The sequence below is a fragment of the Kitasatospora sp. NPDC101447 genome (assembly GCF_044767225.1).
GTDB lineage: Bacteria > Actinomycetota > Actinomycetes > Streptomycetales > Streptomycetaceae > Kitasatospora.
In genome coordinates, this window is sequence record NZ_JBIWNL010000007.1 from 286,038 (window position 1) to 334,062 (window position 48,025).

Consider the following 48,025-nt stretch of genomic DNA (forward strand, 5'->3'; position numbering starts at 1 on the left):
GGCCCAGCTGGCCGCGACGGGGGTCAACGAGGTGGTGCGGTCATCCGTCTGCACCCTCGAATCCGCCGATCACTACTCCTATCGTCGTGAGCAGCGCACGGGCCGGCTCGCGAGCTACGTCTGGTTGGGCTCTGATCACTGATGACGAACGACATCTACGGACCGTTCCCGGGCGGGCCCGGCCCGTTCTTCCCCGATGAGAGGTGGCTGGCCGCACTGACCGGGGGCCGGCGGGCCCGGTACGAGGAGCTCGGGACCAACCTTGAGGTGGTCGAGCGCCGGATCGCGGCCGCCTGTGCGGCCGCCGGGCGCGCCCGGGACGAGGTCACGCTGATCGTCGTCACCAAGACCTACCCCGCCGAGGACAGCGCGCTGCTGGCCGGACTGGGTGTGACGGACGTCGCGGAGAACCGCGACCAGGACGCCGCACCCAAGGCGGAACAGTGCAGAAACCTTCCTCTTGACTGGCACTTCGTCGGTCAGCTGCAGACCAACAAGGTCCGCTCGGTCGTCGGGTACGCGAACCACGTGCACTCGGTGGACCGGCTGCGACTGGTGGAGTCGCTCTCCGCGGCCGTGCTGAAGTCGGAGCGTCCGGAGCTGGGCTGCCTGGTGCAGGTGGCGCTGGACAAGGAGCACGGCGAGGGGGTGCACCGGGCCGGGGTCGCGCCGGAGGACGTCGCGCGGCTGGCCGACGCGATCGCCGACACGCCCGGGCTGCGGCTGGACGGTGTGATGACCGTCGCTCCGCTGGCCGGTCCGCTGGCCGGGGACCCGGCCGCCGCCTTCGATCGGCTGGCGGAAATCGCAACCGCCGTACGGACGGACCATCCTGCTGCCACCATGGTCTCCGCAGGGATGAGCGGTGACCTTGAGCAGGCGATTGCCGCCGGAGCGACACATGTGCGCGTCGGAACGGCGGTACTCGGAGTGAGGTCACCCCTCAGGTAACGTCACCGAGTAAGTAGATCAGACTGCAGGACAAAATAGGACAGAATCTAGCAGCTCTCCGGAGCGCTAGCGAACCGTGGATCGCAGCTCCGCGGGTCCCACTCCACGAATCCTGACGGGCCGTCGGCCTGACGTGCCGTCGTGGATGGACCGCGGAGTCCGCAGGCAGGGCCGTACGGCCCGGGCCGCCGGGACGGAGCCGGTCCGCACGGAGCGAGCGAAGCGAGCGACCACCGGAAGGGACGCGGCTTCGCGGAGCAGCCACCGAGCGCCAGCGAGGTGGCCATGAGCGGAGGAGACAGGAGCATGGCCGGCGCAATGCGCAAGATGGCGGTCTACCTCGGCCTCGTGGAGGACGAGACGTACGACGGCCAGGGGTACGACCCCGACGACGACTACGACGCGGACCCCGAGCCGATCCGGACGGGACAGCGGACCGAGGACATTCCCCGGCCGGCCGCCGCGGCCGCCGCCACGCCCGCACCGGTCTCCTCGATCACCCCGCAGCCGGTGCCGGCGGCGGTGCCGATCCGGCAGGAGACCCCGAGGATGGCCCCCGTGTCGTCCATCACACCCGAACGCCGCCACAACCTGGAGAAGAGCGCCCCGGTGATCATGCCCAAGGTAGTGAACGAACGAGAGCCCTACCGCATCACCACGCTGCACCCGCGGACCTACAACGAGGCCCGTACCATCGGGGAACAGTTCCGTGGCGGCACTCCTGTGATCATGAATCTGACCGAGATGGACGACACGGACGCGAAGCGGCTCGTAGACTTCGCCGCTGGACTCGTCTTCGGTCTGCACGGCAGTATCGAGCGCGTGACGCAGAAGGTGTTCCTGCTGTCGCCTGCTAACGTCGATGTCACGGCGGAGGACAAGGCTCGGATCGCCGAGGGTGGGTTCTTCAACCAGAGCTGACCCGGCCACGACTTTACGTGTGGATCTGATCAACAGTGGTTGGCGACAGGTGACGAGCGGCGGGCCCCAGGGCTCGGGACCGGGGAGAGGGAAACGCGATGGACATCGTGTGGGCGGTGCTCTACTACGCCCTGACCGTCTTCCTGGTGTTCCTGCTCGTGCGGCTGGTCATGGACTGGGTCTTCCAGTTCGCGCGTTCGTGGCGGCCCGGCAAGGCCATGGTCCTGGTCCTGGAGGCCACGTACACTGTCACGGATCCGCCGCTCAAGCTTCTTCGGCGGCTCATTCCGCCGTTGCGTTTCGGGGGCGTGGCGCTCGACCTGTCCTTCTTCGTACTGATGATCATTGTGTATGTCCTGATCTCGCTTGTGCACCCCTAGTCGTAGGTGAGCGATGCGACAGGATGCCGGTGTGCCGACGATCACGTTGAGGTGAAGAGATGCCATTGACCCCCGAGGACGTTCGGAACAAGCAGTTCACGACCGTCCGCCTGCGTGAAGGCTATGACGAGGACGAGGTCGATGCCTTCCTCGACGAGGTCGAGGCGGAGCTGACCCGCCTCCTCCGGGAGAACGAGGACCTGCGCGCCAAGCTGGCCGCCGCGACTCGTGCCGCCGCGCAGAACCAGGCCAACCTGCGCAAGGAGCCGCCGCAGGAGGCCCCCCGCCAGGGTGGCGCCCCGGTGCCGGCCGCCATATCCGGCCCGCCGGTCCCCGGCCAGCAGGGCCCGGGCGGCCCGCAGCAGATGGGCCCCGGCGGCCCGCAGCAGATGGGTCCGGGTGGTCCGCAGCAGATGGGCCCCGGTGGCCCGCAGCAGCAGATGGGCAACCAGCCCCTCGGCCTGCCCGCCGGCTCCGCGCCGCAGCTCCCGCCGGCCGGCGGCCCGCAGCAGCAGATGAACCAGACCATGGGCGGCCAGCAGCAGCTGGTCCAGCCGATGGGCGGTCAGATGCTGCAGCCCATGGGCGGCCCCGGTGGCCCGCAGCAGATGGGCAACCCGATGGGCCAGGGCATGGGCCAGGGTATGGGCCAGGGCATGGGTCAGCAGCAGATGCAGCAGATGGGCGGCCCCATGGGCGGCCCGCAGCAGATGGGCGGCCCCATGGGCGCCCCGATGCAGCAGCAGGGTCCCGGTGGCGACAGCGCCGCCCGCGTCCTGGCGCTCGCCCAGCAGACCGCCGACCAGGCGATCTCCGAGGCCCGTTCCGAGGCCAACAAGATCGTCGGCGAGGCGCGCAGCCGCGCCGAGGGCCTGGAGCGCGACGCCCGTGCCAAGGCCGACGCCCTGGAGCGGGACGCGCAGGAGAAGCACCGCGTCGCGATGGGCTCCCTGGAGTCCGCGCGGGCCACGCTGGAGCGCAAGGTCGAGGACCTGCGGGCCTTCGAGCGTGAGTACCGCACGCGCCTGAAGTCGTACCTGGAGACCCAGCTGCGCCAGCTGGAGTCGCAGGCCGACGACTCGCTCGCTCCGCCGCGGATCCCCGCCACCGCGTCGCTGCCGCCGGCGGCCTCGTCGATGACGCCGGCCGGTGCGGGCTCGATGGGCAGCGGTGCGCCGAGCTTCGGTGGCAACCAGCCGTCCTTCGGTGGCAGCTCGCCGTCCTTCGGCGGGAACACCTCCTTCGGTGGCAACGCCCCGGCGCCCAGCTTCGGGCAGTCCAACGGCGGCAACAGCGGTGCTCCGCAGATGCAGCCGGCCGGGATGACCCAGCCGATGGCGGCCGTCCGGCCGCAGCCGCCGCAGCCGATGCAGCAGGCTCCGGCGCCGATGCGGGGCTTCCTGATCGACGAGGACGGCGACAACTGAGGTTGTAGCAGGACCTTCCGAGGGCGCCCCCTCTCCGACTTCCGGGTCGGGGAGGGGGCGCCTTTCGTATGCCCGGGGGAGGGGGTGGGGAGGGGGCGCACCGGGGTCGCCCCCGCGCCCCCGGCGGGGTGGCGAGGGGGAGCGGGGGCGTCGCGGCGGGGCGGGTACGGCGAAGCCGCCGTCCCCCGGGCGGGGACGGCGGCTTCGTCGGGGGTCAGGCCTTGCGGAGCTGGAAGGCGAGGCCCAGGGACTCGTCGGTGAAGGTCTCGGAGTCCCAGTCGGCCGTACCGGCGGCGAAGTCGGTGGCGAGGACCTCCTCGGCGACCAGGGGACCGTGTTCGGCGATGGCCTCGGCGGTCTCCTCCGTGGTGGCGCGCCAGCGCAGAACGATGCGGTCGGCGACGTCCAGGCCGGAGTTCTTGCGGGCCTCCTGGATCTGGCGAATGGCGTCGCGGGCGACGCCGAGGCGCTTGAGCTCCGGGGTGATGGCCAGGTCGAGGGCGACGGTGGCGCCGGACTCGTTGGCGACGGCCCAGCCCTCGCGCGGGGTCTCGGTGATGATCACCTCGTCCGGGGAGAGGGTGACCGTCTCGCCGTTCAGCTCGACCGAGGTCCGGCCGTCGGCGCGCAGTTCGGCGGCCAGGCGGGCGGCGTCGGTGGCGGCGACCGCCTTGGCGACGTCCTGCACGCCCTTGCCGAAGCGCTTGCCCAGCGCGCGGAAGTTGGCCTTGGCGCTGGTGTCGACCAGCGAGCCCCCGACCTCCGCCAGGGACTCCAGGGTGGAGACGTTGAGCTCCTCGGCGATCTGCGCGCGCAGGTCGGCGGGCAGCTCCTCCCAGCCCTGGGCCGCGATCAGCGCGCGGGAGAGCGGCTGACGGGTCTTCACGCCGGACTCGGCGCGGGTGGCCCGGCCGAGTTCCACCAGGCGGCGGACCAGCGCCATGTGGCGGGAGAGGTCGGCGTCGATCAGCGACTCGTCCGCCTGCGGCCAGGTGGCCAGGTGGACCGAGGCCGGGGCGTCGGCGACGACCGGGACGACCAGGTCCTGCCAGACCTGCTCGGTGATGAACGGGGTGAGCGGGGCCATCAGGCGGGTGACGGTCTCCAGCGCCTCGTGCAGGGTGGCCAGCGCGGCGGCGTCGCCCTGCCAGAAGCGGCGGCGGCCGCGGCGGACGTACCAGTTGGACAGGTCGTCGACGAAGCCGGAGAGCAGCTTGCCGGCGCGCTGGGTGTCGTACGCCTCGAAGGCCGCGTCGACCTCGCGGACCAGGGTGTTCAGCTCGGAGAGCACCCAGCGGTCCAGCTGCGGGCGGTCGGCCGGGGCCGGGTCGCTCGCGGACGGCGCCCAGTTCGAGGTGCGGGCGTACAGGGCCTGGAAGGCGACGGTGTTCCAGTAGGTGAGGAGGGTCTTGCGGACCACCTCCTGGATGGTGCCGTGGCCGACCCGGCGGGCGGACCAGGGCGAGCCGCCGGCCGCCATGAACCAGCGGACGGCGTCCGCGCCGTGCTGGTCCATCAGCGGGATCGGCTGCAGGATGTTGCCCAGGTGCTTGGACATCTTGCGGCCGTCCTCGGCCAGGATGTGGCCCAGGCAGACGACGTTCTCGTAGCTGTTCCTGTCGAACACCAGGGTGCCGACCGCCATCAGCGTGTAGAACCAGCCGCGGGTCTGGTCGATCGCCTCGGAGATGAACTGCGCCGGGTAGCGCTTCTCGAACAGCTCCTTGTTCTGGTACGGGTAGCCGTACTGGGCGAAGGGCATCGAGCCCGAGTCGTACCAGGCGTCGATGACCTCGGGCACGCGGGTGGCGGTGCCGCCGCAGTCGCGGCAGGCGAAGGTCACCGCGTCGATGTACGGGCGGTGCGGGTCGAGGCCGCTCTGGTCGGTGCCGGTGAGCTCGGTCAGCTCGGCCAGCGAGCCGACGCAGGTGAGGTGGCCCTCCTCGCAGCGCCAGATCGGCAGCGGGGTGCCCCAGTAGCGGTTGCGGCTGAGCGCCCAGTCGATGTTGTTGTTCAGCCAGTCGCCGAAGCGGCCGTGCTTGACCGTCTCCGGGAACCAGTTGGTGGCCTCGTTCTCGCGGATCAGCGCGTCCTTGACGGCGGTGGTCCGGATGTACCAGGACGGCTGCGCGTAGTAGAGCAGGGCGGTGTGGCAGCGCCAGCAGTGCGGGTAGCTGTGCTCGTACGGCAGGTGGCGGAAGAGCAGGCCGCGCTCCTTGAGGTCCGCGACCAGGGCCTCGTCGGCCTTCTTGAAGAACTGGCCGCCGACCAGCGGGACCTCGGGGGCGAAGGTGCCGTCGGCCAGCACCGGGTTGACCACCGGCAGGCCGTACTTGCGGCAGGTCGCGAGGTCGTCCGCGCCGAAGGCGGGGGACTGGTGGACGATGCCGGTGCCGTCCTCGGTGGTGACGTAGTCGGCGTTGAGGACGTAGTGCGCGTTCTCGATCTCGACCAGGTCGAAGGGGCGGCGGTAGGACCAGCGCTCCATCTCGGCACCGGTGAAGGACTCGCCGGTGGCCTCCCAGCCCTCGCCGAGGGCCTTGGCGAGCAGCGGCTCGGCCACGACCAGCTGCTCGTCGCCGTCGGTGGCCACCACGTAGGTGACCTCGGGGTGGACGGCGGCGGCGGTGTTGGAGACCAGGGTCCACGGGGTGGTCGTCCAGACCAGCAGCGCGGCCCGGCCGGCCAGCGGGCCGCCGGTCAGCGGGAAGCGGACGAAGACCGAGGGGTCGACCACGGTCTCGTAGCCCTGGGCCAGCTCGTGGTCGGACAGGCCGGTGCCGCAGCGCGGGCACCAGGGGGCGACCCGGTGGTCCTGGACCAGCAGGCCCTTGTCGAAGATCTGCTTGAGCGACCACCAGACGGACTGGACGTACGACGGGTCCATCGTCCGGTAGGCCTCGTCGAGGTCGACCCAGTACCCCATGCGGGTGGTCAGCTCGGCGAAGGCGTCGGTGTGGCGGGTCACCGAGTCGCGGCACTTGGCGTTGAACTCGGCGATGCCGTACGCCTCGATGTCCTGCTTGCCGGAGAAGCCCAGCTCCTTCTCGACGGCGAGCTCGACCGGGAGGCCGTGGCAGTCCCAGCCGGCCTTGCGGGCGACGTGGTAGCCCTTCATCGTCCGGTAGCGCGGGAAGACGTCCTTGAAGACGCGGGCCTCGATGTGGTGGGCGCCGGGCATGCCGTTGGCGGTCGGCGGGCCCTCGTAGAACACCCACTCGGGGCGGCCCTCGGACTGCTCCAGACTGCGCTGGAAGACCTTGTTGTCCTGCCAGAACGACAGGATCCGGTGCTCCAGGGCAGGCAGGTCCACCTGCGCCGGGACGGGGTGGTACAGAGGTGCCGCGCGCAGCGCGTCGTTGGAAGGGCGGTGGTGGGTGACGGGTTGGGAGCTCATCGCGGGCGTCTACCTCCGGCGGATGCTGTGACTGGATCCTCCGGAGGGACGAGACGGCCGGGCCGCCCCGCGGTACCACCCTCCTTGGCCGCGGTGGTGCGTTCGCGGCCCTCTTGTTTGGGCTTGCTGCCGGGTCTAGTGGACCGCTGCGGGCTCCGCGGCGGCCGTTCTTCCGGCGGCTCCGGGGTGATCTTCCCGCCGTGCACACCCCCGGGCTCGCACCGTCCCCGGGTCGCTGGTGGCTGCGTACGTCGGTACTCGTCCCATCTGCGCCTTGCAGGGCCAGTGTATCGGCCGGGCGAGTCGGTTTGTCCAAACCGTTTCGGGCGGGCGGCTGTCCGGGCGGACGGCGGGGCTGGTCAGGGCGGTCGTCGGGGTCGTGGTTAGGCGGGGGTGATCTGGGCACAACCCTGTCAGCGCGGGGCGTGGCGGCCGTGGCGGCTGCCTGGGTGGGATCGTTGCGAGGCGTCGGTATGTCATGTTGTGACCGGTTTTGATCGGGATTATCGTTCCGGCACTGGAAGCCGCCGGGAACCGGCGGCTCGATTCGTTCGTAGATGGGGTCGAAGCCATGGCTGAGAAGGGAACCGGCGCGGGTACCGCCACCAAGCGGGCACGCAAGGCCGTGGCGGTCGATCCAGGGGAGGGGACCGTGACCACTACCGCACCGAAGTCCAGCACCGACACCGTCACCGTGCCGCGCGGGGCCGAGTCCGTGGACCCGGCCACGCTGCCGGTCCTGCCCGGCGAGGACCCGTGGACCACCGAGGAGGTCCACGAGCTGCACGACGAGCTGATCAGCGAGCTGGAGCGGCTGCAGAACGAGATCGGAGCCGCCGAGGCGGCCATCTCCGGCCTGATGCGCGACTCCAACGACGGGGCCGGCGACGACCAGGTGGACGCCGGGACGAAGAACATCTCGCGGGAGAGCGAGCTGGCGCTGGCCAACAACGCGCGCGACAGCCTCGCCCAGACCGAGCGCGCGCTGGGTCGGCTGGAGGGCGTCGGCTTCGGCACCTGCGAGTCCTGCGGCAAGGCCATCGGCAAGGCCCGGATGCAGGCCTTCCCGCGGGCGACGCTGTGCGTGCCGTGCAAGACCAAGCAGGAACGCCGCTGAACCGGCCGCCGAACCGGGCGGCCGGAGCGACGCGCGGGGTCGGGCTTGCCGTACGCTCGACCCCGTAGTGTCGCCTGACGCGTCCGCACCGGCTGCGGACGGGCCCAGGCCGTCACCGGCCCACCACCCTCCCCCACCTACGGCCGGGGGAGCTCCATCGGCAGCGGAGCGGATCATCAGTACGCAAGGTTCCCCCCAGACCCGGGACGAAGCCGTCCCGTCCCCCGCCGATGCCGTGGAGGTGCCCGTGGCCGAGCCGACCGAGGCGGCGTCCGTGGACGAACCGGCGGCGGCGGAGAAGCCCAAGGGGCCGCGGCGGATCGGTGTGCTGCTGGTCGTCGCGGTGCTCGCCTTCCTGATCGACCTCGGCAGCAAGCTGCTGGTCGTCGCCCGACTGGAGAACCACTCGGCGATCAAGGTGATCGGGGACGTCGTCACCTTCCAGGTGATCCGCAACTCCGGCGCGGCCTTCGGGATGGGGCAGGCGCTGACCGTCGTCTTCACGATGATCGCCTCCGCCGTCATCGTGGTGATCTGGCGGATCGCCCGACGGCTGTACAGCCTGCCGTGGGCGATCGCGCTCGGGCTGCTGCTGGGCGGGGCGCTCGGCAACCTCACCGACCGGCTGTTCCGCTCGCCGGGCGTCTTCCGCGGGCACGTCGTGGACTTCATCTCCGTCCAGCACTTCGCCGTCTTCAACCTCGCGGACTCGGCGATCGTCTGCGGCGGGATCCTGGTCGTGCTGCTCTCCTTCCGGGGCAGCAACCCGGACGGGACCGTCCACCAGCAGGGCGGCAAGGGCGAGTAGCCCCCCGGCGGGCGGGGAGCACGGCGCGCGGGGGCGGGCCGTGTTTCCGGCATACTCGTACGGGTGAGTACCGCAGCGCAGATCCGAAGCCTCCCCGTTCCCGACGGCCTGGAGGGCGAGCGCCTCGACGCCGCCCTGTCCCGGATGTTCGGCTTCTCCCGGACCAAGGCCGCCGAACTGGCCGCCGAAGGCAAGGTGACGCTCGACGGCGCCACGGCCGGCAAGTCGGACCGGGTGACCGCCGGTTCCTGGCTGGAGGTCGAGATCCCCGCCCCCGCCGCCCCGGTGCAGGTCGTCGCCGAGCACGTCGAGGGCATGCGGATCGTCCACGACGACGAGGACATCGTGCTGGTCGACAAGCCGGTCGGCGTCGCCGCGCACCCCAGCCCCGGCTGGACCGGCCCCACCGTGATCGGCGGGCTCGCCGCGGCCGGGTACCGGATCTCCACCTCGGGGGCGGCCGAGCGGCAGGGCATCGTGCACCGGCTGGACGTCGGCACCTCGGGCCTGATGGTCGTCGCCAAGTCCGAGCGCGCGTACACCGACCTCAAGCGGCAGTTCCACGACCGGATCACCGACAAGCGGTACCACACGCTGGTCCAGGGGCACCCGGACCCGATGAGCGGGACCGTGGACGCGCCGATCGGGCGGCACCCCAGCTCGGACTGGAAGTGGGCGGTGACCCGGGAAGGCAAGCCGTCCGTCACGCACTACGACCTGATCGAGGCGTACCGGGCCGCGTCGCTGCTGGCGATCAAGCTGGAGACCGGGCGCACCCACCAGATCCGCGTCCACATGTCCGCGCTGCGCCACCCCTGCGTGGGCGACCTGACGTACGGCGCCGACCCGACGCTGGCCAAGCGGCTCGGGCTGGGCCGGCAGTGGCTGCACGCGGTGTCGCTCGGCTTCGAGCACCCGGCGGACGGGCAGTGGGTCGAGTTCTCCAGCGAGTACCCGGCCGACCTGCAGAACGCCCTGGACGTCATCGCGGCGGAGAGCTGACATGGGCGCCGAGTCGGGCGTCGCCATTCGGGTGGCCGAGGGCGAGGCGGACCTGGCGCTGGTGCGGGAGGTCCGGCGGGAGGTGTTCATCGTCGAGCAGAACGTGCCGGAGGAGCTGGAGTACGACCGGTACGACGGCACCTCGGTGCACCTGCTCGCGGTCGGGCCCGGCGGGGCCGGGCTGGGGACCGGGCGGCTGATCTTCGGCGAGCAGGCGCGCGAGCTGACCGGCGGCGTCGAGGGGCGGGTGCTGCTCGGGCGGCTCGCCGTACTGCCCGTGGCCCGGGGGACCGGGCTGGGCGCGGAGCTCGTGCGGGCGATCGAGGCCGCGGGCGCGGAGCGCGGGGCCTCGGAGGTGGAGCTGCACGCGCAGGTGCAGGCGCTCGGGTTCTACGAGCGGCTGGGATACGTGGCGGAGGGCTCGGTGTACGACGACGCCGGGATCCCGCACCGGACGATGACGCGGCAGCTGTAGGCACGCGGGGCGGCGGCGCCGGACCTTCGGGGCCCGGCCCGGCAGGCCCCGTCCGCTGTGCGCTGATCCCCGCGCCCCTCTTCGGAGCGCGGGGATCCCTGCGTTCGGGGCCGGCGGTTCGGGGGTCGGCGGTTCGGGGGTGACGCTTCGGGGCGGCGGAACGGGGGCCGCGTTCGCGGGGTGTTCGTCGCCCGGCCCGGCGAGCGCTGCCCGCCCTTATTCGGCGCCTACCCGGGCGGCGGATACGATCAGCGCCCATGGAGTTCGGTGGGGCATGGCGTCGGTGGCGCGGCCGGGGCACGACCGTCAGGCGCAGGGTGCTGGCCGGTGCGGTGGCCCTGGTGGCGGTGGCCGCGGTCGGTACGGCGACGGTGGCGTCCGGCGGTGAGCAGACGGTCCGTGAGGAGGACCGTTTCCTCAGCATGCCGGAGACGCCCGGCAGCGCGCAGCAGGTCCAGCTGGACACCTCGTTCTTCACCGCCGGCAGCGGTCCGCGCCCGGCGGTGCTGCTCGCGCACGGCTTCGGCGGCTCCAAGGAGGGCGAGCGCGATCGCGCCCGGCAGCTCGCCCGGCAGGGCTACGCGGTACTGACCTGGTCGGCGCGAGGGTTCGGACGCTCGGGCGGCAAGATCGGCCTCAACGCGCCCGACCGCGAGGTCGAGGACGTCCGGCACCTGGTGGACTGGCTGGCCCAGCGGCCCGAGGTGAAGCTGGACGGCGCGGGCGACCCGAAGGTCGGCATCACCGGGGCCTCGTACGGCGGGGCGATCTCGCTGCTGGCCTCCGCGTACGACCCCCGGATCGACGCGGTGGCCACCCAGATCACCTGGTGGAACCTGGCGGACGCGCTGTTCCCGCAGGGTGTGCAGGGCTCGGGCGCGGCGGACGGCGTGTTCAAGAAGCTGTGGGCCGGGATCTTCTTCACCACCGGCTCGGCGGCCCCCGGTTCGGCGGGCAGCCTCGGGCCGTCCGGCGGTGCGCCGCGCGAGAGCGGCGAGCCGAAGCCGGTGGCGGACGGGGACGCCGGCTGCGGGCGGTTCCTGGAGTCGCTCTGCCGGATGTACGACCGGGTCGCGACCGCCGGGCACGCCGACCCGGAGGCCGTCGCGCTGCTGGACCGCTCCAGCCCGTCCTCGGTGGCGGACCGGCTCAAGGCGCCCACGCTGGTGGTGCAGGGCCAGCAGGACTCGCTGTTCCCGCTCGACCAGGGCGACCGGATCGCGCAGGCGATCGCCGGCAACGGCGCGCCCGTGGCGGTGGACTGGTTCGCCGGCGGGCACGACGGCGGGACGGACACCAGCGCGCGGGTCGACGACCGGGTGACGGCCTGGTTCGACCACTACCTCCGGGGACAGGGGAACGACACCGGGCCGGACTTCCGGGTGACCCGGACCGGCGGGGTCGACTCGACCGGCTTCCAGGCCGTGCTGCGCGGGGCCACCGCCGACCGGTACCCGGGACTCGGCGGGACCGGCTCGCGTTCCGTCGAGCTGGCCGGCGGGGAGAAGACCGTGGCCAACCCGCCCGGCGGGGCGCCGCCGGGGATCTCGACGCTGCCGGGCATCGGCGCGCTCAGCCAGGCGGCCTCGCTGGGCGCCGGACTGTCGCTGGACTTCCCCGGGCAGAGCGCCGCCTTCGACTCGGCGCCGCTGGACTCGCCGCTGCACCTGACCGGGCAGCCGACCGTGCCGGTACGGGTGACGGCGGACCGGCCGGACGCGGTGCTGTTCGCGAAGCTGTACGACGTCGGGCCGGACGGCAAGGCGGTGCTGCCGCAGCAACTGGCCGCGCCGCTGCGGGTCACCGGCGCGGACGCGGGGCGGACGGTCACCGTGGCGCTGCCGACGGTGGACCACACCTTCCCCGCCGGACACCGGCTGCGGCTGGTGCTGGCGAGCACCGACCTCGCGTACGCCTCGCCCGTCGAGCCCGCCACCTACCGGGTCGCGCCGGCCGGGGTGGTCACCGCGCCGACCGTCGAGGAACTGGTCACCGAGGCGGCGCCGCTGCCCGCGCGGACCTGGCTGCTGCCGGTGGCCGCCGTGGTGGTGGCCGCGGGCCTGGTGCTGGCGCCGCGGCTGCGGCGTCGGCGGGCGGCCGGCGGGCCGGAGTTCGATCCGGAGCTGGCCGCCGTGCCGCTGCTGATCAGCGGGCTGAGCAAGCGCTACAAGGGCTCCCAGGACCGCTACGCCGTACGGGAGCTGGGCTTCCGGGTGGAGCAGGGGCAGGTGCTCGGGCTGCTCGGACCGAACGGCGCGGGCAAGACCACCACGCTGCGGATGCTGATGGGTCTGATCCGGCCGGACGCCGGGGAGATCCGGATCTTCGGGCACCTGGTGCGGCCCGGTGCGCCTGTGCTGTCGAGGGTCGGGGCGTTCGTGGAGGGCGCGGGCTTCCTGCCGCACCTCACCGGGCGGGCCAACCTGCGGCTGTACTGGCAGGCGACCGGGCGGCCGGAGGCCGACGCCCGCTTCGACGAGGCACTGGCCATCGCGGGGCTCGGCGAGGCGCTGGACCGGGCGGTCCGGACGTACTCGCAGGGCATGCGGCAGCGGCTGGCGATCGCGCAGGCGATGCTCGGGATGCCGGACCTGCTGATCCTCGACGAGCCGACCAACGGGCTGGACCCGCCGCAGATCCGCGAGATGCGCGAGGTGATGATCCGCTACGCGGCGGGCGGGCGGACGGTGATCGTTTCGAGTCACCTGCTGTCCGAGGTCGAGCAGAGCTGTACGGACCTGGTCGTGATGGACCGCGGGCGGCTCGTCACGACCGGCGCGGTCGGTGAGATCGTCGGGTCGTCGGAGCTGCTGATGATCGGCGTCGCCGGTTCGTACGACCCGGAGTCGGCCGCCGAGAAGGTCGCCGCGCTGGCCGGCGTCGGCTCGGCGGAGGCCGTCGAGGGCGGACTGCTGGTCCGGCTGGACGGGCTGGCGGCGAGCGAACTGCTCGCGGAGCTGGTGCGGCTGGGGGTGCCGGTGGAGAGCGCCGGACCGCAGCGGCGGTTGGAGGACGCGTTCCTGTCGTTGATCGGAGGTGGTGCGGGATGAGTGCGGTCTCTGAGACTTCCGCGGTCTCGAAGGACCACGCGGAGGGGTACCGGGCGGGCCGGACGCTGCCGCTGCGGGTGGAGGCGATGCGGCAGCTGCGGCGCCGCCGCACCCTGGTGATCGGCGCGGTGCTGGCCGTCCTGCCGTTCGTCATCCTGGCCGCGTTCCAGATCGGCGGCAGCCCGGGCCGACCGGACCGGACCACCTTCATCGAGCTGGCCACCGCGTCGGGGGCCAACTTCGCCGTCACCATGCTGTTCGTCGGCACCGGCTTCATGCTGGTGATCCCGGTCGCACTGTTCTGCGGGGACACCGTCGCCTCGGAGGCCAGCTGGTCCTCACTGCGGTACCTGCTGGCCGCGCCGGTGCCCCGGGCCCGGCTGCTGGTGCGCAAGTTCGCCGTCGGGCTGGCGTTCTCGGCGGTCGCGATCGTCATGCTGCCCGCGATCGGACTGGTCGTCGGGACGGCCGCCTACGGGTGGGGCGACCTCAAGCTTCCCGCCGGGGCCAGCCTGCCCGCGGGGGAGGCGCTGCCCCGGATCGCGATCGCGGTGGCCTTCGTCTTCCTGAGCGAGATCGTGATCGCGGCGCTGGCGTTCTGGCTGTCCACGGCGACCGACGCGCCCCTGGGCGCGGTGGGCGGCGCGGTGTTCGCGTCGATCATCACCGGGGTGCTGGACGCCGTCACCGCGCTCGGGGACCTGCGGGAGTGGCTTCCCGCCCACTGGCAGTACGCGTGGGCGGACGCGCTGCAGCCCCAGCTGGAGTGGGGCGGGATGCTGCAGGGCGTCTCGCTGTCGCTCTCGTACGCGGCGGTGCTGCTGGCACTGGCGTTCCGGGGCTTCGCCCGCAAGGACGTGGTGTCGTAACGGCGGGTCGGGCATGGGGGATCATGGGTGGGTAGCCGACTCACCTGCCGAAGGACCCGGAACCGTGGCCCAGATCGTCCTCTTCCACTCCGCCTACGGGCTGCGCCCCGCCGTGCACGCCGCCGCCGACCGGCTGCGCGCCGCCGGGCACACCGTGCACACGCCGGACCTGTTCGAGGGGCGGACCTTCGACTCGATCGAGGACGGGCAGGCGTACCAGGAGGAGGCCGGGGGCAGCGAGGAGATGCTGCGCCGGGCGGTGACGGCCGCCGCGCCGCACTCCGAGACCGGGCTGGTGTACGCCGGCTTCTCGCTCGGCGGCGCGATCGCGCAGAACCTGGCGCTGGCCGACGAGAAGGCGCGCGGGCTGCTGCTCCTGCACGGCACCTCGGACCTGCGGGAGGACGCCGCCACCGAGATCCCGGTGCAGCTGCACATCGCGGAGCCGGACCCGTTCGAGCCGGAGGACTGGCTGAACGCCTGGTACCTGCGGATGCGGCGGGCCGGCGCGGAGGTGGAGGTGCACCGCTACCGGGGCGCCGGGCACCTGTTCACCGACCCGGAGCTGCCGGACTACGACGCGCAGGCGGCGGAGCGGGCCTGGGCGGCGTCGCTGGACTTCCTCGCGGAGCTGGACGGCCAGGAGGGCTGACGGCCCGGGTGGGGGCCCGGGCGAGCGGACGGGCTGAGCGGATGGGCTGAGCGGCCTGGGTGAGCGGACCGGTTGAGCAGCCCGGCGGCGGGAACGGTGGCCCGGCCGCGGGTGCCGCTGGGAGGGCCGGATCGAGGCGGAGGGCCTCGGTCCGGCCCTCGGTGTTTCCGGGGCGGACGTCGCAGGGCCGGGCGTTGCCGACGGTGCGGTGCTGATGGTGCGTCATGTTGCCTGTGGTGCCGGTGTGGTGGGGCGGCGGCGGGACGGCCGGGAGGCGGCGGAAGTGCCGGTCGGGCGCCGTCCGTGGACCGGAAAGACTGTTTCCGGACAGCTACCCACAGTGATCAAGGGGGTTGTGGTCCAGACCTCTTGTCGGGCATATGCCATCCGGCCAGCAGGGATGATCACGCTACGAACTGTTGTTAACCAGACGGCCGTCCCGGCGTCACCGTCCGACGGCCGGTCAGGTTGACCGGATTCCCCACGGCGTCGTTGATCTCCCGGGAAACCTCTCCATAGAGTCGCGGTGCACTCCAGCCTCACCAGCTCGCAAATCCGTGGAAATGCCGTCGGGCCATTTCCCGCGACTCAAGCATCGGAGCGGCACATGCTCGTTCTCGGAATCACCAACAACGACCTGGCCGGCGCCTGCCTGGTCCAGGACGGTACGGTCGTCGCGGCCGTCAGCGAGGAGCGCTTCTCCCGGGTCAAGGACCACAAGACCTGGCCGGAGCAGTCGATCGACTACGTCCTGAAGGAGGCCGGCGTCAGCCTTTCCGATGTCGACCGGGTGGCCTACGGATGGCAGGCGGGATTCAGCGCCGAAAAGCACCTGTTGCTCTACGTGGACCGAATTTCGGAGGAGGCCAGGCTTCGCCCGGAGGCGCTTCCGCACCTCCGCAAGCGGATATCCGACGAAATTCTGAACGACCGCGAGAAGCGCGGCGAGTTCGATGCCTTCATCGAGGAGAACGGACTGCGCGGCAAGGTGGTTCACGTCGACCACCACGAGTCGCACGGCCTGGGCGCCTTCCTCTGCTCCCCGTTCGACGACGCCCTCGTGGTCACCTGCGACGGCCGCGGGGACTTCCAGTCCCTGACCGTCACGCACTACTTCCCCGGCGGCGAGGAGGTGCTCCAGCGCGAGACCTCGATCGACAGCCTCGGCTACTTCTACGGCCGGATCACCAAGCTGCTCGGCTTCCGGCCCAACCGCCACGAGGGCAAGATCACCGGCCTCGCCGCCAACGGGGACCCGGAGAAGCTGCTCCCGCTGATGCGGCGCATGATCGACGTCGAGGAGAACGGCGCCATCCGGGCCCGCTGCGGCGACTGGTACCAGCCGTCCTACCAGGGCTACTCCGAGGAGTTGCTGGCCGAGATCTCCACCCACGAGCCGGCCGACGTCGCGGCGGCGGCCCAGCGGCACGTGGAGAACCTGCTGACCGCCGTGGTCGCGCGGCACATCGGCCGGGCGCCGAGCGGGAACGTCTGCCTGTCCGGCGGGGTGTTCGCCAACGTCAAGCTCAACCAGCGGATCTTCGAGACCGAGGGCGTGCGGAACGTCTACGTGCTGCCGCCGATGGGTGACGGCGGGCTGCCGCTGCAGACCGCCGTGATCGTGGCCCACCGGGAGACCGGCGAGCGCCCGCGGGTGCCCTCGATGGCGCTCGGGCCGGACGCGGCGATCTCCGAGGGCCGGTTGGACGAGATCCTGCGGGACTACCCCGAGCTGCGCTACCGCCGGCTCGGCGAGTCCATGCAGGACGTCCTGCTCGCCGCGCTGGACGCGGACCAGGTCATCGGCACCTACCGCGGCCGGATGGAGTTCGGCCCGCGCGCCCTCGGCCGGCGCAGCGTCATCTACGGCACCGCCGACGTGACCATGAACGACTGGCTCAACAAGCGCCTGAACCGTACCGAGTTCATGCCCTTCGCGCCGATCACCGCCGAGGACCTGGCGGCCGACTGCTACGTGGGCTGGGAGCCGGAGCAGCCGGCCGCGCTGTTCATGACCATCACCTACGACTGCCACGAGCCGTTCGCCAAGGCCTGCCCGGCGGTGGTGCACGTCGACAACACCGCTCGGCCGCAGATCGTCCGCTCCCAGGACGACCCGTTCCTGCACGGCCTGCTGATGGCCTGGTACGACCGCAGCGGCCAGGCGGCGCTGGTGAACACCTCGTTCAACAAGCACGAGGAGCCGATCGTCGGGTCGCACCGGGACGCGCTGGACCCGCTGGCCGACGAGGTGATCGACCTGCTGCTGGTGGACGACGTGTACCTGGTCTGGAAGGACTCCGCCGACGGCTTCATGGCGCGGCAGGCGGGCTAGGCCGGCGGGCCGGAGCCCGGAGCCCGGAGCTCGGAGCCCGGAGCCCGGAGCCCGGAGCCCGGAGCTCCGGGGTCCGGGTGGCCGGGGCCGGGTCGGTCGGGTGGGCGGATTCTCGCTGTGAGGTCTAGTCCAGTTGACCGTCCGGCCGATGGGAGTTGAACTGTCGTCAGACCGTATGGCGCAAAAGCCGAGTGAGGAGACCGATGCAGCCGCAAGCGGGAACGCGGTACGAGGTCGAGGCCGTCGTCTTCGACATGGACGGGGTCCTGATCGACTCAAGGCCCGTGATCGAGGAGGCGTGGCGGACGGTGGCCCGGCGCCACGGCCGGGTGCTGGCCGACCCGGAGGTCGAGGAGTACGTCCACGGGCGGACCGGCGACCAGACGGTGCGGCTGATCTTCCCGGACCACTCGGACGCCGACCGGAAGGCCATCTGGGCCGAGGTGGACACCGTCGAGGAGGAGGCCCCCTACCGGGCCGTCGCCGGTGCGGACGGGCTCGCCACCCGGCTCTGGCGCGCGGGTGTGCCGATCGGCCTGGCCACCAGCAGCTGGACCCGGAAGATCGACAACGCGCTGGGCGGGCTCGGCCTGCTCGACGTCTTCCGGGTGCGGGTCACCCGGGACGACGTCGAGCGGGGCAAGCCGCACCCGGACCCGTACCTGGCGGCCTGCCGGGGACTCGGGATCCGGCCGCAACGCGCGCTGGTCTTCGAGGACTCGATCAGCGGGGTGCGCTCGGCCGTCGCCGCCGGGTCGGTGTGCGTCGGGATCGGCGGGCCGGCCCTGGTCGAGGCCGGCGCGGTGGTCGCGGTGCCGGACTTCACCGCGTTGCTGGTGGAGCACGGCGGCGCCGGCGGGGCGATCACGCTGACCGACCCGGACGGGCGGGTCACCGTGGCGCTCGCGGTCGGACCCGACGGTGACTGAGCTGCGCCGGGCCGAGTCCACCCCCGCCCTCGTCGACACCGCGCCGGGACCGGCGGCGGAGGAGGAGCCGGCCGCGACGCCGGTGATGGCCGGGTCGGCGGCGGTCTCGGCGTTCTGCGTCTTCCTCGTCCTGGGTGTGCTCACCGCCTCGCTCGGCGCCTCGCTCCCGTTCCTGCGGGAGCGGTTCGGCGCCGAGCACGAGGTCGGGCGGGTGGTCTCCGCGTACAACCTCGGGGCGCTCGCGGCGACGGTCTGCATCGGGCTGCTCGGGCGGCGGCTGAACGTCCGGGCGGCCCCGCCCGTCCTGCTCGCGGTCTTCGCGGCGGGCGCCGCGGGGATGGCGGCCAGTCCGGGCTGGACCGCCTACCTCTGCTGCGCGGCGGTCACCGGCATCGGCTACGGCGGGCTGGCGCTCACCCTGAACACGGCGTTCGCGCGCGGGTTCGCCGGGAACAGCGTGGTGATGGTCAACCGGCTGAACGCGGTCTTCGGGATCGGCGCGATGCTGGGCCCGCTGGCCGCGGGGGCCGTCGGGCACACGGACATCCGGCTGCTCGCGCTGGCGGCGGCGGTGTGCGCGCTGCCGTGCTTCCTGGTCGGACGCGCGGGGGCGGTGCTCGCGGCGCCCGGAGCCGCGCCCGGAGCCGCGACCGGTGCGGACGGTGACGCGGGCGGGACCACAGGCGGGGACGCGGGCGGGGACGCGGGCGGGGACGCGGATGGTCGCGGGGGCCAACGTGCCTGGATCGGGCTGGAGTTGCTCCCGTTCCTGCTGGTCGGCCTGGTGTACGCGGGCATGGAGACCAGCATCGGCACCTGGCAGTCGACCCAGCTGGTGCGCGACGGCTGGAGCACGCAGGCCGCGACGACGGCGGCCTCGGGATTCTGGGCCGGGATGGCCGTCGGGCGGCTGGTCGTCCCGCAGTTGACCAGGCGGCTGCCGGGCCGGACCACCTTGCCGGCCTACCTGGCCGCCGGGCTCGGCGCGCTCGCGCTGGCCGCCGTGCCGCACCTCGCGGTGGTGGCCTACCCGCTGGCCGGGCTGGCGCTGGCGCCCGTGCTGCCGACCCTGATCGCCTGGGTCTCCGGCGTGGCCGCGGTGCCGCAGCAGGCGACCTCGGTGCTGACGCTCTGCTGCATGCTCGGCAACGCCGTCGTACCGGCGGTGGTGGGGGCGCTCGGCGGGTCGGGCGGGGCGGTGGTGATCCCGCTGGTGCTGGCCGGGGCGTGCCTGCTCTGCCTCGGGCTCGCGCTGTGGCTGCGGGCCGCCCGGCGGTAGGCCGTAGGGCGGCCGTAGGGGTACGTGGGCGGACGGGCGGTGCCGGTGCGCAGGAGGTCGGACGGGCCGACTTCCTGCGTATCGCGCATCGCGCGCCGGGCACCGAACTCCGGGGCGCCGGGCCTCAGCGCGGGCGGGTGCGCTTGTGGATCGGGCCGCCCGGGATGAACCAGCCGGCCTTCTTGCGGACGGTCGGGTTCGGATCGCCGTCGTGCGAGGCCTGCAGCGCGGCGAGGGCGCGCGGATCGGTGTGGACGAACTTGCCGACGAGTTCGGCGGCCATCGCGCGGACGTGCGGGTCCGGGTCGGTGGCCAGGTGTCGCAGCGCCGGGGCGAGCACGCGGTCCGCGCCGGGGGCGCAGGCGTCGTCCTTGCAGCGGTCGCAGGCCAGGGCGTGGAAGGCGGCGGTCCGGACGCGGGCGTCCGGGTCGTCGGCCATGGCGATGAGCAGGTCCATCGAGTCCAGGTCGACCAGGTGGTCGAGGAGGCGGCAGCAGCCCTCCCGGATGGCCGGGTCGGCGTGGGAGAGACCGGTGCGGATGGCGTCCAGCGCGTCGGCCCCGCGGCCGAGCAGCGTGTGGTAGGCGGCGACGGTGCGCTGGGGGTCGCCCAGGCAGGAGACGAGGGCTTCGTTGTCGGTCCGTGTGAATCCGAGCATGGGGCGAGTGTCCGCCGCAAAGGGCGGCGGGGCAAAGGGATTTCGGGCCGGGGAGCCGGTTCGGGGAGCCAGGGGTTCAGGGGCTCAGCGGGGGCGGCGGGCGCGGCCGTGGACGAAGAGGGAGAGGCAGGTGACGGCGGCGATCCCGCAGGCGACCATGCCGAGGCCGAGGAGCATGATCGTGCCGTCGTCCAGGCCCTGGACGAAGTCGTGGGCGGTGTTGCCGTTGGCGTCGACGGTGACCTTCTCGCCGTCCGGGTGGCCCGAGATGTAGGTGACCATCGCGATGATCGCGCCGACGCAGAGCGCGGCCGCCAGGAGCAGCCAGCCGCCCGCCTTGCGGGTCCACTCCTCGCCGGTGAGCAGCCGGGCGTTCGGGCAGTGGTCGATCACGGCGTTGCCCAGGGCGGGGGCGCTGGTGGCCAGGCCGTCGATCCGGACCCGCTTGCCGCCGACCAGGGTCAGGATGCAGCGGTAGTCGTTGCCGAAGCGGTGGGCGAAGGCGCCGACCGAGTCCCGGCGGGTCGGGACGGTGACGGCGACGACCTCGGGCCAGCGCCAACTCCCCTTCGGGCCGCGGGCATTGCCGTGGACCAGGCCGTGCTCGTGGACGTCGAAGTACTCGCCGCCGCCACCGCGCAGTGCCCGTACGGCCTGGGTGAGGCCGATGCCGAGCCCGCACACGCCGAGGCCGAGCGCCACGCCGAGCCCCTGGCCGCCGCCGGAGGAGCCGTCGTCGCTGCTCCCGAGCAGGGCCCACAGGCCCAGCCAGGAGGTGAGGACGCCGATCGGCAGGGCCCACGCGGCGTTGACCCAGCGCGTGCCGTTGGCGACCCGGTGGCGGCTGAGGAGGGCTCCGAGGGCTTCGGTGGTGGCGGTGGTGTCGGTGGCGTCGGTCACGGTGGTCAGTCAAGCAGGAGTGGTTCGTTCACCTCAAGGGTGTTGACGTGGGCGGAAGTTGGCGCGGACGGGTGAGGGCCGGGGCCCGCCCGCCCGAGTGGTCCGGACGGGCGGTCCCCGGCCCGGGGGGTGGGGTTGGGCTACATCGGGCCGGGCTTGATCATGGCGAAGGGGGCGCCCTGGGGGTCGGCGACGACGGTCATCCGGCCGGCCACCATGTCGAAGGGCGGGGCGAGGACGGTGCCGCCGCGCTTGACCAGGGCGTCCACGGTGGAGTCGACGTCGTCGACCGCGAAGTAGGTCAGCCAGTGCGCCGGGGTGCCGGGCGGGTCGTTGGCGAGGAGGGTGGCGCCGCCGACCGCGCGGCCGCCGACCCGCAGCTCCCAGTAGGAGTCCGCGCCGGCCAGCGGCTCGATCTCGATGCCGAACGCCTCGCCGTAGAAGGCGGTGGCGGCGGGGATGTCGCCGGTGTGCAGCTCGTTCCAGGTCAGTGCTCCGGCCTCGTTGACCACTCGGGCGCCGAAGAACTCGCCGGGCTGCCAGGCGCCGAAGACCGCGCCCTGCGGGTCGGCGGCGATCAGCATCCGGCCCAGGTCGCCGACGTCCACCACCGGGACGAGCAGGGTGCCGCCGGCGGAGACGATGGCGTCCTGGGTGGCCTGGGCGTCGGTGGTGGACAGGTAGCTGTTCCACACGGTCGGCGGCTCCGGCATCCCCTCGGGGGACATCGCCGGGCCGATGCCGGCCGCGGCCTTGCCGGCGAGCTCGCAGACCGCGTAGCCGCCGAACTCGGCCGGGCCGGGCTGGCCCTGCCAGCCGAAGAGGTCGCGGTAGAAGTCCAGCGCGGCCTGCTGGTCCTTCGCCATCAGGTCGACCCAGCAGGGCGTGCCGGTCGCGTACGGGGTGGTGACTTCAGGCATTTTGACCCTTTCCGGTGGGTTTTGCTGCCGGTCACGATTTCGTCGCCGGAGGGGAATCGCCACTCGACACGCCGCCGCGGCGGTGGTCCGCCGGGTGGCGGGTGAGGGTCGGGGCGCGCGGCCTGATCGGCCAGGCCTCGGCGCCCGGGGGCCGAGGGCCTGCGGCCGTCGGGCCTGCACCACGAGGTCCACCTCGGCGACCCGCGCAGGACGGCGCCCGGGAAGCTGAAGACCGTCGTGCGCCAGCCGGTCGACCGCCTGGGCTGAGGGATCGCCGGTGCCGGTCCGCGATCCGCCGGAGGGCGGCGCCGGAGGGTGTTGTCCGGGCGATCGGGGGCTGCGGCACGATGGACCACGTGACACAGCGGAGACACGAGTACGCACCGCCGAACACCCTCCCCGGGCTGCTGCAGCGCGGTCGCGGCCTGGGCGCCACGATGGCGGCGGAGGACCCGGCGGCCGCCGCCGACCTGGTGTACGGCTGCATCCGCTGGGAGTGGCGCTGGGACGCCGCGCTGGACGACCGCCACCTCTACCTCGCCCGGCTGGTCCGGGACCTGGAGCTGCCGCTCGCCCCCGTCGTCGGGATGCTGGCCGGGGACGAGGGGACCCGCGACCGGGCGGCCGGTGTGCTGGCGCTGCTGGCCCGCGGCGGCTCGGCCGAAGCCCGGGACGCGCTGCGGGCGCACCTGCCGCCGGAGACACAGGAGACACCGGAGGCACCGGAGGCACCGGAGGCGCAGGAGGCGGGGCAGGGGGAGCTCCGCGTCGTGGCGCCGCCGGACGGGCCGGGAGACGAGCCGGACGTCCCGGCGCTGCTCGCCGAGCTGGAGCGGGACTGGGTGGACGGCACCTGGTGCGGCCCGATGCGCACGGCGCGCGGGCTGGCGCGGGCCGGTGCGCAGGCCGCCGGGGCGATCTCCCTCCTGCGCCGCTTCTGGCTGTGGACGCCGCACTCGCACGAGCGCCCGTCGTACCTGGAGGCACTGGCGGCGCTCGGCTCCGCGGGCACGGCCGAGGCGTACGCCGAGTCACTCTGGGACTGCGAAGCGCGAGCCCGGCTGCTCGGCGTCGAGCACGCCCCCGACCGCCCCGACGTCCGGGACCGCCTGGCCCGCCTGCGGGACGACCCGATGGAGCACTCGGCCGTCCGGAAGGCCGCCGCGACACGGCTCGGCGGCGGCTCGACGGCGGGCTAGAGTAGACGCGTGAACGTGTGAGTGATGGTCCGGACCCCGTGAGACGGTCCGGGCCACATCCATTTCCAGGGCTTCCCCTCCCTGTGACCCGCGCGTTCGCCGGCCCACCAGACCAGCACCAGAGCCTCCGGAGGCCCCGCCTTGAGCGACCAGCCGTTCGCGCATCTGCACGTCCACACCGAGTACTCGATGCTGGACGGTGCCGCCCGGCTGAAGCAGATGTTCAAGGAGGTCGAGCGCCTCGGTCAGACCCACGTGGCGATGACCGACCACGGCAACATGTACGGCGCCGCGGAGTTCCACCGGCAGGCCACCGACGCCGGCATCACCCCCGTCATCGGCATCGAGGCGTACGTCGCCCCCGAGTCGCGCTCCAACACCAAGCGCATCCTGTGGGGCCAGCCGCACCAGAAGAAGGACGACGTCTCCGCGTCCGGCGCGTACACCCACAAGACCATCTGGGCCCGCAACAAGGAGGGCCTGCACAACCTCTTCAAGCTGACCTCGCGCTCCTACGCCGAGGGCTGGCTGGTGAAGTGGCCCCGGATGGACAAGGAGCTGATCTCCGAGCTCTCCGGCGGCCTGATGGCCACCACCGGCTGCCCCTCCGGCGAGGTGCAGACCCGGCTGCGCCTGGGCCAGTTCGACGAGGCCGTGAAGTCCGCCGCCGACTACCAGGACATCTTCGGCAAGGAGAACTACTTCCTGGAGCTGATGGACCACGGCCTCGACATCGAGAAGCGGGTCCGCGACGGGCTGCTGGAGATCAGCAAGAAGCTGAACATCCCCCCGGTCGTCACCAACGACTCGCACTACACCACCGAGGCCGACGCCGGCGCGCACGACCTGCTGCTCTGCGTCCAGACCGGCAAGAACCTCTCCGACCCGGACCGCTTCCGCTTCGACGGCACCGGCTACTACATCAAGTCCGCCGCCGAGATGTACGCGCTGGACTCCTCGGACGCCTGGCAGGAGGGCTGCCGCAACAGCCAGCTCCTCGTCGCCTCGCGCGTCGACACCGAGGGCATGTTCAAGTTCAAGAACCTCATGCCCCGCTTCCCCATCCCGGAGGGCTTCGAGTCCGAGGCGGACTTCTTCAAGTCCAAGGTCTGGGAGGGCATGGACTGGCGCTTCCCGGGCGGGTACGACGAGGAGCACAAGAAGCTCGCCGAGTACGAGATGGACACCATCATCCAGATGGGGTTCCCGGCGTACTTCCTCGTGGTCGCCGACTTCATCATGTGGGCCAAGAGCCAGGGCATCGCGGTGGGCCCCGGCCGTGGTTCGGCGGCCGGCTCGCTGGTCGCGTACGCGATGGGCATCACCGACCTCGACCCGATCCCGCACGGCCTGATCTTCGAGCGCTTCCTCAACCCCGAGCGCATCTCCATGCCCGACGTCGACATCGACTTCGACGAGCGCCGGCGCGGTGACGTGATCCGCTACGTGACGGAGAAGTGGGGGTCCGACAAGGTCGCCATGATCGTCACGTACGGCACCATCAAGGCGAAGGCCGCCATCAAGGACTCCTCGCGGGTCCTCGGCTACCCGTACGCGATGGGCGACCGGATCACCAAGGCCATGCCGCCGGACGTCATGGGCAAGGGCATCCCGCTGTCGGGCATCACCGACTCCTCGCACCCGCGCTACAGCGAGGCCGGCGAGATCCGCGGCCTGTACGAGACCGACCCGGACGTCAAGAAGGTCATCGACACCGCGCGGGGCATCGAGGGCCTGATCCGCCAGCCCGGCGTGCACGCCGCCGGCGTCATCATGTCCGCCGAGCCGCTGACCGACCACATCCCGGTCTGGACCCGGCACACCGACGGCGTCACCATCACGCAGTTCGACTACCCCACCTGTGAGGGGCTCGGCCTCCTCAAGATGGACTTCCTCGGCCTGCGCAACCTGACGATCATGGACGACGCCGTCAAGGCGATCGAGAAGAACAAGGGCATCAAGATCAACCTGCTTGATCTGCCCCTGGACGACAAGCCGACCTACGAGCTCCTCTCGCGCGGTGACACGCTCGGCGTCTTCCAGCTCGACGGCGGCCCCATGCGCTCGCTGCTGCGCCTGATGAAGCCCGACAACTTCGAGGACATCTCGGCCGTCCTGGCGCTGTACCGACCGGGCCCGATGGGCGTCAACTCCCACACCAACTACGCGCTGCGCAAGAACGGCCAGCAGGAGATCACCCCGATCCACCCGCAGCTGGAGAAGCCCCTGGAGGAGGTGCTCCGGCCGACGTACGGCCTGATCGTCTACCAGGAGCAGGTGCAGAAGGCCGCGCAGATCCTCGCCGGCTACTCGCTCGGCCAGGCCGACCTGCTGCGCCGCGCCATGGGCAAGAAGAAGAAGGAGATCCTGGAGGCGGAGTTCGTCCCCTTCCAGAAGGGCTGCCGCGAGCGCGGCTACTCCGACGCGGCCATCCAGGCGGTGTGGGACGTCCTCGTCCCCTTCTCCGGCTACGCGTTCAACAAAGCCCACACCGCGGGCTACGGGCTGGTCTCGTACTGGACGGCCTACCTCAAGGCCAACTTCCCGGCCGAGTACATGTCCGGCCTGCTCACGTCCGTCAAGGACGACAAGGACAAGTCCGCGGTCTACCTCAACGAGTGCCGCAAGATGGGCATCAACGTCCTTCCGCCGGACGTCAACGAGTCGGACTCGGACTTCACCCCGCACGGTGACGACACCGTCCGCTTCGGCCTCACCGCCATCCGCAACGTCGGCGGGCCGGTGGTCGACTCGATGATCCGGACGAGGAAGACCAAGGGGAAGTTCTCCTCCTTCCCCGACTTCCTGGACAAGGTCGAGTCGGTGGTCTGCAACAAGCGGACCGTCGAATCGCTGATCAAGGCCGGGGCCTTCGACTCGCTCGGGCACACCCGCAAGGGGCTCAGCGCGCAGTTCGAGCCGATGATCGACAACGTCGTCGGTGTGAAGCGCAAGGAGGCCGAGGGGCAGTTCGACCTCTTCGGCGGCGACGCCACGGCCGACGAGCCGAGCTTCGGGCTCGACGTCGTCTTCTCCGAGGAGGAGTGGGAGAAAGCCTTCCTGCTCACCCAGGAGCGGGAGATGCTCGGCCTGTACGTCTCCTCGCACCCGCTGCACGGCATCGAGCACGTGCTCGCCGACAAGGCGGACTGCGCGGTCGCCGACCTCGCGGAACGGCCGGACGGCACGATCGTCACCATCGGCGGCATCATCTCGGGCCTCCAGCGGAAGATGACCAAGCAGGGCAACGCCTGGGCCATCGCGACCGTCGAGGACCTGGCGGGCTCGATCGACTGCATGTTCTTCCCGGCGAGCTACCAGCTGGTGTCCTCCCAACTGGTCGAGGACGCCGTGGTGTTCGTGCGCGGCAAGCTCGACAAGCGGGAGGACGTGCCGCGGCTGATGGGGATGGAACTGTCCGTCCCCGACCTGTCGAACGCGCACGCCGAGGCACCGATCGTCATCAACATCCCGAGCGGGAAGGTCACGCCGCCGCTGGTGGCGCGACTGGGGGAGGTGCTGGGGAGCCACCGGGGCACCACCGAGGTCCGGGTGCGGCTGGAGAGCCGCACCAAGACGACGGTGCTGCGGCTCGACCGGCACCGGGTGAAGTCGGACCCGGCGCTGTTCGGGGACCTGAAGCAGCTGCTCGGGCCCAGCTGTCTGGTGGTGTGAGGCCCCTGCGGGTGCGCCCGACCGGCGGATCCTGAGTGCGGGCGGCGGCCTTCCGCTGCGCGTGGTTCCCCGTGCCCCTTCCGGGCGCGGGGAACTTCTACTCCCGGCTTCAGGAGCCGCTGCCGAGGCCCGGCGGTACCGCGGTGTGGAGCGCCGAGACGAAGGCGGAGATGGCCGGGTGGGAGCCGGCGCCGGCCCGGAAGGCGGCGCGCGTGCGGCGGTACATCGGGAGTCGGGTGAGGACCACGCCGGGCGGGGGCTGGGCGGTGCCGAGGTGGGGGACGAGGGCCACGCCCTGCCCGGCGGCGACCAGGGCGAGGACGGTGGTGAAGTCGTCGATCTGGTGGCGGATCCGGGGGGCGAAGCCGGCCGCCTCACAGGCGCGGACGGCCATGGTGTGGCAGAGCGTGCCGGGCGGGGACATGATCCAGGGCGCGCCGCGCTGTTCGGCGATCGTCCCCGGGGTGCGGGCGGCCAGGTACATGGGTTCGGTGAAGACCGGGCGGGTCGCCGCGAGGCCGGGCTCGGGGTCGGCCGGGACGAGGTCGTACTCGTGCACCAGGGCCACGTCCAGCTCGCCCGCGCGCAGGGCCGCGCCGACGGCCGCCGGGTCGACCTCGGTGACCATCGGCTCCAGCCCGGGGTGCCAGGCGGCCAGTTCCGCCATCACCGCCGGGATGATCGCGCGGGCCGCCGAGGGGTAGGTGCCGATCCGCAGCGGACCGGCCAACCCCCGCTTGGCGTGGGCGAGTTCGGCGCCCGCCTGCTCCAGCAGGGCGAGCACCGACTCGGCGTGCCGGACCAGGTTGCGCCCGGCCGGGGTGAGGGTGACCCGCCGGCCGGTGCGCTCCAGCAGCGGGACGCCGGCCTCCTTCTCCAGGACGGACAGCTGCTGGGAGACCGCGGAAGGGCTGAAGGACAGCGCCTCGGCCACGGCCGCGATGGTGCCGAGGTGGGCGAGTTCGCGCAGCAGGCGCAGGCGTCGGACGTCGAGCATCGGCTCAGCTTACGAGAAGCGTCGGAAATGTGAACTGGACCTGCGGTGACGGCGGCCGCAGGATCGTGGACATGGAACTCAAGGGCATCTACGTCCCCCTCGTCACCCCGTTCGCCGCCGACGGCAGCGTCGCCCTCGACTCGCTGGAGAAGCTCGCCCACGAGCTGCTCGACGCCGGTGCGGCCGGACTGGTCGCGCTCGGCACCACCGGTGAGCCGGCCGCGCTGAGCGCGCAGGAGCGGGACGCGGTGGTGGACGTCGCCGCGGCCGCCTGCGCCACGCGCGGGGCGCAGCTGATCGTCGGCGCGCACGGCGGGGACACCGGGGCGACCGCCGAGTCGCTGGCCGCGCTCGCCGCGCGGGTGCCGCGGGCGACGGCCGCGCTGGTCACCGTCCCGGCGTTCGTACGGCCCGGCGAGGCGGGGACGGTCGCGCACTTCCGGGCGCTGGCCGCGAGCAGCCCGCTGCCGCTGGTCGTCTACCACATCCCGTACCGCACCGGGCAGCAGCTGTCGGCCGCCGCGCTGCGCGAGATCGCCGCCATCGACGGCGTGGTGGGCGTCAAGTACGCCACCGGCGGGCTGGACCAGGCGGGCGTGGAGCTGCTCGCCGCCGCCCCCGCCGGGTTCGCGGTGCTGGCCGGGGAGGACGCCTTCCTCTCGCCGATGATGGCGCTCGGCGGGCCCGGCGGCATCCTCGCCTCCGCCCACCTGGCCACCGGCCGGTTCGTGGAGCTGGCGCAGGCCTGGCAGGCCGGGGATGTCGACCGGGCACGGGCCCTCGGGCACCGGCTGACCGGCCTGGCCCTGGCCGCCTTCGCGGCGCCGAACCCGGCGGTCACCAAGGGCGTGCTGCACGCCCAGGGGCGGATCCCGACCCCGGACGTCCGGCTGCCGCTGCTCCCGGCGGGAGCGGCGGAGGTCCGCGCTGCGCTGGACCTGGTGAATGGTCTGGACCGCTAACCTCCGCCCGTCCGGAGGGCCTCCCGCGTGGTGGCCCCCCTCTCAAGCAGTGAAACGGCAGGTCGCCCCGCCCGCGGGACAAGGCATGATGGGCAGAGTGCGGCTGTGAACAGCACCATTCAGAGGAGTAGTCGGAAATGAAGATCGGCATTGTCGGTGCCACCGGCCAGGTCGGCAGCGTGGTCCGCGAGATCCTGGCGGACCGTGACTTCCCGGTGGAGCAGCTGCGGCTGTTCGCCTCGGCCCGCTCGGCCGGGCGCACCCTGCCCTGGCAGGGCACCGAGGTCACCGTCGAGGACGCGACCACGGCCGACTACACGGGCCTCGACATCGTGATCTTCTCCGCCGGCGGCGCCACCTCCAAGGCCCTCGCCCCCAAGGTCGCCGCGGCCGGTGCCGTCGTCATCGACAACTCCTCCGCCTGGCGCCGCGACCCCGAGGTCCCGCTGGTGGTCTCCGAGGTCAACCCCGAGGCCGTCGCGGACCGCCCCAAGGGCATCATCGCCAACCCGAACTGCACCACCATGGCCGCCATGCCCGTGCTGCGCCCGCTGCACGAGGAGGCCGGCCTGGCCGCGCTGGTCGTCTCCACCTACCAGGCCGTCTCCGGCAGCGGCGTCGCCGGTGTCGCCGAGCTGCAGGGCCAGGCCTCCAAGGTCATCGACGGCGCCGCCGGGCTCGCCCACGACGGCGACGCGGTCGAGTTCCCCGAGCCCAAGGTCTACCAGCGCCCGATCGCCTTCAACGTGGTGCCGCTGGCCGGCTCCATCGTCGAGGACGGCTCCAACGAGACCGACGAGGAGCAGAAGCTCCGCCACGAGAGCCGCAAGATCCTCGGCATCCCGGAACTGAAGGTCGCCGGCACCTGCGTGCGCGTCCCGGTGTTCTCCGGCCACTCGCTGCAGATCAACGCCCGCTTCGAGCGCCCGATCAGCCCCGAGCGCGCCGTCGAGCTGCTCACCGGCGCCCCCGGCGTCGAGCTGTCCGACATCCCCACCCCGCTGCAGGCCGCGGGCAAGGACCCGAGCTACGTCGGGCGCATCCGGGTCGACGAGACCGTGGACAACGGCCTGTCGCTGTTCGTCTCGAACGACAACCTGCGCAAGGGCGCCGCGCTCAACGCCGTCCAGCTGGCCGAGCTGGTCGCCGCCGAGCTCAAGGCCTGAAACCCCGGAACTCGGAGCCCGGGGACGGACCCCGGGCCCGAGGGCCGGTGCACCGCCGCGTGACCCCGGGCGGGCTCCGTCGTTGAACGGGGCCCGCCTTCGCGTTCTTTGCGCGCCGTTGGGGCGGCTGTTGCGGTACCGGGACATCCGGCAAGGTTCGGCGGGCGAACCCCGGGTAAAAGGTGACCCAACGATCGGGCGACGACGGGGGCCCCTCACCTCGGCACGCCCGTACGGAGGGCGGACCGCCCACCCCGAACGACCCACCCGACTGACTCCGAGGGCGAGCGGAAAGAGGTGCGCGATGGACCGCTGTGTCGTCCTGGTGGACGCCGGATACCTGCTGGGCGCCGCCGCCAGCCTGCTCGCGGGGGATCCGTCGCGGTCCAAGGTCACGGTGAACCACACGGCCCTCATCACCGCGCTACGCGAACGCGCCGAGGCCGAGACCGGGCTGCCGCTGCTGCGCATCTACTGGTTCGACGCCGCACCCGACCGGCGTCCGATGCCCGAGCACCGCCGGCTGCGCGTGCTGCCCCGGGTCACCGTACGGCTCGGTGCGCTCACCCGGGCGGAGGGGCGGTGGGTGCAGAAGGGCGTGGACGCCGCGATGCACGCCGAGCTCTCCGAACTCGCCCGCAACCGGGCCTGCGCCGACGTCGTACTGATCACCGGCGACGGTGACCTGCTGCCCGGCATGATGACCGCCAAGGAGCACGGCGTCGCCGTCCACCTCTGGGCACTGCAGGCCGCCGACGGTGACTTCAACCAGTCCGAGGACCTGGTCGGCGAGGCGGACGAGCGGCGGGTGCTGGACCGGGAGTGGATCGAGGGCTCGTTCTCGCTGCGGGACAACTCCAACCTCTTCCCGGCACCCGGGGCGCGGCAGGAGATCGCCAAGATCCTCGCCGCCCCGCCGGCGGCCCCGGCCGCGCTGCCCGGCGTGGCTCCGGCGGTCCGCCCGGCGGCGGTGGCGGCGGCGACCGCCCCGGCCGGCGACGAGCGGCCGCAGTCGGCGGCCGCGCTCAAGGTCGTCCCGACCCCGAAGGACCTCGCCGGGCGGGCCCCGTCCGTCACACCGATCACCCCGGCGGCGAACGGGCACGGGGCGGTCGGCCACGCGGTCAACGGGCACGGCGGCCACGCTACGAACGGGCACGGCACCAACGGCCACGGCGCGAACGGGCACGGCACGAACGGGCACGGCGCCGTCGCGCAGGCCGGGCCGGTGCTGCGGTGGTCCTCCGACCGCGGCTGGGTCGACCGGCCCGCCCCGGAGCCCGCCGTCACCGCCGGCGACAACCTGCCCACGCTCGCCCAGCTCACCACCGCCGAACAGCGCTGGGCCGACCGCGAGGAGGACATCACCTCCATCGGCGGGGACGCCCACGAGGTCGGGCAGGTCTTCGCCCGCCGCTGGAGCGACCGGATCGGCGACTTCGAACGGCTCACCGTGCTGTGGCCCGACTACCCGCGCATCCCGCACCGCGTCGACGGCGAGCTGCTCCGCTACGCCGCCCGCTTCGGACTGCTCGCGCACAAGGACGACCAGATCGACGAGCACGACCGCTACGCCATCCGGGCGGGGTTCTGGAAGGAGATGGCCGCGAGGGTGCCCGGCGGATCGATGGTCGTCGACGACTGAGGCGGCGACCGGGGGGCCGAGGGCGGCGACCGGAGTGCCCGGGGCGGCGACCGGGACGGTGACGGACGGGCACCCGACCGGCGGCCGGGCGTGACCGAGGCCTCCGGCGACCGGGCCCCGTGTCCGGTTCGCCCGTATGAGCGCGTAGAGTCTCCGGTCGTGAGTGAGACGGCCGGGCGAGCACCCGAGGAAACCCCGCCGTGCGTCGTCGTGCGCGACCTGGTCAGGACCTACCGCAGCGGGCGCGGCGCGGCCGCCACCGAGATCCGGGCCAACGACGGGATCAGCCTCACCGTCCGGCAGGGTGAGATCTTCGGGCTGCTCGGACCCAACGGCGCCGGCAAGTCCACGCTGGTCCGCCAGATCACCGGTCTGCTGCGCCCCGACTCCGGAACGGTCGAACTCCTCGGCCACGACGTCGTGCGGCACCCCGAGCGGGCCGCCCGGCTGCTCGGCTACCTCGGGCAGGAATCCACCGCGCTGGACGAGCTGACGGTCGCGCTCGCCGCCGAGACGACCGGACGGCTGCGCGGGCTCGACCGGGCCCGGGCCCGGACCGAGGCCGGGAACGTCCTGGACGAGCTCGGGCTGACCGCCATCGCCGCCCGGCCGCTCGCCAAGCTGTCCGGCGGGCAGCGGCGGCTCGCCTGCTTCGCGGCCACCCTGGTCGGGGACCGGCCGCTGCTCGTCCTCGACGAGCCGACCACCGGCATGGACCCCGTCGCCCGGCGGGCCGTGTGGAGCGCCGTCGACCGGCGCCGCGCCGAGCACGGGACGACCGTGCTGCTGGTCACCCACAACGTGATCGAGGCGGAGACGGTGCTCGACCGGGTCGCCGTGGTGGACGACGGCCGGGTCATCGCCTGCGACACGCCCGGCGGACTCAAGGCGCTCGTGGACGGCGACGTCCGGCTCGACCTGGTCTGGCGCGACGAGGCGCCGGTCGGCGTGCCCGCCGTCGCCGCGCTGCGCGAGCGGGCCGAGTGCACCGGCCGCCGCTGGACCGTCCGCACCACCCCCGAGCAGGCCCGCGAACTGGTCGCCGCCGTCACCACCGGCCCGGCCTTCGCCGCGCTCGACGACTTCACCCTCGCCACCCCGAGCCTTGAGGACGCCTACCTCAAGCTGGGCGGCCGCCACGGAGGACTGGCCAAGTGACCCTGCTCTCGGCGCCGCCGCGGACCGGCCGGACCTCGGCCGGGCCCGCCCCGCTCGCCCCCGCGGCCCGGCTGCTGCCGGCCCTCGCCGCCGTGTACCGGGCGCAGCTCGCCCGGGCGCGGGTCGCGCGGATCCCGCTGCTGTTTGTCGCCACCTTCCAGTCCCTCGGCATCCTGGTGATGATGCGGGGCGTCGTGGAGGCCGGGCAGTCCTCGGCGGCGCGGTCGGTGGTCGCCGGGTCGAGCGTGCTGGTGGTGGCGTTCGTCGCGCTGAACCTGCTCGCCCAGTACTTCGGGAAGCTGCGGGCCACCGGCGGCCTGGACCACTACGCGACGCTGCCGGTGCCGGCGGCGTCGGTGGTGCTCGGGGCGGCCGCCGCGTACGCCTCGTTCACGCTGCCGGGGACGGTGGTCACGGCGGCCGTCGGGGCCGTCATGTTCGGGCTGCCGCTCGGGCAGCTGTGGGTGCTGCTGGCGGTCGTGCCGCTCGCCGGGGCCGCGCTGTCCGGGCTGGGGGCCGCCTGCGGGCTGCTGGCGCCCCGGCAGGAGCTCGCGACCATGCTCGGGCAGCTCGGGATGTCCGCCGCGCTGCTGCTCGGCGTGCTGCCGGTCGACCACCTGCCGCAGCCGGTGCTGTGGCTGCGGGACCTGCTGCCTTCCACGTACGGGGTGGAGGCCTTCGCGCGGACCTTCACGCCGGACCCGGACTGGGCGATGGTGCTCGCAGACCTGGGCGTGTGCGCCGGGGTGGGCGTGGTGTCGCTGGCCGTGGCCACCTGGGCGTACCGGCGGGCCGTCTCCCGGTAAGGGCCGAACGGGTGGTTGGGCCCTTCCGGGGGCTGTCGTGAAACGATGGGGCCTGTGACCGTACCGAACACACCTCCGGATCCCGCCCACACCGATGTGCAGGCGGCGCCGGAAGACGCCGTGCCCGTCGCCGCGCCCGGCACCGCGCCCGACCCGTACGCGCCTCCGCAGGGGGTCGCGTCCGACGCGTCCGGCGCCCAGGGGACCTCGCTGGTGCAGCGGCTGCTGCCGGAGGTGCGGATCGGGGCCGGGATCGTCGTCGCCTGCCTGGTGGCCGGGCTGGTGATGGCCGCGCTGTGGGTGTGGCTGGCGCCGAAGGTGCCGCTGGTCGTGGACGGCGACCGGATCCTCTACGCGGACCCCGAGGGCGAGCAGCGGGCCGGGGCCGACGCGGTGTTCGCGATCATCGGCCTGGGCGCCGGGATCCTGACCGCGCTCGGCGCGTTCCTGGTCACCCGGCGGCGCGGGGGCGGCATCGCGGTCGCGCTCGGGCTGGTCGTCGGCGGACTGCTCGGGTCGGTGGGGGCCTGGCGGATCGGGCGGTGGCTCGGGCCGAGCAAGGACCTGATCGCGGAGGCCCGGCGGGTCGGCAACGGCGGACACTTCGACGCGAACATCGACCTCGGGGCGCTGGGAGCGCTGCTGGTGTGGCCGATGGCGGCGATGGTGCTGCTGCTCGCGCTCTCGGCGGCGGTCGGGAAGCGGGAGGAGGACCCGCCGCCGTACTGGGCGCCCACGGCGCAGGCTCCGATGGGGCCGCAGGGTCCGGCGGGGCCGCAGAGCCCGCAGAGCCCGCAGGGGCCGCAGGACCGGGTCTGAGGCTCGGCGCAGGGCGGAGGGTCGGTGGTCCGGTACGGGCCCCGGGCTTCCGCCCTGTGGCGTTTCCGGGGGCGCGGGCTCCCGGTTCGTCCAGTGCCCTCTCGGGGAGTGGGCTGTCAGCGGGCGATGGGGGCGGTCCGGGCCCCGGTGAGGGCGATGAGGTCGGTGGGGGCGAGCTCCACCTCCAGGCCCCGGCGGCCCGCCGAGACGTAGACGGTCGCGTGGGCGAGGGCGCTGGCGTCGATGACGGTGCGCAGCGGGCGGCGCTGGCCCAGGGGGGAGATGCCGCCGCGGACGTAGCCGCTGCTGCGTTCGGCGGCGGCGGGGTCGGCCATCGCGGCGCGTTTGCCGCCGACCGCCGAGGCCAGCGCCTTGAGGTCGAGCTGCCCGGCGACGGGGACCACGCCGACGGTGAGGGTGCCGTCCACGTCGGCCACCAGGGTCTTGAAGACGCGCTCGGCGGCCACGCCGAGGACCTCGGCCGCCTCGCCGCCGTAGGACGCGGCGGCCGGGTCGTGGTCGTAGGCGTGCACGGTGAACGGGACGGCGGCGGCTTCCAGGGCGACGGTGGCGGGCGTGCCCTGGCCGCCCTTCTTGGTCTTCTTGGCCATGCGGGGTCCGGGGGCTCCTGGGTCAGTTGGGGCTGAAGGACTGGCGGGTGAGGTCGACGGCGGGCAGCGAGGGCAGCCAGGTGAGGACGGCGGTCTCGCGGCGCAGCAGGTCGAGTTCGGTGCGCAGGCGCTGGGCGGTGTCCGGGCAGGCGAGCAGCTGCTGCTTGACCGGGGTCTCGAACACCGAGGCGGCGGCGACCAGGTAGGAGAGCACCTGCGGGTCGTCGGGGAGGTCCTGACGGCCGACGGTGCTGGCCTCGCGGGCGCCGGCGAGGCGCTTCTGGTACACCCGGAACGCCCGCTCGACCTCGGCGGCCAGGGCGCCGGAGCCCTCGCCGGGGTGCTCCTCGATCGGCTCGATCTCGCCGGTCAGGTACGGACCGGAGGCGTCCACCGAGTGGAGCCGGAACCGGGTGGTGCCGGTGACCAGGAGCTCGTAGCGGCCGTCCGGCTGGTGCTGGGCGGAGGCGACGTCGGCGACGCAGCCGACCGGGAAGATCGCCTCCAGCGGGTCCCCGGTGACGGTGCCGAGGCCGTCGAGCGGTCCGGCCGGGCCCTCCTCGGCCCGGACCGGGGCGACCTCGCGGCCGTCCTTGATCGCGAGGATGCCGAAGCGCCGCGGCGTGTCCTCGGGCTGTTCGAGCAGGTCGGCGACGAGACGGCGGTAGCGCTCCTCGAAGACGTTCAGGGGCAGCACCAGGCCCGGGTAGAGCACGGTGTTCAGCGGGAAGAGCGGAAGCCGTTCTGTCACGGCGGACAGCGTAGTTCCCCCGACCCGCCGTTCGTCGCTCGCCCGCGACGATCGGTGCCATCGGCGCCGTCGGCGCCGCCCGAACCGCCCGGGGCGCCGAGCCGTCCGGGCTGCCCGGGCCGTCCGGGCTACCCGCGCTGCAGCATCCGGGTGGCGCCCGCGACGACGGTGGAGGCGAGCAGCCAGCCGATGATCACCAGCGCGGCGGAGATCCACTGGGACAGGCCGCCCGGGTTCCAGCCGCCCTGGTTGAGGTCCACGATCGGCAGCAGCTGGTTGAGGGTGTAGAGCACCGGGCTCCAGTGCGGGCGCTCGTCGGCCTTGAGCGGGTCCAGCGGATGGGTGGAGAACCAGAGGCTGCCGACGATCCAGGCCAGCAGCAGCCACAGGCCCGCCCGTCCCGGGCGGTAGCCGTAGCCGACGGTGAGGTCCTGGACGGCGCCCCAGGTCCGGGCGGGCAGCGGCAGGGTCCGGCGGCGGCGGCGCTGCTTGGCGTACAGCACCTCGCGGGCGTCGTCGTCGGCGCCGTCGCGGCGCAGTGCGGCGGCCAGCTGCTCGTAGGACTCCGGCTGGAACTCGACGGAGGAGCCCTCCAGCCACGCGATCCGCTCGTGGACCGGGAAGGCCGTGCTCGGGCGCAGGTTCTCGTAGACGAAGCCGGTGAGGCCCAGGTGCTTGCCGAGCGGCCAGGCCTGCGGGGTGTCGACCAGGTTGCCGACCCGGGCGCGGGAGAGCGAGACGGTGCCGGTCGGGCGGAACCTGCAGGTGAAGCGCAGCTCGGGGGTGTGGATGCGGCGCAGCGAGAGCTCGTCGTCATCCTCCAGGTGGAACTCGCCGGAGATCAGGCAGGCGCCATCGAAGCGGCTGTCGGAGAGCCGGACCCGCCCGAAGGCGCGGAAGGGGGTGACGGGGCCGTCGGGCGGAGGGGTCTCGCCGTAGCCGGAGCCGTAGTAGCCGCGGGAGCCGACCCAGCCGAGGTCCGCCGAGCCGGTCAGGTAGAGGGTGTGGCCGACGGTGACCCGGACGGCGTTGAGACAGGTGTGGTTGAGCCGCCGGTCGGCGCGCAGCTGGGCGCCGCGGAGCGAGAGCCGGCCGCCTATGCGGGCCGTGCGGATGCTCAACTCGCCCGTGGTCTCCATCCGTTCGGCCTCGAAGTCCTGGTTGACGGTGATCCCGTCGGCGGAGACGGCGCGGCCGTAGCGGTCGCCGCCGATGACGGCCTGGTTGAGCAGCAGGTCGGTGCCGATCCGGGCGTCGGTGAGCCGGATGCCGTCGGGGAAGCGGCAGCGGGCGAGGTGGAGGTCGCCGGTGGTGGAGAGCCGGGAGGCCTCCAGGCGGGGGACCAGGCAGTTCACGAAGCGCAGCGTGGAGGTCGCCGCCTCGGAGATGAGGATCTTGTGCTCGAAGCGGCAGTTGTGGAGCTCGACGTAGGCGCCGATGGCGGCGCCGGCCAGGTTGAGCGCGCCGGTGACCAGGACGCCGCTGAGGCGCAGCGAGGCGACGTGCCCGGGGGCGGGCTCCGGGCCGGCCAGCAGCAGGTGGGCGAGCACCTCGGCGCGGACGGTGCGCCGGGCGCCCCAGACGGCGTCGCCGAAGGGGTCGTCGGTGTCGGCTTCGCCACTGCGGAGGTCCAGGATCTCGCCCTGGTGGTAGGCCTCCCACACCTCGCGTTCGGTGTCGGTCCAGCCCTCTGGAGCGCGATCCGCCATGGTTTCCCCCGTCCCCCGGTCGTCTCGCCTTTCGTATCACGGACTGAAATGAGGGACCAGCGATTCCGGTCACTCCTTACACTGGGTGGCGTGATCTCTCGAATCGACCTCCGCGGCTCGCTCGACGACCCGCGTGACCTGCTGCCCCGTGCCGAGTTCGACGTGGCGGCCGCACTGGAGAAGGTGCGGCCGATCGCCGAGGACGTACGCCATCGCGGGGTCGCGGCGCTGATCGAGATCACCGAGCGCTTCGACGGCGTGCGGCTGGAGTCGACCCGTGTCCCGGCCGAGCAGCTGACCGAGGCCCTGGAGACGCTGGACCCGAAGGTGCGCGCCGCGCTGGAGGAGTCCATCCGCCGGGCCCGCGCCGTGCACGCGGACCAGCGCCGCACCGGGCACACCACCCGGGTGGTGCCGGGCGGCACGGTCACCCAGCGCTGGGTGCCGGTCGAGCGGGTCGGTCTGTACGTGCCGGGCGGTCTGGCGGTCTACCCGTCCTCCGTGGTGATGAACGTGGTGCCGGCCCAGGAGGCGGGCGTCCGCGGCATCGCGGTCACCTCCCCGCCGCAGAAGGAGTTCGGCGGGCAGGTCCACCCGACCATCCTGGCGGCCTGCGCGCTGCTCGGCGTCGACGAGGTCTACTCCGTCGGCGGCGCCCAGGCGGTCGCGATGTTCGCGCTGGGCACCGAGGAGTGCGCCCCCGTGAACATGGTCACCGGCCCGGGCAACATCTACGTGGCCGCCGCCAAGCGCTACTTCGCCGGCCGGATCGGCATCGACTCCGAGGCCGGTCCGACCGAGATCGCCGTCCTCGCCGACGACAGCGCGCTGCCGTCCGACGTCGCCGCCGACCTCATCAGCCAGGCCGAGCACGGTCCGACCTCCGGCTCGGTGCTGGTCACCGACTCCCCGGAGCTGGCCGACGCGGTCGAGGCCGAGCTGGCCGTGCAGGTCGCCAGGACCAAGCACAGCGAGCGGGTCGCCGAGGCGCTCGGCGGCAAGCAGTCCGGCATCATCCTGGTCGACGACCTGACCCAGGGCCTCGCCGTGGTCAACGCGTACGCGGCCGAGCACCTGGAGATCCAGACCCGCGACCCGCACGCGGTGGCCGAGCGCGTCGTCAACGCGGGCGCGATCTTCATCGGCCGCTGGACCCCGGTCTCGCTGGGCGACTACGCGGCCGGCTCCAACCACGTGCTGCCGACCGGCGGCTGCGCCTGCCACTCCTCCGGACTGTCGGTGCAGACCTTCCTGCGCGGCGTCCAGGTCGTCGAGTACGACCGGGACGCGCTGGCGGACGTCGCCGCGCACGTGGTCAACCTGGCCGAGGCGGAGGACCTCCCCGGCCACGGGGACGCCGTCAAGGCCCGCTTCGACTGGACGGTACCCGGCTCGTGACGGACATCGACGACCTCCCCATCCGGGACGAACTGCGCGGCCAGTCCCCGTACGGCGCCCCGCAGTTGGACGTCCCCGTCCAGCTGAACACCAACGAGAACCCGTACCCCCTGCCCGAGGAGCTGGTGGCCCGGATCGCCGAGCGCGTCGCCGACGCCGCCCGCGGGCTGAACCGCTACCCCGACCGGGACGCGGTCGAGCTGCGCGAGGGCCTGGCGGCGTACCTCGGCAGGACCACCGGCTTCGCCGTGACCCGCGAACAGGTGTGGGCCGCCAACGGCTCCAACGAGGTGCTCCAGCAGCTGCTGCAGACCTTCGGCGGCCCCGGGCGCAGCGCGCTCGGCTTCGAGCCCTCGTACTCGATGCACGCGCTGATCTCCCGGGGCACCGGCACCGCCTGGATCTCCGGCCCGCGCAACGACGACTTCACCATCGACGTGGACGCCGCCCTCGCGGCCATCGCCGAGCACCGGCCGAACGTCGTCTTCGTCTGCTCGCCGAACAACCCGACCGGCACCGCCGTCGAGGCCGACACCGTGCTGCGGCTGTACGAGGCCGCCCAGGCCGCCCGGCCCAGCCTGGTCGTCGTCGACGAGGCCTACGTCGAGTTCTCGCACCGGGACTCGCTGCTGCCGCTGATCGAGGGCCGCCCCAACCTGGTGGTCAGCCGCACCATGTCCAAGGCCTTCGGCGCGGCCGGGCTGCGCCTGGGGTACCTGGCCGCCGACCGCGCGGTGGTGGACGCCGTCCAGCTGGTCCGCCTGCCCTACCACCTGTCCGCCGTCACCCAGGCCACCGCGCTGGCCTGCCTGGAGCACACCGACACCCTGCTCGGGTACGTCGGCCGGCTCAAGGAGGAGCGCGACCGGCTGGTCGACGCGCTGCGCGGGATGGGCCTCGACGTGACCGACTCGGACGCCAACTTCGTCCAGTTCGGCCGCTTCGTCGACACCCACGCCGTCTGGCAGGCCATCCTCGACCAGGGCGTCCTGGTCCGCGACAACGGCGTGCCCGGGTGGCTGCGCGTCACCGCCGGCACGCCCGCCGAGAACGACGCCTTCCTGGACGCCGTCCGCACTGTGATCAAGGAGCTGTAACCCCGAATGTCCCGCATCGGACGCGTCGAGCGCACCACCAAGGAGACCTCCGTCCTGGTCGAGATAGACCTGGACGGCACGGGTCGGACCGACATCTCCACGGGCGTCGGCTTCTACGACCACATGCTCGACCAGCTCGGTCGGCACGGTCTGTTCGACCTCACCGTCAAGACCGACGGCGACCTGCACATCGACACCCACCACACCATCGAGGACACCGCCCTCGCGCTCGGCGCCGCCTTCAAGCAGGCGCTCGGCGACAAGGTCGGCATCTACCGCTTCGGCAACTGCACGGTGCCGCTGGACGAGTCGCTCGCCCAGGTCACCGTGGACCTCTCCGGCCGGCCCTACCTGGTGCACACCGAGCCCGAGAACATGGCGCCGATGATCGGCAGCTACGACACCACGATGACCCGGCACATCCTGGAGTCCTTCGTGGCCCAGGCGCAGATCGCGCTGCACGTCCACGTGCCGTACGGGCGCAACGCCCACCACATCGTGGAGTGCCAGTTCAAGGCGCTGGCCCGTGCGCTGCGCTACGCCTCCGAGCGCGACCCGCGCGCGGCCGGCATCCTCCCGTCGACCAAGGGTGCGCTGTGAACAACATCGCGATGATCCTCATCTTCGTCGGCCTCTTCCTGGCCGGCGGGGTGATCTCCTTCTGGAAGCAGAAGCAGTCGAAGAGCGTCATCCTGGTGCTGGCGTTCGGTGCCGTGATGTGCCTGGCCTCCGGCCTCATGCGCCTGTAAGACCCGCCGTAGAGAGACTGGACACCTGAACATGGGCAAGAACGTCGTCGTCCTCGACTACGGCTCCGGCAACCTCCGATCCGCGCAGCGCGCCCTGGAGCGGACCGGGGCGAACGTCACGGTCAGCTCCGACTACGACACCGCGATGGCCGCGGACGGCCTGCTCGTCCCCGGCGTGGGTGCCTTCGAGGCCTGCATGCGCGGGCTGAAGTCGGTCCGCGGGGACTGGATCATCGGCCGCCGCCTGGCCGGCGGCCGCCCGGTCATGGGCATCTGCGTCGGCATGCAGATCCTCTTCGAGAAGGGGGTCGAGCACGGCGTGGAGACGGCCGGCTGCGACGAGTGGCCGGGCACCGTCGAGCCGCTGGAGGCCCCGGTCGTCCCGCACATGGGCTGGAACACCGTGGACGTGCCCGAGGGCAGCCGGATGTTCGCCGGCCTCGACCCGGAGACCCGCTTCTACTTCGTGCACTCCTACGGCGTGCGGCACTGGGACCTGGAGGTCCACAGCGCGCGGATCAACCCGCCGCTGGTCACCTGGGCCACGCACGGGCAGCCGTTCGTCGCGGCCGTCGAGAACGGTCCGCTGTGGGCCACCCAGTTCCACCCCGAGAAGTCCGGCGACGCCGGCGCCGCCCTGCTGACCAACTGGGTCAACACCCTCTGACTGTCTGAGAGTTGCTACTGATGAGCCGCCTCGAACTGCTTCCCGCCGTCGACGTCCGCGACGGCCAGGCCGTCCGTCTGGTCAAGGGCGCCTCCGGAACCGAGACCTCCTTCGGCGAGCCGCTGGCCGCCGCCCTCGCCTGGCAGAACGCCGGCGCCGAGTGGCTGCACCTGGTCGACCTCGACGCCGCGTTCGGCACCGGTTCCAACTACGAGCTGCTGCGCGACGTCACCGGCCGGCTGGACATCAAGGTCGAGCTGTCCGGCGGCATCCGCGACGACGAGTCGCTCGCCCGCGCCCTCGCCACCGGCTGCACCCGGGTCAACCTCGGCACTGCCGCCCTGGAGGCCCCCGAGTGGGTCGCCAAGGCCATCGCCGAGCACGGCGACAAGATCGCCGTCGGCCTGGACGTGGTCGGCACCACCCTGCGCGGCCGCGGCTGGACCCGCGACGGCGGCCAGCTCTTCGACGTGCTGACGCGCCTCGACCAGGAGGGCTGCGCCCGCTACGTCGTCACCGACGTCAACCGCGACGGCACCCTGACCGGCCCCAACCTGCAGCTGCTGCGCGACGTCTGCGCCGCCACCGACCGCCCGGTCGTCGCCTCCGGCGGCGTCTCCTCGCTGGACGACCTGCGCGCCATCGCCACCCTGGTCGGCGAGGGTGTCGAGGGCGCCATCGTGGGCAAGGCACTCTACGAGCAGAAGTTCACCCTCGAAGAGGCCCTGGAGGCGGTTTCAGGATGACGGACGGTCGGATCGTACGCGGGCGGGTCGGCGGGTTCTCTCCCTGGGAGGACGAGTTCGGCTACTCCCGGGCCATCGCCGCGGGCGACCACGTGCACGTGGCCGGCTCCACCGCCTGGGTGGACGGCCGGATCGAGCACGAGGGCGACCCGTACCGGCAGACCCTCGCCGCGTTCGGCGTCGGGCTCAAGGCCCTGGCCGCGTACGGTCTGACCGCGGACGACGTGGTCCGCACCCGGATGTACATCACCCACGTCCGCGACGCCGAGGAAGTGGGCCGGGCCCATCGCGAACTCTTCGACGCCGCACGCCCGGTGGCCACCATGGTGGTGGTCGAGGGACTGATCGACTCCCGGATGATGGTCGAGATCGAGCTCGACGCGTACCGCTCCGGGCTGGCAAAGACCCTGGAAGGCAAACAGCCGTGACCCTCGCCGTACGAGTCATCCCCTGTCTGGACGTGGACGCCGGGCGGGTGGTCAAGGGCGTCAACTTCCAGAACCTGCGCGACGCCGGCGACCCGGTCGAGATGGCCAAGCTCTACGACGCCGAGGGCGCCGACGAACTGACCTTCCTCGACATCACCGCCTCCTCCGGCGACCGCGAGACCACCTACGACGTGGTCCGCCGCACCGCCGAGCAGGTCTTCATCCCGCTCACCGTCGGCGGCGGCATCCGCGCCGTCGAGGACGTGGACAAGCTGCTGCGGGCCGGCGCCGACAAGGTCGGCGTCAACACCGCCGCGATCGAGCGCCCGGAGCTGGTCCGGGAGATCGCCCGGCGGTTCGGCCGGCAGGTGCTGGTGCTCTCGGTCGACGCCCGGCGCTGCCCGCCCGGTACGGAGACCGCGTCGGGCTTCGAGGTGACCACCCACGGCGGGCGCCGGGGCACCGGCCTGGATGCCGTCGAATGGGCGGGCCGCGCGGCCGAGTTGGGCGCCGGGGAGATCCTGCTCAACTCGATGGACGCGGACGGCACCAAGGACGGCTACGACCTGGAGATGATCCGGTCCGTGCGCAAGGCCGTCTCGGTGCCGGTGATCGCCTCCGGCGGCGCCGGCAAGCTCGCCGACTTCGCGCCCGCCGTCGACGCGGGCGCGGACGCGGTGCTGGCCGCCAGCGTCTTCCACTTCGGGGACCTGCGGATCGGCGAGGTCAAGGGCGCGCTGCGGGAGGCCGGACACCCGGTGCGGTGACCCGTGCGCAACCCGGGGCCCGCGGTTCTCGGAACCGCGGGCCCCGCTCGCGTGCTCAGGACTCCTGCGGCTCGCCCTTGATCAGGGCGAACGGGGCGCCGTTCGGGTCCGCCAGCCAGGCCAGCCGGCCGACGTTCTCCACGTCCGAGGCCGGCATCAGCACCGTGCCGCCCGCCGCCGTCACCCTGGCGATCACCGCGTCCACGTCGGCCGCCGCGAAGTACGGCGTCCACGCGGAGGGCTGCTCCGGGGTCATCGTCGGGGCGATGCCGCCGAAGCTGGTGGCCTGCTGGTCGCCCTCGGCGGTCGAGATCACCCGGTAGGTCATCCCCGGCGACGGCTCGAAGTTCTCCACCCGCCACCCGAACAGCCGCTGGTAGAAGCCGAAGGCCCCGTCCTGGTCCGAGGTGTGCAGCTCGGACCAGACCAGGGTGTCGTCCTCGGACACGACGTCCAGCCCCTTGGTGTTCCCCGCCTGCCAGAGCGCGAACTCGGCGCCGTGCGGATCGGTGAGCGCGGCGAACCGGCCCTCCTGCATGACGTCCGTCGGTGGCACCCGGACGGTGGCGCCGGCCTGCTCGGCGGCCTTCACGGTGGCGTCCACGTCCTCGGTGCGGAAGTACGTCGTCCAGGCCGACCGGGCGCCCTCGTCCAGGTTGCCGAGGGCGGCGACGGTCTTGCCGCCCCGCTGGAGGAAACCGTAGCCACCGGTCTCGGGGACCTCGTGGAAGGCCCAGCCGAAGACCGAGCCGTAGAACGAGGCGGTGGCCCGGATGTTCGGGCTGCCCAGGTCGATCCAGCAGGGGGAGCCGGTGGGGAAGTCGGTGGTGAGCATGGAGTGGTGCCCCTTCGACGGAGAGTGACCGGGGCGGTTCCGTCGGGCGCGCACACGCCCCCTCCCCGGCCACCTGCGAGTCTGCACCCGGGCACTGACATCCGCACCCGGGCACGCGCGTTCCCGGGCGGTCGGCGGTCGGCGGTCGGCGGTCGGCGGTCGGCGGTCGGCGGTCGGCCGCCTGCAGCGCGGGTGGCACCGAGCGGCGGGCGGCGGACCCGCCTACAGCCAGCCGCGCTGCGCCGCCTTGAGGCCGGCCTCGAAACGGCTGGCGGCATCGAGCCGCTCCATGAGGGCGGACATCTGGCGGCGCACGGTGCGCACCGAGATGCCGAGCCGCTTGCCGGCGGCCTCGTCGGTCAGGCCCGTCCCGAGCAGCCGGAGCAGGTCGCGTTCGGCCGCGGTGAGGCCGGTGTCGTGGTGGGTGGGCTGGTCGGCGCCGAGCGGTACCGCGGTGGACCAGGCCTGTTCGAACAGGGCGACGAGCGAGGCGACCAGCCCGGGCTCGCTGGTGCAGAGCGCCCCGAGCCTGGTCTGCGTCGGGTCGATCGGGACGACGGCGGTGTGCCGGTCGAAGACCAGCAGCCGGGGCGGCAGCAGGGGCGCCGTCCGCACCTGGCCGCCGAGCCCGGTGAGCCACTGGGCGTACGCGTGGGTGGCCTGGTCGTTGCGGACGCTGTCCTGGTAGAGCGTCCGCATGGCGACGCCGCGCTCCAGCGCGTCCTGGTCGAGCGGACGGGCGGCGTCCATGCTGGCCTGCGACTGCGCGCCGCCCGAGATCGCGGCGAGGAACTCCTCCCGGAGGTCGCGCGCCAGCATTTCGAGCTTGGCCTGGATCGCGTCCATCCCGACCAGGCGCTCGGTGGCGTCCGAGGTGGTGTTGGGCACCAGGTCCGCGTAGGCGGCCACGGCCCGGGCCACGGCGGCCTTGCTGGCGGCCAGCTCCTGCTGGCGGCGGGCGAGGTCGTCCTCCTGGCGGCGGATGACGGCTTCCAGGCCGATCGCCGGGCTGACCGGGCGCAGCGCACCCGAGACCTCCTGGGAGGGGCGCAGCAGCGTCAGGTCCGCGAGTTGGTCGAGGGCCTCTCTGACGGCGGTCTCGGAGAGGCCGAGCCGGCGGCACAGGGCGGTGACCCCACACCCGGGCTCGACCAGCAGGGCCGCGTAGACGGCCTCCGCCGTAGGGTCCAGTCCCAGCACTTCGAGCACGATTCCCCCCGGACTCGGCGATGCGCGCGGCCAGCTCATGTCAAGGCCGTCGGCAAGATTCTCACAGTTCGCAAATGTGTGTGCAAGGAGATCTGACGATGCGTCGGTGATGTGACCGGGGCGACAGGGGCGGTCGGTGCGGCCGGGGTGGCAGGTGCGGCAGGGGCGGTCGGGGTGGCGACATGCTGCCTGGCCTGATGATGCCTCGGGGAAGGCCTTCCGGAGCACCGCCCGGGGCTTGCAGGATGTGAAGCACCGAACGGGGGGCGCCGAGCCCCCGGGCCGGTGGGACGGCGGGAACCAGCCGCCGTCCGACGCACCGACCGACCATCGACCAGGGGGTTGTTCTCCATGCGGATCACCGCTCGCGTTCCCGGTGTCCTCGCGGCTGCGGCTGTGGTGGCCACGCTCGCTCTGCCGACCGCCACCGCCTTCGCCGCCGCCGCACCGGCCACCGTGACGGGCGTGTCCGCGGCGAGCGACCCCGGCAAGGGCGACCCCGGCGACCCCGCCCACAAGGGGGACGGCAAGGGCGGTCTGGGCGACCCGGGCAGCATCAGCTGGGACAACAAGAAGTGACCGCCGCCGTCGGCGCCGGCCGCTCGAACCGAGCCAGATGCACATTGTCCGTCTCACCCTGACGAGCCCCGACCGGCGTCCGCCGACCGCTGCCGACGCCCACGTCCTGAAGGACGTGCTCTGGGCCCACGCCGATCCCTTCGGCGGCCTGGAGCACGTCCAGTCGAGAGCCCGTCAGGACTCCATCGACCTCGTCGTCTTCACCAGCGGCGGGAGTGGCGACAACGCCCCCGCCCATTCGCTGGCCATCTGTTCCGCCGCCATCGCGCGGTCTCCGGCCTTCCAAGCCTGGCACGTCTCCGTCGCCGGCTGACGGCCGTCCGCTTCCTGCCGGGTTTCCTCCGGCTCTCCCCTTTCCGGTGATCCGGGCGCCCTCGCGCCGCGCCGGTCCTTTCGATGCCATTTTCAGGAGTGCGCATGTCCCGCAAGGCCTATCTCCGCACGTCCGCCGCCGCCCTCGGGCTGGCCGGCTCGCTGTCGCTCGGCCTGGTCGTCCAGGGCGGTACGGCGTTCGCCGCCGAACCGGCCCCCGCCGCCACCGCGGTCGCGGGCGGCGAGTACGGTGGCGCCGGCCAGCCGGTCGGGGTCGCCCAGGCGCCCGCCGCTGACGGTTCGTCGGCCGCCGCGTCCGTCCTGGCCCCGACGGTCACCCGCACCGAGGCGGTCCGGCGGGCCAAGACCTGGGTCGGCATCGGCCTCGACTACAGCTGGACCGGCTCGCACAACGGGTACCGCACCGACTGCTCGGGCTACGTCTCGATGGCCTGGAAGCTCGACGACTCGCTGACCACCGACACCTTCGGCCCGCGGGGCGTCACCGAACACATCGCCAAGGGCGACCTCAAGGCCGGCGACGCGCTGCTCAACGACGACAGCGGGGCCCACGGCCACGTGGTGCTGTTCGAGAAGTGGACCGACTCCAGCCACTACATGGGCTACGAGTTCACCGGCAGCGGCGTCCACTACCGCGAGATCCCCTACCCGTACTTCTCCGGCTACGGCACCTTCGTGCCGGTCCGCAACAAGTCCATCCGCGATGACGGCCCGACCGACCCCGGGATGACGAACCTGACGGCGGGTGACTTCAACGGGAACGGCAAGAAGGACCTGGTCGCCGTGGAGGTGTCGACGGGGAAGCTGTGGTCGTACCCGGGGACGGGGACGGGGACGTTGGGGAGCCGGGTGCTGATCGGCAACGGTGGCTGGAACGGGATGAGCAACCTGGCCGTGGGTGATCTGAACCGGGACGGCAAGGACGACATCGTGGCGACGGAGAAGTCGACGGGGAAGTTGTGGCTGTACCCGGGGACGGGCAGCGGTGTGGGGGACCGGGTGGAGATCGGTTCCGGTGGCTGGAACGGCATGAACAACACCGCGGTGGGTGACTTCAACGGTGACGGCAAGGACGATGTCGTGGCGAGTGAGAACTCGACGGGGAAGTTGTGGCTGTACCCGGGGACGGGCAGTGGTCTGGGGAGCCGGGTGGAGATCGGTTCCGGTGGCTGGAACGGGATGAACAAGATCGTCAGCCCGGGTGACATGAACAAGGACGGCAAGGACGACGTCGTCGCGACCGAGGTGTCGACGGGGAAGCTGTGGCTGTACCCGGGCACCGGCCACGGTCTGGGCGACCGGGTCGAGATCGGCACCGGCGGCTGGAACGGCATCTCGGACTACGCGGGTGCGGACTTCACCGGTGACGGCATCGGGGACCTCGCGGCGGTCGACTCGGACCCGGGGCAGACCGGGAAGCTCTACCTCTACAAGGGCACCGGCAGCGGTCTGAGCTCCCGCACCGAGATCGGCTCCGGCGGCTGGTAGACCCCGCATCGGCTCAGCCTGGTGCCCCCGGCTGAGCCCCCCGGCTGAGCCCCCCCGGGCTGACCCCTGGGCCGGCCGTTGAAACCGGGGGCGGGGGCCCCCCCCCCCCCCGCGGCCCGCCCCCCCCCCCCCCCCCCCCCCCCCCCCCCACCCCCCCCCCC

44 protein-coding genes (1 of these 44 running past the window's edge) are annotated in these 48,025 nt (G+C 72.8%); 34 read left to right on the forward strand and 10 right to left on the reverse strand.

From position 1 onward, the window contains the following. The 5 genes from pgeF to ACIRST_RS13775 form a co-directional block, all read left to right on the forward strand. Positions 1–142, forward strand: partial view of a peptidoglycan editing factor PgeF gene (gene pgeF, locus ACIRST_RS13755; RefSeq protein ID WP_350522492.1) — the 3' portion only. It extends 590 nt beyond the left edge of the window; only the last 142 of its 732 coding nucleotides appear in the window; its start codon lies beyond the left edge, outside the window; its stop codon occupies positions 140–142. Next, positions 142–951 carry a YggS family pyridoxal phosphate-dependent enzyme gene (locus tag ACIRST_RS13760; RefSeq protein ID WP_350522491.1) on the forward strand — a complete coding sequence of 270 codons (810 nt, stop codon included), beginning with the start codon at positions 142–144 and terminating at the stop codon, positions 949–951. Before pgeF ends, ACIRST_RS13760 begins: the two co-directional genes overlap by 1 nt. A 306-nt stretch (positions 952–1,257) precedes the next feature. Next, entirely contained in the window at positions 1,258–1,872 is a 615-nt protein-coding gene (locus tag ACIRST_RS13765) for a cell division protein SepF (protein WP_030060144.1), read from the forward strand. A 98-nt stretch (positions 1,873–1,970) separates the two neighbouring features. After that, positions 1,971–2,252, forward strand: coding sequence for a YggT family protein (locus ACIRST_RS13770; RefSeq protein ID WP_030060143.1), 282 nt, complete (start codon positions 1,971–1,973; stop codon positions 2,250–2,252). 59 nt (positions 2,253–2,311) lie between these two features. Continuing rightward, positions 2,312–3,679, forward strand: coding sequence for a DivIVA domain-containing protein (locus ACIRST_RS13775; RefSeq protein WP_350522490.1), 1,368 nt, complete (start codon positions 2,312–2,314; stop codon positions 3,677–3,679). Positions 3,680–3,893: 214 nt separating this feature from the next. Here the strand turns inward: ACIRST_RS13775 and ileS are convergent, their stop codons facing one another. Next, the gene (ileS, locus tag ACIRST_RS13780) at positions 3,894–7,076 is read right to left on the reverse strand and encodes an isoleucine--tRNA ligase (protein ID WP_402802413.1); all 3,183 of its coding nucleotides are present in this window, start codon (positions 7,074–7,076) and stop codon (positions 3,894–3,896) included. 652 nt (positions 7,077–7,728) lie between these two features. Here ileS and ACIRST_RS13785 point away from each other — a divergent pair. From ACIRST_RS13785 to ACIRST_RS13830, 10 genes are all read left to right on the forward strand, one after another. Beyond that, entirely contained in the window at positions 7,729–8,193 is a 465-nt protein-coding gene (locus tag ACIRST_RS13785; RefSeq protein ID WP_402802414.1) for a TraR/DksA family transcriptional regulator, read from the forward strand. A gap of 172 nt (positions 8,194–8,365) precedes the next feature. Beyond that, positions 8,366–9,001 (forward strand): signal peptidase II, encoded by a 636-nt coding sequence (gene lspA, locus ACIRST_RS13790; RefSeq protein WP_396547753.1) that lies wholly within the window; start codon positions 8,366–8,368, stop codon positions 8,999–9,001. A gap of 63 nt (positions 9,002–9,064) precedes the next feature. Beyond that, the gene (locus ACIRST_RS13795; RefSeq protein ID WP_396547595.1) at positions 9,065–10,003 is read left to right on the forward strand and encodes an RluA family pseudouridine synthase; all 939 of its coding nucleotides are present in this window, start codon (positions 9,065–9,067) and stop codon (positions 10,001–10,003) included. A 1-nt stretch (position 10,004) separates the two neighbouring features. Next, positions 10,005–10,478: a GNAT family N-acetyltransferase gene (locus tag ACIRST_RS13800; protein WP_402802415.1), complete on the forward strand. Its 474-nt coding sequence runs from the start codon at positions 10,005–10,007 to the stop codon at positions 10,476–10,478. 257 nt (positions 10,479–10,735) lie between these two features. Then, positions 10,736–13,528 (forward strand): alpha/beta fold hydrolase, encoded by a 2,793-nt coding sequence (locus tag ACIRST_RS13805; RefSeq protein WP_402802416.1) that lies wholly within the window; start codon positions 10,736–10,738, stop codon positions 13,526–13,528. Next, positions 13,525–14,397: an ABC transporter permease gene (locus ACIRST_RS13810; RefSeq protein ID WP_402802417.1), complete on the forward strand. Its 873-nt coding sequence runs from the start codon at positions 13,525–13,527 to the stop codon at positions 14,395–14,397. The genes ACIRST_RS13805 and ACIRST_RS13810 overlap by 4 nt, the downstream gene beginning before the upstream one ends. 64 nt (positions 14,398–14,461) lie before the next feature. Beyond that, positions 14,462–15,049, forward strand: a complete 588-nt coding sequence (locus tag ACIRST_RS13815) for a dienelactone hydrolase family protein (RefSeq protein WP_396547589.1) — start codon at positions 14,462–14,464, stop codon at positions 15,047–15,049. A 607-nt stretch (positions 15,050–15,656) separates the two neighbouring features. Continuing rightward, positions 15,657–17,384 (forward strand): carbamoyltransferase, encoded by a 1,728-nt coding sequence (locus tag ACIRST_RS13820; protein ID WP_402802419.1) that lies wholly within the window; start codon positions 15,657–15,659, stop codon positions 17,382–17,384. A 203-nt stretch (positions 17,385–17,587) separates the two neighbouring features. Continuing rightward, positions 17,588–18,313 (forward strand): HAD family hydrolase, encoded by a 726-nt coding sequence (locus ACIRST_RS13825; RefSeq protein WP_402802420.1) that lies wholly within the window; start codon positions 17,588–17,590, stop codon positions 18,311–18,313. Continuing rightward, positions 18,306–19,592 carry an MFS transporter gene (locus tag ACIRST_RS13830; RefSeq protein ID WP_402802421.1) on the forward strand — a complete coding sequence of 429 codons (1,287 nt, stop codon included), beginning with the start codon at positions 18,306–18,308 and terminating at the stop codon, positions 19,590–19,592. Before ACIRST_RS13825 ends, ACIRST_RS13830 begins: the two co-directional genes overlap by 8 nt. Positions 19,593–19,716: 124 nt before the next feature. Here the strand turns inward: ACIRST_RS13830 and ACIRST_RS13835 are convergent, their stop codons facing one another. From ACIRST_RS13835 to ACIRST_RS13845, 3 genes are all read right to left on the reverse strand, one after another. Continuing rightward, on the reverse strand, positions 19,717–20,250 hold the full coding sequence (locus ACIRST_RS13835) for a HEAT repeat domain-containing protein (RefSeq protein WP_402802422.1): 534 nt from the start codon (positions 20,248–20,250) through the stop codon (positions 19,717–19,719). Between the two features lie 84 nt (positions 20,251–20,334). Further along, positions 20,335–21,150, reverse strand: a complete 816-nt coding sequence (locus tag ACIRST_RS13840) for a hypothetical protein (RefSeq protein ID WP_402802423.1) — start codon at positions 21,148–21,150, stop codon at positions 20,335–20,337. A gap of 140 nt (positions 21,151–21,290) precedes the next feature. Next, positions 21,291–22,070 carry a VOC family protein gene (locus ACIRST_RS13845; protein WP_402802424.1) on the reverse strand — a complete coding sequence of 260 codons (780 nt, stop codon included), beginning with the start codon at positions 22,068–22,070 and terminating at the stop codon, positions 21,291–21,293. A gap of 356 nt (positions 22,071–22,426) precedes the next feature. On the opposite strand from ACIRST_RS13845, the gene ACIRST_RS13850 reads away from it, so the two are divergent. Both ACIRST_RS13850 and dnaE read left to right on the forward strand, forming a co-directional pair. Next, positions 22,427–23,269 (forward strand): hypothetical protein, encoded by an 843-nt coding sequence (locus tag ACIRST_RS13850; RefSeq protein ID WP_402802426.1) that lies wholly within the window; start codon positions 22,427–22,429, stop codon positions 23,267–23,269. 141 nt (positions 23,270–23,410) lie between these two features. Further along, complete coding sequence (dnaE, locus tag ACIRST_RS13855) at positions 23,411–26,944, forward strand: DNA polymerase III subunit alpha (RefSeq protein ID WP_350522474.1); 3,534 nt, start codon at positions 23,411–23,413, stop codon at positions 26,942–26,944. A gap of 109 nt (positions 26,945–27,053) precedes the next feature. Here dnaE and ACIRST_RS13860 read toward each other — a convergent pair whose 3' ends face one another. After that, on the reverse strand, positions 27,054–27,941 hold the full coding sequence (locus ACIRST_RS13860; RefSeq protein ID WP_350522473.1) for a LysR family transcriptional regulator: 888 nt from the start codon (positions 27,939–27,941) through the stop codon (positions 27,054–27,056). A 29-nt stretch (positions 27,942–27,970) separates the two neighbouring features. Between ACIRST_RS13860 and ACIRST_RS13865 the strand changes: the two genes are divergently transcribed. The 6 genes from ACIRST_RS13865 (at position 27,971) to ACIRST_RS13890 (ending at position 34,497) form a co-directional block, all read left to right on the forward strand. Continuing rightward, entirely contained in the window at positions 27,971–28,903 is a 933-nt protein-coding gene (locus tag ACIRST_RS13865) for a dihydrodipicolinate synthase family protein (RefSeq protein ID WP_402802428.1), read from the forward strand. A 137-nt stretch (positions 28,904–29,040) separates the two neighbouring features. Beyond that, positions 29,041–30,069, forward strand: coding sequence for an aspartate-semialdehyde dehydrogenase (locus ACIRST_RS13870; RefSeq protein ID WP_350522472.1), 1,029 nt, complete (start codon positions 29,041–29,043; stop codon positions 30,067–30,069). A 304-nt stretch (positions 30,070–30,373) separates the two neighbouring features. Further along, complete coding sequence (locus ACIRST_RS13875) at positions 30,374–31,714, forward strand: NYN domain-containing protein (protein WP_350522471.1); 1,341 nt, start codon at positions 30,374–30,376, stop codon at positions 31,712–31,714. A 159-nt stretch (positions 31,715–31,873) separates the two neighbouring features. Beyond that, positions 31,874–32,872, forward strand: coding sequence for an ABC transporter ATP-binding protein (locus ACIRST_RS13880; RefSeq protein ID WP_396547570.1), 999 nt, complete (start codon positions 31,874–31,876; stop codon positions 32,870–32,872). Further along, positions 32,869–33,678: an ABC transporter permease gene (locus ACIRST_RS13885; protein ID WP_396547568.1), complete on the forward strand. Its 810-nt coding sequence runs from the start codon at positions 32,869–32,871 to the stop codon at positions 33,676–33,678. Before ACIRST_RS13880 ends, ACIRST_RS13885 begins: the two co-directional genes overlap by 4 nt. Positions 33,679–33,732: 54 nt before the next feature. Further along, complete coding sequence (locus tag ACIRST_RS13890) at positions 33,733–34,497, forward strand: hypothetical protein (protein WP_350522469.1); 765 nt, start codon at positions 33,733–33,735, stop codon at positions 34,495–34,497. A gap of 116 nt (positions 34,498–34,613) precedes the next feature. Here ACIRST_RS13890 and ybaK read toward each other — a convergent pair whose 3' ends face one another. The 3 genes from ybaK to ACIRST_RS13905 all read right to left on the reverse strand — a co-directional run bounded on the left by ybaK (position 34,614) and on the right by ACIRST_RS13905 (position 37,568). Then, positions 34,614–35,108, reverse strand: coding sequence for a Cys-tRNA(Pro) deacylase (gene ybaK, locus ACIRST_RS13895; RefSeq protein ID WP_350522468.1), 495 nt, complete (start codon positions 35,106–35,108; stop codon positions 34,614–34,616). Positions 35,109–35,130: 22 nt separating this feature from the next. Beyond that, the gene (locus tag ACIRST_RS13900; protein WP_350522467.1) at positions 35,131–35,859 is read right to left on the reverse strand and encodes an LON peptidase substrate-binding domain-containing protein; all 729 of its coding nucleotides are present in this window, start codon (positions 35,857–35,859) and stop codon (positions 35,131–35,133) included. A gap of 128 nt (positions 35,860–35,987) precedes the next feature. Further along, entirely contained in the window at positions 35,988–37,568 is a 1,581-nt protein-coding gene (locus tag ACIRST_RS13905; protein WP_402802429.1) for an oxidoreductase, read from the reverse strand. 90 nt (positions 37,569–37,658) lie between these two features. Here ACIRST_RS13905 and hisD point away from each other — a divergent pair, with 90 nt between their 5' ends. The 8 genes from hisD to hisF are packed head-to-tail and all read left to right on the forward strand — an operon-like array spanning position 37,659 to position 43,420. Further along, complete coding sequence (gene hisD / locus ACIRST_RS13910; RefSeq protein ID WP_350522465.1) at positions 37,659–38,966, forward strand: histidinol dehydrogenase; 1,308 nt, start codon at positions 37,659–37,661, stop codon at positions 38,964–38,966. After that, positions 38,963–40,063, forward strand: a complete 1,101-nt coding sequence (locus ACIRST_RS13915) for a histidinol-phosphate transaminase (RefSeq protein WP_402802430.1) — start codon at positions 38,963–38,965, stop codon at positions 40,061–40,063. Before hisD ends, ACIRST_RS13915 begins: the two co-directional genes overlap by 4 nt. Positions 40,064–40,069: 6 nt before the next feature. Next, positions 40,070–40,663, forward strand: coding sequence for an imidazoleglycerol-phosphate dehydratase HisB (gene hisB / locus ACIRST_RS13920; protein ID WP_218198172.1), 594 nt, complete (start codon positions 40,070–40,072; stop codon positions 40,661–40,663). Further along, positions 40,660–40,812: a hypothetical protein gene (locus ACIRST_RS13925; RefSeq protein ID WP_350522463.1), complete on the forward strand. Its 153-nt coding sequence runs from the start codon at positions 40,660–40,662 to the stop codon at positions 40,810–40,812. Before hisB ends, ACIRST_RS13925 begins: the two co-directional genes overlap by 4 nt. 31 nt (positions 40,813–40,843) lie before the next feature. Beyond that, complete coding sequence (gene hisH, locus ACIRST_RS13930; RefSeq protein WP_402802431.1) at positions 40,844–41,479, forward strand: imidazole glycerol phosphate synthase subunit HisH; 636 nt, start codon at positions 40,844–40,846, stop codon at positions 41,477–41,479. Positions 41,480–41,499: 20 nt separating this feature from the next. Continuing rightward, a complete protein-coding gene (gene priA, locus ACIRST_RS13935; RefSeq protein WP_350522461.1) occupies positions 41,500–42,225 on the forward strand; it encodes a bifunctional 1-(5-phosphoribosyl)-5-((5-phosphoribosylamino)methylideneamino)imidazole-4-carboxamide isomerase/phosphoribosylanthranilate isomerase PriA in 726 nt (241 codons plus the stop codon). Further along, entirely contained in the window at positions 42,222–42,653 is a 432-nt protein-coding gene (locus ACIRST_RS13940) for a RidA family protein (RefSeq protein WP_350522460.1), read from the forward strand. The genes priA and ACIRST_RS13940 overlap by 4 nt, the downstream gene beginning before the upstream one ends. Next, the gene (gene hisF / locus ACIRST_RS13945) at positions 42,650–43,420 is read left to right on the forward strand and encodes an imidazole glycerol phosphate synthase subunit HisF (RefSeq protein ID WP_350522459.1); all 771 of its coding nucleotides are present in this window, start codon (positions 42,650–42,652) and stop codon (positions 43,418–43,420) included. Before ACIRST_RS13940 ends, hisF begins: the two co-directional genes overlap by 4 nt. A gap of 55 nt (positions 43,421–43,475) precedes the next feature. Here the strand turns inward: hisF and ACIRST_RS13950 are convergent, their stop codons facing one another. Together ACIRST_RS13950 and ACIRST_RS13955 are read right to left on the reverse strand one after the other, a co-directional pair. Further along, complete coding sequence (locus ACIRST_RS13950; RefSeq protein ID WP_350522458.1) at positions 43,476–44,255, reverse strand: VOC family protein; 780 nt, start codon at positions 44,253–44,255, stop codon at positions 43,476–43,478. Between the two features lie 222 nt (positions 44,256–44,477). Then, complete coding sequence (locus ACIRST_RS13955) at positions 44,478–45,464, reverse strand: LuxR C-terminal-related transcriptional regulator (RefSeq protein ID WP_350522457.1); 987 nt, start codon at positions 45,462–45,464, stop codon at positions 44,478–44,480. A 351-nt stretch (positions 45,465–45,815) separates the two neighbouring features. On the opposite strand from ACIRST_RS13955, the gene ACIRST_RS13960 reads away from it, so the two are divergent. The 3 genes from ACIRST_RS13960 to ACIRST_RS13970 all read left to right on the forward strand — a co-directional run bounded on the left by ACIRST_RS13960 (position 45,816) and on the right by ACIRST_RS13970 (position 47,864). Beyond that, positions 45,816–46,043, forward strand: a complete 228-nt coding sequence (locus tag ACIRST_RS13960) for a hypothetical protein (protein WP_350522456.1) — start codon at positions 45,816–45,818, stop codon at positions 46,041–46,043. Positions 46,044–46,080: 37 nt separating this feature from the next. Beyond that, entirely contained in the window at positions 46,081–46,356 is a 276-nt protein-coding gene (locus ACIRST_RS13965; protein ID WP_350522455.1) for a hypothetical protein, read from the forward strand. Positions 46,357–46,460: 104 nt separating this feature from the next. Beyond that, a complete protein-coding gene (locus tag ACIRST_RS13970; RefSeq protein WP_350522454.1) occupies positions 46,461–47,864 on the forward strand; it encodes a VCBS repeat-containing protein in 1,404 nt (467 codons plus the stop codon). The last annotated feature ends 161 nt before the right edge of the window (positions 47,865–48,025 follow it).

Excerpts from the sequence above, each read along its gene's own strand:
- hisB (WP_218198172.1), top strand. The coding sequence starts at position 40,070 with ATGTCCCGCATCGGACGCGTCGAGCGCACCACCAAGGAGACCTCCGTC.
- ACIRST_RS13960 (WP_350522456.1), top strand. The coding sequence starts at position 45,816 with ATGCGGATCACCGCTCGCGTTCCCGGTGTCCTCGCGGCTGCGGCTGTG.
- ACIRST_RS13770 (WP_030060143.1), top strand. The coding sequence starts at position 1,971 with ATGGACATCGTGTGGGCGGTGCTCTACTACGCCCTGACCGTCTTCCTG.
- ACIRST_RS13965 (WP_350522455.1), top strand. The coding sequence starts at position 46,081 with ATGCACATTGTCCGTCTCACCCTGACGAGCCCCGACCGGCGTCCGCCG.
- ACIRST_RS13775 (WP_350522490.1), top strand. The coding sequence starts at position 2,312 with ATGCCATTGACCCCCGAGGACGTTCGGAACAAGCAGTTCACGACCGTC.
- ACIRST_RS13860 (WP_350522473.1), bottom strand. The coding sequence starts at position 27,941 with ATGCTCGACGTCCGACGCCTGCGCCTGCTGCGCGAACTCGCCCACCTC.
- ACIRST_RS13940 (WP_350522460.1), top strand. The coding sequence starts at position 42,222 with ATGACGGACGGTCGGATCGTACGCGGGCGGGTCGGCGGGTTCTCTCCC.
- ileS (WP_402802413.1), bottom strand. The coding sequence starts at position 7,076 with ATGAGCTCCCAACCCGTCACCCACCACCGCCCTTCCAACGACGCGCTG.
- ACIRST_RS13760 (WP_350522491.1), top strand. The coding sequence starts at position 142 with ATGACGAACGACATCTACGGACCGTTCCCGGGCGGGCCCGGCCCGTTC.
- ACIRST_RS13905 (WP_402802429.1), bottom strand. The coding sequence starts at position 37,568 with ATGGCGGATCGCGCTCCAGAGGGCTGGACCGACACCGAACGCGAGGTG.
- ACIRST_RS13820 (WP_402802419.1), top strand. The coding sequence starts at position 15,657 with ATGCTCGTTCTCGGAATCACCAACAACGACCTGGCCGGCGCCTGCCTG.
- ACIRST_RS13870 (WP_350522472.1), top strand. The coding sequence starts at position 29,041 with ATGAAGATCGGCATTGTCGGTGCCACCGGCCAGGTCGGCAGCGTGGTC.
- ACIRST_RS13835 (WP_402802422.1), bottom strand. The coding sequence starts at position 20,250 with ATGCTCGGATTCACACGGACCGACAACGAAGCCCTCGTCTCCTGCCTG.
- ACIRST_RS13765 (WP_030060144.1), top strand. The coding sequence starts at position 1,258 with ATGGCCGGCGCAATGCGCAAGATGGCGGTCTACCTCGGCCTCGTGGAG.
- ACIRST_RS13970 (WP_350522454.1), top strand. The coding sequence starts at position 46,461 with ATGTCCCGCAAGGCCTATCTCCGCACGTCCGCCGCCGCCCTCGGGCTG.
- ACIRST_RS13845 (WP_402802424.1), bottom strand. The coding sequence starts at position 22,070 with ATGCCTGAAGTCACCACCCCGTACGCGACCGGCACGCCCTGCTGGGTC.
- ACIRST_RS13825 (WP_402802420.1), top strand. The coding sequence starts at position 17,588 with ATGCAGCCGCAAGCGGGAACGCGGTACGAGGTCGAGGCCGTCGTCTTC.
- ACIRST_RS13805 (WP_402802416.1), top strand. The coding sequence starts at position 10,736 with ATGGAGTTCGGTGGGGCATGGCGTCGGTGGCGCGGCCGGGGCACGACC.
- ACIRST_RS13875 (WP_350522471.1), top strand. The coding sequence starts at position 30,374 with ATGGACCGCTGTGTCGTCCTGGTGGACGCCGGATACCTGCTGGGCGCC.
- ACIRST_RS13950 (WP_350522458.1), bottom strand. The coding sequence starts at position 44,255 with ATGCTCACCACCGACTTCCCCACCGGCTCCCCCTGCTGGATCGACCTG.
- priA (WP_350522461.1), top strand. The coding sequence starts at position 41,500 with ATGAGCCGCCTCGAACTGCTTCCCGCCGTCGACGTCCGCGACGGCCAG.
- ACIRST_RS13800 (WP_402802415.1), top strand. The coding sequence starts at position 10,005 with ATGGGCGCCGAGTCGGGCGTCGCCATTCGGGTGGCCGAGGGCGAGGCG.
- ybaK (WP_350522468.1), bottom strand. The coding sequence starts at position 35,108 with ATGGCCAAGAAGACCAAGAAGGGCGGCCAGGGCACGCCCGCCACCGTC.
- hisH (WP_402802431.1), top strand. The coding sequence starts at position 40,844 with ATGGGCAAGAACGTCGTCGTCCTCGACTACGGCTCCGGCAACCTCCGA.
- ACIRST_RS13810 (WP_402802417.1), top strand. The coding sequence starts at position 13,525 with ATGAGTGCGGTCTCTGAGACTTCCGCGGTCTCGAAGGACCACGCGGAG.